52 protein-coding genes and 1 pseudogene are annotated in these 56,203 nt (G+C 60.7%); 28 read left to right on the top strand and 25 right to left on the bottom strand.

The features are described 5' to 3' along the window. Positions 1 to 98: 98 nt before the first annotated feature. From rpsM to bfr, 7 genes are all read left to right on the top strand, one after another. Positions 99 to 455, top strand: coding sequence for a 30S ribosomal protein S13 (gene rpsM / locus ABWL43_RS26060; RefSeq protein ID WP_024077676.1), 357 nt, complete (start codon positions 99 to 101; stop codon positions 453 to 455). 30 nt (positions 456 to 485) lie between these two features. Beyond that, positions 486 to 875 (top strand): 30S ribosomal protein S11, encoded by a 390-nt coding sequence (gene rpsK, locus ABWL43_RS26055; RefSeq protein WP_002555466.1) that lies wholly within the window; start codon positions 486 to 488, stop codon positions 873 to 875. Between the two features lie 18 nt (positions 876 to 893). Then, on the top strand, positions 894 to 1,514 hold the full coding sequence (rpsD, locus tag ABWL43_RS26050) for a 30S ribosomal protein S4 (protein ID WP_003210056.1): 621 nt from the start codon (positions 894 to 896) through the stop codon (positions 1,512 to 1,514). 22 nt (positions 1,515 to 1,536) lie between these two features. After that, the gene (locus ABWL43_RS26045) at positions 1,537 to 2,538 is read left to right on the top strand and encodes a DNA-directed RNA polymerase subunit alpha (protein ID WP_003176403.1); all 1,002 of its coding nucleotides are present in this window, start codon (positions 1,537 to 1,539) and stop codon (positions 2,536 to 2,538) included. Between the two features lie 41 nt (positions 2,539 to 2,579). Continuing rightward, a complete protein-coding gene (gene rplQ / locus ABWL43_RS26040) occupies positions 2,580 to 2,966 on the top strand; it encodes a 50S ribosomal protein L17 (RefSeq protein WP_003176402.1) in 387 nt (128 codons plus the stop codon). Between the two features lie 241 nt (positions 2,967 to 3,207). After that, positions 3,208 to 4,656 (top strand): catalase, encoded by a 1,449-nt coding sequence (locus ABWL43_RS26035; RefSeq protein WP_315975611.1) that lies wholly within the window; start codon positions 3,208 to 3,210, stop codon positions 4,654 to 4,656. Between the two features lie 155 nt (positions 4,657 to 4,811). After that, positions 4,812 to 5,276 (top strand): bacterioferritin, encoded by a 465-nt coding sequence (gene bfr / locus ABWL43_RS26030; protein WP_015886133.1) that lies wholly within the window; start codon positions 4,812 to 4,814, stop codon positions 5,274 to 5,276. A 65-nt stretch (positions 5,277 to 5,341) separates the two neighbouring features. Here bfr and uvrA read toward each other — a convergent pair whose 3' ends face one another. Then, on the bottom strand, positions 5,342 to 8,176 hold the full coding sequence (gene uvrA, locus ABWL43_RS26025) for an excinuclease ABC subunit UvrA (RefSeq protein ID WP_404485337.1): 2,835 nt from the start codon (positions 8,174 to 8,176) through the stop codon (positions 5,342 to 5,344). A 178-nt stretch (positions 8,177 to 8,354) separates the two neighbouring features. On the opposite strand from uvrA, the gene ABWL43_RS26020 reads away from it, so the two are divergent. From ABWL43_RS26020 to ABWL43_RS26010, 3 genes are all read left to right on the top strand, one after another. Further along, positions 8,355 to 9,749 carry an MFS transporter gene (locus ABWL43_RS26020; protein WP_404485334.1) on the top strand — a complete coding sequence of 465 codons (1,395 nt, stop codon included), beginning with the start codon at positions 8,355 to 8,357 and terminating at the stop codon, positions 9,747 to 9,749. 9 nt (positions 9,750 to 9,758) lie between these two features. Then, complete coding sequence (locus ABWL43_RS26015; RefSeq protein ID WP_010467282.1) at positions 9,759 to 10,286, top strand: single-stranded DNA-binding protein; 528 nt, start codon at positions 9,759 to 9,761, stop codon at positions 10,284 to 10,286. A 226-nt stretch (positions 10,287 to 10,512) separates the two neighbouring features. Beyond that, positions 10,513 to 12,285, top strand: a complete 1,773-nt coding sequence (locus ABWL43_RS26010) for an ATP-dependent nuclease (protein ID WP_404485331.1) — start codon at positions 10,513 to 10,515, stop codon at positions 12,283 to 12,285. A gap of 161 nt (positions 12,286 to 12,446) precedes the next feature. Here the strand turns inward: ABWL43_RS26010 and ABWL43_RS26005 are convergent, their stop codons facing one another. After that, the gene (locus tag ABWL43_RS26005) at positions 12,447 to 13,355 is read right to left on the bottom strand and encodes a LysR family transcriptional regulator (RefSeq protein WP_404485328.1); all 909 of its coding nucleotides are present in this window, start codon (positions 13,353 to 13,355) and stop codon (positions 12,447 to 12,449) included. A 101-nt stretch (positions 13,356 to 13,456) separates the two neighbouring features. On the opposite strand from ABWL43_RS26005, the gene tam reads away from it, so the two are divergent. Further along, a complete protein-coding gene (gene tam, locus ABWL43_RS26000; protein ID WP_242201312.1) occupies positions 13,457 to 14,218 on the top strand; it encodes a trans-aconitate 2-methyltransferase in 762 nt (253 codons plus the stop codon). Between the two features lie 21 nt (positions 14,219 to 14,239). Here tam and ABWL43_RS25995 read toward each other — a convergent pair whose 3' ends face one another. Next, positions 14,240 to 14,803 (bottom strand): cysteine hydrolase family protein, encoded by a 564-nt coding sequence (locus ABWL43_RS25995; RefSeq protein WP_404485325.1) that lies wholly within the window; start codon positions 14,801 to 14,803, stop codon positions 14,240 to 14,242. Positions 14,804 to 15,042: 239 nt separating this feature from the next. Between ABWL43_RS25995 and ABWL43_RS25990 the strand changes: the two genes are divergently transcribed. Together ABWL43_RS25990 and ABWL43_RS25985 are read left to right on the top strand one after the other, a co-directional pair. Beyond that, positions 15,043 to 16,152, top strand: coding sequence for a DUF3182 family protein (locus ABWL43_RS25990; protein ID WP_404485322.1), 1,110 nt, complete (start codon positions 15,043 to 15,045; stop codon positions 16,150 to 16,152). Continuing rightward, positions 16,142 to 16,897 carry a S9 family peptidase gene (locus tag ABWL43_RS25985; RefSeq protein WP_145162677.1) on the top strand — a complete coding sequence of 252 codons (756 nt, stop codon included), beginning with the start codon at positions 16,142 to 16,144 and terminating at the stop codon, positions 16,895 to 16,897. Before ABWL43_RS25990 ends, ABWL43_RS25985 begins: the two co-directional genes overlap by 11 nt. Before the next feature lie 110 nt (positions 16,898 to 17,007). Here ABWL43_RS25985 and ABWL43_RS25980 read toward each other — a convergent pair whose 3' ends face one another. From ABWL43_RS25980 to ABWL43_RS25960, 5 genes are all read right to left on the bottom strand, one after another. Next, positions 17,008 to 17,964, bottom strand: coding sequence for a lysylphosphatidylglycerol synthase domain-containing protein (locus ABWL43_RS25980; RefSeq protein WP_404485319.1), 957 nt, complete (start codon positions 17,962 to 17,964; stop codon positions 17,008 to 17,010). Beyond that, positions 17,954 to 19,216 carry a cardiolipin synthase ClsB gene (gene clsB, locus ABWL43_RS25975; RefSeq protein ID WP_262208812.1) on the bottom strand — a complete coding sequence of 421 codons (1,263 nt, stop codon included), beginning with the start codon at positions 19,214 to 19,216 and terminating at the stop codon, positions 17,954 to 17,956. Before clsB ends, ABWL43_RS25980 begins: the two co-directional genes overlap by 11 nt. Further along, positions 19,213 to 19,989 (bottom strand): endonuclease/exonuclease/phosphatase family protein, encoded by a 777-nt coding sequence (locus ABWL43_RS25970; RefSeq protein ID WP_404485317.1) that lies wholly within the window; start codon positions 19,987 to 19,989, stop codon positions 19,213 to 19,215. The genes clsB and ABWL43_RS25970 overlap by 4 nt, the downstream gene beginning before the upstream one ends. Beyond that, on the bottom strand, positions 19,986 to 20,912 hold the full coding sequence (locus tag ABWL43_RS25965) for a DUF72 domain-containing protein (RefSeq protein ID WP_404485314.1): 927 nt from the start codon (positions 20,910 to 20,912) through the stop codon (positions 19,986 to 19,988). The genes ABWL43_RS25970 and ABWL43_RS25965 overlap by 4 nt, the downstream gene beginning before the upstream one ends. Positions 20,913 to 21,123: 211 nt before the next feature. Continuing rightward, a complete protein-coding gene (locus ABWL43_RS25960; RefSeq protein WP_404485311.1) occupies positions 21,124 to 22,326 on the bottom strand; it encodes an MFS transporter in 1,203 nt (400 codons plus the stop codon). Between the two features lie 177 nt (positions 22,327 to 22,503). Here ABWL43_RS25960 and ABWL43_RS25955 point away from each other — a divergent pair, with 177 nt between their 5' ends. Next, positions 22,504 to 24,633 (top strand): mechanosensitive ion channel family protein, encoded by a 2,130-nt coding sequence (locus ABWL43_RS25955; RefSeq protein ID WP_404485308.1) that lies wholly within the window; start codon positions 22,504 to 22,506, stop codon positions 24,631 to 24,633. Between the two features lie 119 nt (positions 24,634 to 24,752). Here the strand turns inward: ABWL43_RS25955 and ABWL43_RS25950 are convergent, their stop codons facing one another. Beyond that, complete coding sequence (locus ABWL43_RS25950; RefSeq protein WP_404485306.1) at positions 24,753 to 29,000, bottom strand: DEAD/DEAH box helicase; 4,248 nt, start codon at positions 28,998 to 29,000, stop codon at positions 24,753 to 24,755. A 166-nt stretch (positions 29,001 to 29,166) separates the two neighbouring features. On the opposite strand from ABWL43_RS25950, the gene ABWL43_RS25945 reads away from it, so the two are divergent. Next, complete coding sequence (locus tag ABWL43_RS25945) at positions 29,167 to 30,051, top strand: sugar nucleotide-binding protein (protein WP_145162653.1); 885 nt, start codon at positions 29,167 to 29,169, stop codon at positions 30,049 to 30,051. Positions 30,052 to 30,208: 157 nt separating this feature from the next. Here the strand turns inward: ABWL43_RS25945 and ABWL43_RS25940 are convergent, their stop codons facing one another. The 5 genes from ABWL43_RS25940 to ABWL43_RS25920 all read right to left on the bottom strand — a co-directional run bounded on the left by ABWL43_RS25940 (position 30,209) and on the right by ABWL43_RS25920 (position 34,268). Then, a complete protein-coding gene (locus ABWL43_RS25940; RefSeq protein ID WP_145162650.1) occupies positions 30,209 to 30,907 on the bottom strand; it encodes an OmpW family protein in 699 nt (232 codons plus the stop codon). A gap of 95 nt (positions 30,908 to 31,002) precedes the next feature. Beyond that, the gene (locus ABWL43_RS25935) at positions 31,003 to 31,524 is read right to left on the bottom strand and encodes a DUF3299 domain-containing protein (protein ID WP_106580232.1); all 522 of its coding nucleotides are present in this window, start codon (positions 31,522 to 31,524) and stop codon (positions 31,003 to 31,005) included. Between the two features lie 11 nt (positions 31,525 to 31,535). Then, on the bottom strand, positions 31,536 to 32,801 hold the full coding sequence (locus ABWL43_RS25930) for an ABC transporter permease (RefSeq protein ID WP_404485301.1): 1,266 nt from the start codon (positions 32,799 to 32,801) through the stop codon (positions 31,536 to 31,538). Position 32,802: 1 nt separating this feature from the next. Beyond that, positions 32,803 to 33,513 carry an ABC transporter ATP-binding protein gene (locus tag ABWL43_RS25925; RefSeq protein WP_145162641.1) on the bottom strand — a complete coding sequence of 237 codons (711 nt, stop codon included), beginning with the start codon at positions 33,511 to 33,513 and terminating at the stop codon, positions 32,803 to 32,805. Positions 33,514 to 33,662: 149 nt separating this feature from the next. Then, positions 33,663 to 34,268 carry a DUF2796 domain-containing protein gene (locus ABWL43_RS25920; RefSeq protein WP_242201343.1) on the bottom strand — a complete coding sequence of 202 codons (606 nt, stop codon included), beginning with the start codon at positions 34,266 to 34,268 and terminating at the stop codon, positions 33,663 to 33,665. Between the two features lie 130 nt (positions 34,269 to 34,398). Here ABWL43_RS25920 and ABWL43_RS25915 point away from each other — a divergent pair, with 130 nt between their 5' ends. Further along, positions 34,399 to 34,740, top strand: coding sequence for a hypothetical protein (locus ABWL43_RS25915; protein ID WP_404485299.1), 342 nt, complete (start codon positions 34,399 to 34,401; stop codon positions 34,738 to 34,740). On the opposite strand, the gene trxA is transcribed toward ABWL43_RS25915, so the two are convergent. The 3 genes from trxA to ABWL43_RS25900 form a co-directional block, all read right to left on the bottom strand. Beyond that, on the bottom strand, positions 34,737 to 35,609 hold the full coding sequence (gene trxA / locus ABWL43_RS25910; RefSeq protein WP_145162632.1) for a thioredoxin: 873 nt from the start codon (positions 35,607 to 35,609) through the stop codon (positions 34,737 to 34,739). The two genes, ABWL43_RS25915 and trxA, sit on opposite strands and share 4 nt — an antisense overlap. A gap of 126 nt (positions 35,610 to 35,735) precedes the next feature. Beyond that, positions 35,736 to 36,392 (bottom strand): class I SAM-dependent methyltransferase, encoded by a 657-nt coding sequence (locus ABWL43_RS25905; protein ID WP_404485295.1) that lies wholly within the window; start codon positions 36,390 to 36,392, stop codon positions 35,736 to 35,738. Then, complete coding sequence (locus ABWL43_RS25900) at positions 36,389 to 36,844, bottom strand: YbaY family lipoprotein (protein ID WP_145162626.1); 456 nt, start codon at positions 36,842 to 36,844, stop codon at positions 36,389 to 36,391. The genes ABWL43_RS25905 and ABWL43_RS25900 overlap by 4 nt, the downstream gene beginning before the upstream one ends. 139 nt (positions 36,845 to 36,983) lie before the next feature. Between ABWL43_RS25900 and nrdR the strand changes: the two genes are divergently transcribed. The 12 genes from nrdR (at position 36,984) to ABWL43_RS25840 (ending at position 45,680) form a co-directional block, all read left to right on the top strand. After that, a complete protein-coding gene (nrdR, locus tag ABWL43_RS25895; protein WP_164487963.1) occupies positions 36,984 to 37,454 on the top strand; it encodes a transcriptional regulator NrdR in 471 nt (156 codons plus the stop codon). Further along, positions 37,451 to 38,587 (top strand): bifunctional diaminohydroxyphosphoribosylaminopyrimidine deaminase/5-amino-6-(5-phosphoribosylamino)uracil reductase RibD, encoded by a 1,137-nt coding sequence (gene ribD, locus ABWL43_RS25890; protein ID WP_369302411.1) that lies wholly within the window; start codon positions 37,451 to 37,453, stop codon positions 38,585 to 38,587. Before nrdR ends, ribD begins: the two co-directional genes overlap by 4 nt. A gap of 48 nt (positions 38,588 to 38,635) precedes the next feature. Next, entirely contained in the window at positions 38,636 to 39,298 is a 663-nt protein-coding gene (locus ABWL43_RS25885) for a riboflavin synthase (protein WP_145162620.1), read from the top strand. A gap of 15 nt (positions 39,299 to 39,313) precedes the next feature. After that, entirely contained in the window at positions 39,314 to 40,405 is a 1,092-nt protein-coding gene (gene ribBA, locus ABWL43_RS25880) for a bifunctional 3,4-dihydroxy-2-butanone-4-phosphate synthase/GTP cyclohydrolase II (RefSeq protein ID WP_242201374.1), read from the top strand. An 88-nt stretch (positions 40,406 to 40,493) separates the two neighbouring features. Further along, entirely contained in the window at positions 40,494 to 40,970 is a 477-nt protein-coding gene (gene ribE, locus ABWL43_RS25875) for a 6,7-dimethyl-8-ribityllumazine synthase (RefSeq protein ID WP_003194576.1), read from the top strand. Continuing rightward, entirely contained in the window at positions 40,967 to 41,467 is a 501-nt protein-coding gene (gene nusB, locus ABWL43_RS25870) for a transcription antitermination factor NusB (RefSeq protein WP_017135996.1), read from the top strand. The genes ribE and nusB overlap by 4 nt, the downstream gene beginning before the upstream one ends. An 18-nt stretch (positions 41,468 to 41,485) precedes the next feature. After that, on the top strand, positions 41,486 to 42,451 hold the full coding sequence (gene thiL / locus ABWL43_RS25865) for a thiamine-phosphate kinase (RefSeq protein WP_404485289.1): 966 nt from the start codon (positions 41,486 to 41,488) through the stop codon (positions 42,449 to 42,451). A 57-nt stretch (positions 42,452 to 42,508) separates the two neighbouring features. Further along, positions 42,509 to 43,234, top strand: coding sequence for a substrate-binding periplasmic protein (locus tag ABWL43_RS25860; RefSeq protein ID WP_404485287.1), 726 nt, complete (start codon positions 42,509 to 42,511; stop codon positions 43,232 to 43,234). Between the two features lie 129 nt (positions 43,235 to 43,363). Next, complete coding sequence (gene ribA / locus ABWL43_RS25855; RefSeq protein ID WP_017135999.1) at positions 43,364 to 43,981, top strand: GTP cyclohydrolase II; 618 nt, start codon at positions 43,364 to 43,366, stop codon at positions 43,979 to 43,981. Next, positions 43,978 to 44,397 (top strand): MFS transporter, encoded by a 420-nt coding sequence (locus tag ABWL43_RS25850; RefSeq protein ID WP_145162608.1) that lies wholly within the window; start codon positions 43,978 to 43,980, stop codon positions 44,395 to 44,397. The genes ribA and ABWL43_RS25850 overlap by 4 nt, the downstream gene beginning before the upstream one ends. Then, positions 44,394 to 45,194, top strand: a complete 801-nt coding sequence (locus ABWL43_RS25845; RefSeq protein WP_404485284.1) for a cobalamin-binding protein — start codon at positions 44,394 to 44,396, stop codon at positions 45,192 to 45,194. Before ABWL43_RS25850 ends, ABWL43_RS25845 begins: the two co-directional genes overlap by 4 nt. Before the next feature lie 126 nt (positions 45,195 to 45,320). Then, on the top strand, positions 45,321 to 45,680 hold the full coding sequence (locus ABWL43_RS25840) for a hypothetical protein (RefSeq protein ID WP_404485282.1): 360 nt from the start codon (positions 45,321 to 45,323) through the stop codon (positions 45,678 to 45,680). A 106-nt stretch (positions 45,681 to 45,786) separates the two neighbouring features. On the opposite strand, the gene ABWL43_RS25835 is transcribed toward ABWL43_RS25840, so the two are convergent. The 8 genes and pseudogenes from ABWL43_RS25835 to ABWL43_RS25800 form a co-directional block, all read right to left on the bottom strand. Beyond that, positions 45,787 to 47,688: a TonB-dependent receptor domain-containing protein gene (locus tag ABWL43_RS25835; RefSeq protein ID WP_404485279.1), complete on the bottom strand. Its 1,902-nt coding sequence runs from the start codon at positions 47,686 to 47,688 to the stop codon at positions 45,787 to 45,789. 140 nt (positions 47,689 to 47,828) lie between these two features. After that, positions 47,829 to 49,727 (bottom strand): 1-deoxy-D-xylulose-5-phosphate synthase, encoded by a 1,899-nt coding sequence (dxs, locus tag ABWL43_RS25830; RefSeq protein ID WP_242201379.1) that lies wholly within the window; start codon positions 49,725 to 49,727, stop codon positions 47,829 to 47,831. A 110-nt stretch (positions 49,728 to 49,837) separates the two neighbouring features. Beyond that, on the bottom strand, positions 49,838 to 50,725 hold the full coding sequence (ispA, locus tag ABWL43_RS25825; protein WP_262208835.1) for a (2E,6E)-farnesyl diphosphate synthase: 888 nt from the start codon (positions 50,723 to 50,725) through the stop codon (positions 49,838 to 49,840). Then, positions 50,722 to 50,964: an exodeoxyribonuclease VII small subunit gene (locus ABWL43_RS25820; RefSeq protein WP_003176346.1), complete on the bottom strand. Its 243-nt coding sequence runs from the start codon at positions 50,962 to 50,964 to the stop codon at positions 50,722 to 50,724. Before ABWL43_RS25820 ends, ispA begins: the two co-directional genes overlap by 4 nt. Before the next feature lie 85 nt (positions 50,965 to 51,049). Continuing rightward, positions 51,050 to 51,319: pseudogene (locus ABWL43_RS25815) on the bottom strand (DUF4172 domain-containing protein); the annotation flags it as partial. Continuing rightward, positions 51,309 to 51,683 carry a MerR family transcriptional regulator gene (locus tag ABWL43_RS25810; protein WP_404485275.1) on the bottom strand — a complete coding sequence of 125 codons (375 nt, stop codon included), beginning with the start codon at positions 51,681 to 51,683 and terminating at the stop codon, positions 51,309 to 51,311. The gene ABWL43_RS25810 and the pseudogene ABWL43_RS25815, both read right to left, overlap by 11 nt. After that, positions 51,622 to 52,266, bottom strand: coding sequence for an NAD(P)H-dependent oxidoreductase (locus tag ABWL43_RS25805; RefSeq protein ID WP_404485272.1), 645 nt, complete (start codon positions 52,264 to 52,266; stop codon positions 51,622 to 51,624). Before ABWL43_RS25805 ends, ABWL43_RS25810 begins: the two co-directional genes overlap by 62 nt. Positions 52,267 to 52,541: 275 nt before the next feature. After that, complete coding sequence (locus ABWL43_RS25800) at positions 52,542 to 55,709, bottom strand: hypothetical protein (protein ID WP_404485269.1); 3,168 nt, start codon at positions 55,707 to 55,709, stop codon at positions 52,542 to 52,544. Positions 55,710 to 56,203 lie beyond the last annotated feature (494 nt).

Here is a 56,203-nt window from a genome sequence, read left to right as displayed (position 1 = left end):
CGCTGCCGGGTTGATTATTTGTTATTACAGCGATATTATCTCGCGCCCTATTTCTTGGCTTCCGGGGCGTAGGTAGCTGTCAATTGGAGTCCCACTGAATGGCCCGTATTGCAGGCGTTAACATTCCAGATAACAAGCACACTGTTATCTCGCTGACCTACATCTATGGTGTTGGTCGCACTACTGCGCAGAAAATTTGCGCAGTTGCTGGGGTAAACCCAGCCGCTAAGATCAAGGATCTGAGCGACGAGCAGATTGAATTGCTGCGTGGCGAAGTGGCGAAGTTCACCACTGAAGGTGACCTGCGTCGCGAAATCAACATGAAAATCAAGCGTTTGATGGACCTCGGTTGCTATCGCGGTCTGCGTCATCGTCGTGGTCTTCCAGTACGCGGTCAGCGTACCAAGACTAACGCGCGTACCCGTAAAGGTCCGCGTAAGCCGATCCGCAAGTAATCGCCCCAGCGAATCGACAGGAAAATTATCATGGCAAAACCTGCTGCTCGTCCTCGTAAAAAAGTTAAAAAGACAGTGGTTGATGGCATCGCCCACATCCATGCATCTTTTAACAACACCATCGTGACCATCACCGACCGTCAAGGTAACGCGCTGTCTTGGGCTACCTCTGGTGGTTCGGGTTTCCGCGGTTCCCGCAAGTCCACCCCGTTTGCTGCTCAAGTAGCTGCTGAACGTGCTGGTCAAGCTGCGCTGGAATACGGCCTGAAAAACCTCGACGTCAACGTCAAAGGTCCAGGTCCAGGTCGTGAGTCTGCTGTCCGTGCTTTGAACGGCTGTGGCTATAAGATCGCCAGCATCACCGACGTGACGCCAATCCCGCACAACGGGTGCCGTCCGCCGAAGAAGCGCCGCGTGTAATCCAGGAGATTGTAAAGAATGGCTCGTTACATTGGTCCAAAATGCAAACTCGCTCGTCGCGAAGGCACCGATCTCTTCCTGAAGAGCGGCGTGCGCGCGATCGAATCGAAGTGCAACATTGAAGCAGCACCTGGTATCCACGGCCAACGCCGCGGTCGCCAGTCCGATTACGGCACCCAACTGCGTGAAAAGCAGAAGGTCCGTCGTATTTATGGCGTTCTCGAGCGTCAGTTCAGCGGCTACTACAAAGAAGCTGCTGGCAAGAAAGGTGCAACCGGTGAAAACCTGCTGCAACTGCTCGAATGCCGTCTGGACAACGTTGTATACCGTATGGGCTTTGGTTCGACTCGTGCCGAATCCCGTCAGCTGGTATCGCACAAATCCGTCAGCGTAAACGGCCAAACCGTTAACGTCCCGTCTTACCAGGTTCGTGCTGGTGACGTGGTCGCGATTCGCGAGAAAGCAAAAAACCAACTTCGCATTGTCCAAGCTCTCGATCTGTGTGCCCAACGTGGCCGCGTAGAATGGGTAGAAGTAGACACTGAGAAGAAGTCGGGCGTTTTCAAGAACGTTCCTGCTCGCAGTGATCTGTCCGCCGACATCAACGAAAGCCTGATTGTCGAGCTCTACTCCAAGTAAGGGCTAGAAAATAGGTGCATCCATGCAGATTTCGGTAAATGAGTTCCTGACACCCCGCCACATTGATGTGCAGGTTGTCAGTCCAACCCGCGCCAAGATCACTCTCGAGCCTCTCGAGCGTGGTTTTGGCCACACCCTGGGCAACGCGCTGCGCCGCATCCTGTTGTCCTCAATGCCCGGCTGTGCAGTAGTCGAGGCCGAGATTGACGGTGTGCTCCACGAGTACAGCGCCATCGAAGGTGTACAGGAAGACGTAATTGAAATCCTGTTGAACCTTAAAGGTCTGGCTATCAAGCTGCACGGCCGTGACGAAGTTACGCTGACCTTGTCGAAGAAGGGTTCGGGGGTGGTTACCGCTGCCGATATTCAGCTGGATCATGATGTCGAGATCGTTAACCCCGATCACGTAATCGCTAACCTGGCGTCTAACGGCGCCCTGAACATGAAGCTCACTGTAGCTCGTGGTCGTGGTTATGAACCGGCCGACTCGCGTCAGAGCGATGAAGACGAAAGCCGCAGCATTGGTCGCTTGCAGCTTGACTCTTCGTTCAGCCCGGTTCGCCGTATCGCATACGTGGTGGAAAACGCCCGTGTCGAACAGCGTACTAACCTGGACAAGCTGGTTATTGATCTGGAAACCAACGGTACTCTGGATCCTGAAGAGGCTATCCGCCGCGCTGCAACCATTCTGCAACAGCAGTTGGCTGCGTTCGTCGACCTCAAAGGTGACAGCGAACCAGTGGTAATCGAGCAGGAAGACGAGATCGATCCGATCCTGCTTCGCCCGGTTGACGATCTGGAACTGACTGTACGTTCGGCTAACTGCCTTAAGGCGGAAAACATTTACTACATCGGTGACCTGATTCAGCGTACCGAAGTAGAACTGTTGAAGACTCCGAACCTGGGCAAGAAATCCTTGACTGAAATCAAGGACGTTCTGGCCTCCCGCGGTCTGTCCCTCGGCATGCGCCTCGACAACTGGCCGCCTGCAAGTCTTAAGAAGGACGACAAGGCGACTGCCTGATCGTCGTAATCACCGAACGTGAGTTTGGTAAGGAATGAACCATGCGTCATCGTAAAAGTGGTCGTCACCTGAGCCGTACCAGCTCGCACCGCAAGGCCATGTTCCAAAACATGGCGGTGTCGCTGTTCGAGCACGAGCTGATCAAAACTACACTGCCGAAAGCTAAAGAACTGCGTCGCGTTGCTGAGCCGCTGATCACTTTGGCCAAGACAGACAGCCTGGCTAACCGCCGTCTGGCTTTCGACCGTACTCGTTCGAAAGCTATCGTTGGTAAGCTCTTCAACGACCTGGGCAAGCGTTACGCTACCCGTGAGGGTGGCTACCTGCGCATCCTCAAGTGCGGTTTCCGCGCTGGCGACAACGCGCCTATGGCGTACGTCGAGTTGGTTGATCGTGCTACTGCCGGCGAAGCTGTATCCGCCGAGTAAGACGACAGTCTGCAACGAAGAACCGGGCCTAGTGCCCGGTTTTTTGTGCGCGTCTAAAAAAACACCTGGATTTCCTGCGTCGCTGCCCGCGCTTCTATCAACCCATCGCCGTTTGCGCGAATGGCTCATTAGTTATTCTCTATCAAAGGTCATGATTTAATGCATTTGATGGTGTCATCTTGATGGTCGATACTTCCTCCAAGCCGATTAGCCGGCAGTTCCGAGTCTGACCTGAGGAAGATTGAGCATGAGTAAAGTCCTTACTACCGCCAGCGGTGCGCCCGTTGCCGATAACCAGAATTCCCGTACCGCCGGCCCGCGCGGTCCTCTGCTGCTCGACGATTTCCACCTGATCGAGAAGCTCGCACACTTCAACCGTGAAAACATTCCTGAGCGCCGCGTGCACGCCAAAGGCTCGGGTGCTTACGGTACTTTCACCGTTACTCAAGACATCACTCAGTACACCAGCGCGAAACTGTTCGAGTCCGTCGGAAAACAAACACCGACGTTTCTGCGATTTTCCACTGTCGGCGGCGAGCGCGGTTCCGCCGACACTGAGCGCGATCCTCGCGGTTTTGCCCTCAAGTTCTACACCGAGGAAGGTAACTGGGACATCGTGGGCAACAACACGCCTGTGTTCTTCATCCGTGACCCGCTGAAATTCCCGGACTTTATCCACACCCAAAAGCGCTTGCCGCAAAGCAACCTGAAAAGTGCGCAGATGATGTGGGATTTCTGGTCGCACTCTCCGGAAGCGTTGCATCAAGTCACCATCCTCTTTTCGGATCGCGGCATTCCTGACGGCTACCGTCACATGCACGGCTTTGGCAGTCACACTTATAGCCTGATCAACGCTCGTGGTGAGCGTCACTGGGTTAAGTGGCACTACAAGACCAAGCAAGGGATCAAGAACCTGGCACCCGCTGAAGCTGCGCGCCTGGCCGGTACAGACCCTGATTACGCACAGCGTGATTTGTTTGGTGCGATTGAGCGGGGTGACTTCCCGAAATGGCGCGTCTGCATTCAGATCATGACTGAAGCCCAAGCTAACGCTCACTACGAGAACCCCTTCGATGTGACTAAGACCTGGTCGCAGAAAGAGTTTCCCCTGATCGAAGTCGGCGAACTGGAGCTCAACCGTAACCCGCAGAACTACTTTGCTGAAGTAGAGCAGGCCGCGTTTGGCCCAAGCAACATGGTGCCGGGTGTCGGCCTGTCACCTGACCGCATGCTGCAAGGCCGCGTATTCGCTTACGCCGATGCTCACCGCTACCGCGTGGGTACCAATCACCAGCAATTGCCGGTGAACGCCCCACGCAACCCGGTAAACAGCTACCAGCGTGATGGTTCGATGGCCTTCGGCAGCAATGGTGGCGCAGCGCCTAACTATGAGCCAAACAGTTACGCTGATGCGCCCAAGCAAGCGCCACAGTATGCAGAACCCGCCCTGGCCCTGAGCGGTGCCGCTGATCGCTACGATCACCGTGAGGACACCGACTACTACAGCCATGCCGGTGCACTGTTTCGCTTGATGGACGAGAGTCAAAAAGCCCTGCTGGTCAGCAACATTGCCGGTGCAATGGCCGGCGTCACCAGCGATGTGGTTCAGCGCCAACTGCAGCATTTCTTCAAAGCTGACCCGGCTTATGGAGACGCAATCGCAAAGGTATTGGGTGTAACGCTTAGTTAAGTCTAAACGATAAGCAGAACCGCCCTCATTTGGGCGGTTTTTGCGTTATTTCAGCCACTTTTCTCCGGAAATCTTCACTTTTCTGCCGTTGGTCCCGTGACCTTCGGGTCATCATGGTTCAAACTACAGACTTTCAAGCAGGGAGATGTAGGGCGATGCAAGGTCACCCCGACGTAATCGATTACCTCAACACGTTGCTGACGGGCGAACTGGCAGCTCGTGACCAATATTTCATCCATTCGCGCATGTACGAAGACTGGGGCTTTACCGAGCTCTACGAGCGTATCAACCACGAAATGGAAGAAGAGGCACAGCACGCTGACGCGCTGATGCGCCGTATCCTGATGCTCGAAGGCACGCCGCGTATGCGTCCCGACGACCTGGATGTGGGCACTACGGTGCCTGACATGCTCGCAGCCGATCTTCGCCTCGAGTACAAGGTGCGTGCCGCACTCTGCAAGGGCATCGAGCTCTGTGAGCAGCACAACGACTACGTGACCCGCGAAATTCTCCGGGTGCAGCTCAACGACACCGAAGAAGATCACACCTACTGGCTGGAAAAGCAGTTGGGCCTGATCAAGCTGGTTGGCCTGGAGAATTACCTGCAATCGCAGTTCTGATTCCCGGCTACAAAAAAGCCCCTGTCACCGCAAAGTGACAGGGGCTTTTTCATGCGCCCGAAAAATCAGGCTTTATCGCGTGCCAGCAACGGCTTCAAGTAGTAACCGGTATGCGACTGCGGCATCTCGGAAACCTGCTCCGGTGTGCCCACCGCAATGATCTGGCCGCCCTTGGAGCCGCCTTCCGGCCCCAGGTCCACCAGCCAGTCGGCAGTCTTGATCACATCCAGGTTGTGCTCAATAACCACCACTGTATTGCCGTGGTCACGCAAGCGGTGCAGTACGTCCAGCAATTGCTGGATATCGGCGAAGTGCAGACCCGTGGTCGGCTCATCGAGGATATACAAAGTCTTGCCAGTGTCCCGCTTGGACAGCTCACGAGACAACTTCACCCGCTGCGCCTCGCCGCCGGACAAGGTTGTCGCCGATTGACCCAGCTTGATGTACGACAGGCCCACATCCATTAACGTTTGCAGCTTGCGCGCCAACGCAGGAACCGCGTCGAAGAACACCCGAGCTTCCTCGATGGTCATCTCCAGGGTTTCGTGGATGCTTTTGCCCTTGTACTTGATCTCCAGGGTTTCGCGGTTATAACGCTTGCTCTTGCACACGTCGCACGGCACGTAGATGTCCGGCAGAAAGTGCATCTCTACCTTGATCAGGCCATCGCCCTGGCACGCTTCGCAGCGCCCGCCCTTGACGTTGAACGAGAACCGGCCCGGCCCATAACCCCGCGAGCGGGATTCGGGTACGCCAGCAAACAGCTCGCGGATTGGGGTGAACAAGCCTGTATAGGTCGCCGGGTTGGAGCGTGGTGTACGGCCGATTGGGCTTTGGTCGATGTCGACGACTTTGTCCAGATGCTCCAGGCCCTTGATGCTGTCGTGCGCGGCCGCTTCCAGGGTGGTCGCGCCGTTCAAGGCGGTGGCACTCAGCGGGAACAGCGTGTTGTTGATCAGTGTCGACTTGCCCGAGCCGGAAACACCGGTCACGCAGGTCAAAAGACCCAGCGGAATTTCCAGGTCGACGTTGCGCAAGTTGTTACCGCGTGCGCCCTTCAGGTGCAGCGCCATTTTCTTGTTGCGTGGCGTACGTTTGGCCGGCACTTCAATCTTCACGCGGCCAGACAGGTACTTGCCGGTCAAAGAGTCCGGGTGAGCCATTACCTCGGCAGGCGTGCCCTCGGCAACAATATGGCCACCGTGCACACCCGCGCCCGGGCCGATGTCGACCACGTAGTCCGCCAGGCGAATCGCGTCTTCATCGTGCTCGACCACGATCACGGTGTTACCGATATCCCGCAGGTGCTTCAACGTCCCCAGCAGGCGGTCGTTGTCCCGTTGGTGCAGGCCAATCGACGGTTCATCGAGGATGTACAACACGCCCACGAGGCCAGCACCAATCTGGCTGGCCAAGCGAATCCGCTGAGCTTCACCGCCAGACAGCGTGTCCGCACTGCGATCCAGCGAAAGGTAGTCCAGGCCAACGTTAACCAGGAATTGCAGGCGCTCACGGATTTCCTTGAGGATCTTGTCTGCAATTTCCCCACGGCGGCCGGTCAGCTTGAGTACACCAAAATATTCACAGGCATCGCCAATCGGCAGGTTGGTTACGGCCGGCAGTGTCTTCTCGCCCACCCACACATGCCGTGCCTCGCGACGCAGACGCGTGCCGCGGCAATCCGGGCAAGGCTGAGTGCTGAGGAATTTGGCCAGCTCTTCACGCACGCTCGCCGACTCAGTCTCGCGGTAACGACGCTCCAGGTTCGGCACGATGCCTTCGAATGGGTGCGAGCGTTTGACGATGTCGCCACGGTCGTTCAGGTACTTGAAGTCGACATTCTGCGAGCCGCTGCCGTGCAGGATGACCTTCTGCTGCTCGGTCGGCAGCTGGTTGAACGGCACTTCCAGGCTGAACTTATAGTGCGAGGCCAATGACCCCAGCATCTGGAAGTAATAGACGTTACGCCTGTCCCAGCCGCGAATCGCACCCTCCGCCAAAGTCAGCTCACCGTTGACCAGGCGCTTGATGTCGAAGAACTGTTTAACGCCCAGGCCATCGCAGGTCGGGCAAGCACCGGCCGGGTTGTTGAAGGAAAACAGCTTGGGTTCCAGCTCGCTGATGGCGTGGCCGCAGATCGGGCAGGCAAAGCGCGCGGAGAAGATAACCTCTTCACCCGGCTCGTCGTCCATCGGTGCAACCAGCGCAATGCCATCCGCCAGCTTCAGCGCGGTTTCGAACGATTCGGCCAAACGCTGCTGCAAGTCGGCGCGCACCTTGAAGCGGTCGACCACCACATCAATGGAATGCTTCTTCTGCTTGTCGAGCTTCGGCGCTTCATCCAGCTCATACAGCTTGCCGTTGATGCGCGCGCGCACAAAACCTTGCGCACGCAGCTCTTCGAAGACCGAAAGGTGTTCGCCTTTACGCTCGCGAATCACCGGCGCCAGCAACATCAGCTTGGCGCCTTCCGGCTGGGCCAGCACCAGGTCGACCATCTGGCTGACGGTCTGGGCTTCCAGGGGAATATCGTGGTCCGGGCAGCGCGGAATACCCACACGCGCATACAGCAGACGCAGGTAGTCGTAGATTTCGGTGATGGTGCCCACGGTAGAGCGCGGGTTATGGGAGGTTGACTTCTGCTCGATGGAAATTGCCGGCGACAGGCCTTCAATGGTGTCGACGTCAGGCTTTTCCATCATCGACAGGAATTGCCGGGCATAGGCCGACAGCGATTCCACGTAGCGACGCTGACCTTCGGCATACAGCGTGTCGAACGCCAGGGACGATTTGCCGGAGCCGGACAGGCCGGTGATGACGATCAGTTTGTCCCGGGGCAGGGTCAGGTCGATGTTCTTCAGGTTGTGGGTTCTAGCCCCACGAATCAGGATCTTGTCCAAGATGGCCTCGCACGGCGGGCGTAAATAATGCAGGAGTATACGGCTAAAGACTGGATGAATATACACTGTCAAAGTGCCGGTTGCAGCCTTACATGAAAGCTGCGCGGCAAAGCGCCGCATATACCCTCTCAATCGATGGGACTGGTAGAATCGCCGCCGGTTCACACGAGGTTTTTCCATGCACGATCCCCACAGCGAACGCATGAGTAGCGGCGAGACCCGAGCAGCAAGCGGTCTGGCCCTGGTGTTCGCCTTCCGTATGCTTGGCATGTTTATGGTGTTGCCGGTGCTGGCGACCTATGGAATGGATCTCGCAGGCGCGACCCCCGCCCTGATCGGCCTGGCGATTGGCGCCTATGGCCTGACCCAGGCGCTTTTCCAGATTCCGTTCGGGATCATTTCCGACCGCATCGGCCGTCGCCCAGTGATTTACCTGGGGCTCATCGTGTTCGCGCTCGGCAGCGTGCTTGCCGCGCAGTCGGATTCGATCTGGGGCGTGATCGCCGGGCGCGTGTTGCAGGGCGCCGGCGCAATTTCTGCGGCCGTCATGGCGCTGCTCTCGGACTTGACCCGCGAACAACATCGCACCAAGGCCATGGCCATGATCGGCATGACCATCGGCCTGTCGTTCGCGGTGGCCATGGTGGTGGGTCCATTGCTGACGCGCGCCTTTGGTTTGCACGGACTGTTCCTGGCCACGGGCGGCATGGCGTTGTTCGGGATCTTGATCGTGGCCTTCATGGTGCCGCGCTCCACCGGCACTTTGCAGCACCGTGAGTCCGGCGTCGCACGCAAGGCATTGTTGCCGACGCTCAAGCACCCGGACCTGCTCCGTCTGGATTTAGGTATCTTCGTGTTGCACGCGATGCTGATGTGCAGCTTCGTCGCGCTGCCCCTGGCCCTGGTCGAAAAAGCCGGCCTGCCCAAGGAGCAGCACTGGTGGGTCTACCTGACAGCCTTGCTGATTTCGTTCTTCGCCATGATCCCGTTCATCATCTACGGCGAGAAGAAACGCAAAATGAAACGAGTTCTCCTGGGCGCCGTCGCGACATTGATGCTCACTGAGCTATTCTTCTGGGAGTTCGGCGATAGCCTGCGGGCGCTGGTGATCGGCACGGTGGTGTTCTTCACCGCGTTCAACCTGCTGGAGGCTTCGCTGCCTTCGCTGATCAGTAAAGTTTCACCGGCCGGTGGCAAGGGCACGGCGATGGGGGTTTATTCCACCAGCCAGTTCCTCGGCTCTGCGCTTGGCGGCATCATGGGCGGCTGGATGTTCCAGCATGGCGGTTTGTCGGTTGTGTTCCTCGGATGCGCCGGGCTGGCTGCCCTCTGGCTGGTCTTTGCTGTTACCATGCGCGAACCTCCGTACGTCACAAGCCTGCGCCTGCCGCTGTCGCCCGAAGCAATTCGTGAAGCTGGCCTGGTAGAGCGCCTGAAGGCCGTCGTCGGGGTAACAGATGCAGTGGTGGTCGCTGAAGAGGCGGCCATTTACATCAAATTGGACACCGAATTATTGGATCGCGCGACGCTCGAGCAACTGGTCAACCCAGTGCCGACAGCGCGCCCAGCTTAGGAGAACGTTATGGCCCGTGGGGTTAACAAAGTCATATTGGTCGGTACATGCGGCCAGGATCCCGAAGTTCGCTACTTGCCTAACGGTAACGCCGTGACCAACCTGAGTCTGGCGACCAGCGAACAGTGGACTGACAAGCAGACCGGCCAGAAGGTCGAGAAAACCGAATGGCACCGCGTGTCGATGTTCGGCAAGGTTGCAGAGATCGCCGGCGAGTACCTGCGCAAAGGTTCGCAGGTTTACATCGAAGGCAAACTGCAAACCCGCGAGTGGGAAAAAGACGGCATCAAGCGTTACACCACTGAAATCGTGGTCGACATGCAAGGCACCATGCAACTGCTCGGCGGCCGTCCACAGCAGGGCGACCAACAAGGCGGGGGCAACAACTACCAGCAGTCCGCTCCGGCCCCGCGCCAGCAGGCTCCGCGTCCGCAGCAGTCGGCACCGCAACAGTCGCGTCAGGCGCCGCCTCCACAACAGGCCGCCCCACAGCCTGCTCCGGATTTCGACAGCTTTGATGACGATATCCCGTTCTAATTCCTACCTAAGACTGTTTTGTTAGGTTTAGACCTGAGACCCCCGCGATGCGGGGGTTTTTTATTTCGCTAGACAGTCGTTACCTCGTGGTTGAATGCGTACTTAGTCGAGGTTCGCAATTTTATCTGCCGAGTCTCATTGTAGGGTGAGTGATGGCATGTTGATATCTTTTATCATTTTATAGTATTGTGCGGCAATTACTAATACGGCTTACGGAAGGGCGCCCGTGTACATCACTCGAATAAAAATTAAAAACTTTCGCTCATTGGTTGATGTTGAGATATTTCCTAGGAACTACACTGTTCTGGCGGGTGCCAACGATTCGGGGAAAAGTAATGTTCTACGCGCTCTGAACCTTTTTTTTAATAATCAAACTGATGTTGGTAAAAGTTTGGTTTTCGGTAATGATTACTGTCAGAAAGCAGTTGGTCGCGTCAATCGTGCTAAAGAGATCACTGTGGAGCTTGAAATTCAGCCACCTTTCAACTATACGGATAATGATCCTGTTGTTTGGCGTAAGGTTTGGCGAGAGGGATCAATTGTTCCTCACGATGAACAAGTAGGTATGGTAGGCGGCAAGCAGTTTAGTGCAAGATCGAAAACTGAGTATTGGTTACGGCAAATTGGATATGAATATGTTCCGGCTATTCGAGGAGAAGAATTTTTCTTCGCTTTAAAGAGAAGGCTGCATAATACTTTGGCTGAAACAATCGCTCCAAAGCTTGCAAAAGCTTCTGGCCAGTTTTTAAAAAGTATTCGAACTGAAGTTTCTGGTATTGAGGATGAGGCTTTAAGGTTGTTCAATCTCAAGACGGAGTTTTCTCTACCAACTGATTTAGGTAGTCTTTTTGAAATTCTAGACTTTAAAACTGCAGATAAGCATGCGGCAACTCCATTACAACATCGTGGTGATGGTGTCCAAGGGCGACACATTCCAATAATTCTGAGATTTCTTGCGGAACAGCGTAAAGCTAACTTCGCTAGAGGTAGACCTTCGCCTGAGACGATTTTCGGGTATGAAGAACCAGAGAATAATTTGGAACTAGCCAAGCAGATCGAGGAAGCTGAAGAGTTTTATAGTTGCTCCGACAGTATTCAGGTTTTACTTACAACCCACTCTCCTGCCTTTTATAGTGTGGCAAAGTCACAAGAGGATGCGTGTGCTTTATATGCTACTAGAAACAACGGCATTACTAGCTTTCAAGAGTCGACTACTACTCAGTCTCTTGATAATGGCTTAGGTTTGATGCCTTTCATTGAGCCGTATTTAAAGGTTGCAGCAGTCCAGCGAGAGGAATTATTGCTTCAGCTGAAGGGCATTAGCGCTCAATCATTGCATCATGATAAGTCATTGCTATGTGTTGAAGGTGATACTGATAAGGTTATCATTGAGAAAGCATGTTCAATTTTATTTGACCAGCCATTGCCATTCACGATATTCACGAAGTCCGGATCAGGGGCAGGTACAAATTGGGCAGTTGGATACGCCACTGCGCGTTCTGTTGTGCCCGATGTGAAAGGAAAAACTGCGATTCTTTTGGATAGCGACCAAGCTGGAGCGGACGCTGAAGAGATCTTGAATCAGCGAATGAAGGCTTTGGATTTAAAGGGGACACTGAAATATTTCAAACTTGGTAGATCAAATGGCGATGATGAGCTAAGGGAGGTGCTAAAGGCCGGCTTTAAGTTGTCAATCGCGATTGAAGAGATATGCGGTGCAGAGGCATGGGACCATGCCGAATCAAAAGGTTGGTTGGAAACACGAAAAGATGTTGTCCTACAGAACGCAGAGAAGCTTCCTCCCGATCAGTCGTTTGATTCATTGCTTGAGCTGAGTGTTTCCGATTGTAAATGCCGTCGTTTAATCCAGCGTCGAGTGAAATGGACGAAAAAAAATGACTTTGCTGCCTTTGTTGTGAAAAGGATGCAAGAAACATCTCAGGTGCCTGTAAGCTTGAAACAACTTGTTCAAGATGTTCACAAGTATTTCGCGTCTTAATCTATTGGCTAGTCGAGTTTGTTATACCCCGGTTGGCTGAGTCGCGTTACATAGCGCGCCAGCCCTACCTTTGGTGTGATGGCTGGCGTTTATTTTGTGTGATCCAGACGACAAAGTAGCCGGGTGAGCTTGCTAGAGTTGTCTCCGAGTTATTTCCTAGATCAGGCCTCTGCCGCAGCCGCTGTCACCACCATTTCCTGGAAGCGTTGCAGCACCGCCGAGCTGTCACCGACCCGCGTCGCCAAATGCAATGGCGCCATCAGGCTTTGGCAGTCCGTCAGTTCGCGATAAACAATGCCATCCCCCCTTAGCCGCTGCATGGACGCTGGCACGATGGAGACGCCAAGGCCCGCCGCCACCAGGCTCAATGTCGCGGTCATGCGCGGCGCTTCCTGGACCACCTGCGGGCTGAAACCCGCTTCACGGCAGGCCACCAGAATCGCGTCATACAAACCCAGCCCGACGCGACGCCGATAGAGCACGAAGGCTTCGGTGGCCAGTGCCGCCAGGGGCAGGGGAGTTGCGGCGTCGTTTGCCAGCGGGTGATCGGTAGGCAGCGCCAACAGCATCGGCTCCACCAGAATGGGCTGGTCCTGCAGCGTTTGACTGCCGCTGAGCGGCGAGCGGATAAACGCCGCGTCGAGTCTTTCATGGGCCAGCGCGTCCAGCAGCTCGCCGGTACCCGCTTCTTCCAGGGCCACCGAGACGCCGACAAACGTTTCGCGAAACACGCGCAAAACGCTCGGCACGAACGGGTGCAATGCCGCCGAACTGGTAAAACCGATAGCCAACCGACCACGCTCACCGCGGGCGGCGCGCCGCACGATATCGGCGATCCCATCGGCACGCGCCAAGACTTCTCGTGCTTCATCCAGCAACGCCAGGCCGGCAGTCGTGGGGCGCACGCCGCGCGGCAGGCGCTCCATCAGTGTCACGCCTAGCTCGGCCTCCAGGCTTTGCAGCATCCGGGTCAGCGGCGGTTGTTGCATGCCTAAGCGTTGCGCCGCGCGGGTGATATAGCCTTCCTCGGCAATCGCTACGAAGGCTCTGAGTTGGCGAAGCTCCAGCATAGGGATACTTTCAAGGTATGGGAGGTTGCCAATCCTGGCATTTGTTCTCATGGCTCACAAGATTTAGGCTGTGGCCACTCTCGAAAAGAAGGAAAGCCGTGATGACCTGGTCAGCCAAGCAATACACGATGTTTGAACAGCAGCGCACCCGCCCGGTTCGTGACCTGGTCGCGGCCATTCCAGATAGCCCGGTAAAAACTGCGGTCGACCTCGGTTGTGGCCCCGGTAACTCCACCGAAGTTCTGGCCGAGCGTTTCCCACAGGCGCACGTCACCGGCATGGACAGTTCCGGCGACATGCTGATCGATGCACGCAAACGCCTGCCGGCGCTGAACTTCGAATTGGCCGACATCGGCACCTGGGCACCGGCACAGCCGTGTGACGTGATTCTGGCCAACGCTTCGCTGCAATGGCTGCCGGACCACGCCACGCTGTATCCGCACTTGGTCAATCAGCTGACGCCCGGCGGCACCCTGGCCGTGCAGACCCCCGACAACCTGGACGAGCCTGCCCACCGCTTGGCGCGCGAAGTTGCTGCCCAGGGCCCATGGGCGGCGAAGATCGGTTCGGTCAAACACAATGAACGGCACGCGGCGAGCTATTACTACGAGCTGTTGAGCAAGCACTGCAGCACTGTCGATGTGTGGCGCACCACCTACCTGCACCCACTGGCGGATCACGCCGCTGTGGTGGAATGGTTCAAGGGGTCGGCATTACGGCCCTTTCTTGCACCGTTGACCGAGCGCGAAAAAGTCGCCTTTCTGCATGAATATCAGGCGCGGATTGCCCAGGCGTATCCAGCACTGGGCGATGGCACTGTGTTGCTGCCGTTCCCTCGCCTTTTCATCATCGCGACTCGTTAAGGCTCGGTACACAAGTGGCGGTCATGCCGTCGCCGCTTGTGCCTTCAAGTACTCATCCGTCGACACCACGTCTGCGTAGGCAAAAGCCAGTGAAGCCATATAGGCCCCATGCACCTGGGCTGCCGGAATCACTTGCCCGTTAAATTCCAGGTCCCGTGTCGCACACGCGTCATGCAGCAGCGTGATCTTGTAGCCCAGGTCCGCCGCAGCCCGCACCACAGCGTCGATGCACATATGGCTCATGTTGCCCGCCACAACCACTTCGGTGATGGCCCGTTGCTCCAGCAATGCCCGCAGATCTGTCCCGCGAAACGCATTCACAAAGTGCTTGAGCACCACCGGTTCATTCGCCTCGTTCACGGCCTTGGCATGCAGGTGCGCGCCCTCGGAGCCCGGTGTGAAAAAGGGTGCGTCCTCGGAGGTGAACTCATGGCGCACGTGAATCACCGCGTCGCCCTTCTGGCGAAAGGCCTGCAGCACCTGCACTGCGTTGTCTGCCGCCGCGTCCACGCCGTCGAGCGGCCACTTGCCTGCAGGGAAGTAGTCGTTCTGAATGTCGATGAGGATGAGCGCTTGCTTGGCCATGGGTGATGTCTCGTTGCAGAGGAATGGGCCCGGTATCTTAGCTGGCGCCAGCCGCAGCGGCTGAGGGAATCGTGCAGAACGCCGCCTGTTCAACCGCCTGTCGTGCAGAATAAGACAGGCCAACTGCCATCGCTTTTTAAGCAACTGATTGATTTAAAGACGCTCTTTCCTGAAACCGCCTTGGCCTGATCCCTGCAACCATTGGTGTACACACATGGCGGGATAGCCAAGGGGGACGCATGACCCCGACTCAACGCAAGAAGCTGGTGGTTGCTCATTCCACGCGAGCGGGCGCGCCGCAGCACGAGGTTGAAACCAACCGCGCGCTGGCGCGATGGCTGGCACAGATTCTGGGGCTGAAATTCGGCGGCAGTTACGACCCGCAGCAACATGCCGGACGTGACGTGTACGTGCTGCCAACGCAAACCCTGGTGGGCGCCGCCCAGGCGCTGGCGCTGAAGGTAAAAGGCCCAGAGGATGTGTGGGGCGGTTACGTCGACTACGATTTCATCTGCACCAAAGCCATCACCCATGGCCTGCTCAGCCCCGAAGCGACGGCGCCGGAAGGCTGGTCGTCGGCGTTTGCCGAGCGGGTGCGCCCGGTCGTGCTTGATGGCCTTGGCGTCTTTGCCCTTGAAGATGCATTGCCCGCCGCCACGCGCTTGCTTTACAGCGGGCCGATCCGCCTGAAGCCCGTGCATGCCTGCGCCGGTCGGGGGCAGGAAGTTATCCACAGTCTCGACGAGTTCGAAGCGCTGCTGGCGCGGCCCGACGTGGCAACGCTTTTTACCGAAGGCGTGGTGCTCGAGCAGGACTTGCACGAGGTGATCACCCACAGTGTGGGCCAGAGTTTTATCGGCGGTCACGTCATCAGCTATTGCGGCGAGCAGTACCTCACTGAGGACGGGCAGGGCGAAGCGGTCTACGGCGGCTCCGACTTACTCGTCGTGCCTGGCTCCTACGCAGACCTGCTGAAGCTCGACCTGCCCGACGACGTGCGCGAGGCCATCGAACAAGCCCAGGTTTTCGACACCGCCGCCGATGAGGCCTACCCTGGTTTCTATGCCTCGCGCCGCAACTACGACATTGCCCAAGGCCTGGACAGTGACGGCCAACGCCGCAGCGGCGTGCTCGAACAATCCTGGCGCATGGGCGGCGCCAGCAGCGCGGAAGTCGCGGCGCTGCAAAGCTTCATCAATAACCCGAGCCTGCGTGCCATCCACGTTTCATCGGTGGAAACCTACGTGGACCAACCGCTGCCGGCGGACGCCATCGAGGTGTACCGCGGCCCTGCAGACAACAGCGACTTTCTTCTCAAGTACGTGACGGTTAAATCTTATGACGGCTAGAAGTGAAAGCATTGCGATCGACATCGACGACGAACAAATGAGCGGGACATTCCTGAGCCCTAAATCCAAAGTGCCAGGCGTGTTGTTTGTGCACGGCTGGGGCGGTAGCCAGGAGCGCGACCTCGAGCGCGCCAAAGGCATCGCCGGCCTGGGCTGCGTATGCCTGACCTTTGATTTGCGCGGCCACGCCGGCACTGGTATTCCGTTGTCGCGCGTTACCCGCGAAGACAACCTGCGCGACCTGCTGGCGGCCTACGACCGCTTGCTGTCGCACCCGGCCATCGACACCTCGGCCGTGGCGGTGGTGGGCACCAGTTATGGGGGTTACCTGGCGGCGATCCTCACCTCACTGCGCCCGGTGCGCTGGCTGGCGCTGCGCGTGCCGGCGCTGTACCGCGACCAGGAATGGCTCAAGCCCAAGCGCGACCTGGATAAGGCCGACCTGATGGATTACCGCAGCACGCTGGTACACGCCGAAACCAATCGCGCCCTGCATGCCTGCGCGCAATTCACCGGCGATGTGCTGATCGTCGAGTCGCAGACCGACGATCACGTGCCGCATGCCACCATCATGAGCTACCGCGCGGCGTGCCAGCAGACACATTCGTTGACCCACCGCATCATCGACGGCGCCGATCACTCGTTGAGTGATCCGGTGTCTCAGCAGGCCTACACCTCAATCCTGGTGGACTGGATTACCGAGATGGTAGTGGGTGAGCGGTTGAGCATCATCCAGGCCCGATAAAGCGTTGCCCTCTCAAGCGCCATCGCGGGCAAACCCGCTCCCACAGTGGAATGCATTCCCAATGTGGGAGCGGGCTTGCCCGCGATGGCGCCGGTCCTGCCAACACTGCATCAAGCCGGTGTCTTTTTAACCCGCAACGCCTTGGCCTTAGCCTCCACCGCGAGGTACATCACCAACGCAATCAGCAGCGGCAAAATAAAGTAGATCGCGCGGTAGGCGATCAAACCGGCAAGCAAGCTGCCGCGCGACGCCTCATGCTGCAGCAAGCCGATAAACACTGCCTCCAGCACCCCAAGCCCCGCCGGGATATGTGTAACCACGCCGGCAATCGCGCTGATCAGCAACACGCCCAGCACCAGTGGATAGTCCAGCTTGGCCGGCAACAAGGTGAAGATCACCGCCGCCATCAGTGACCAGTTCAGCGCGCCCATTGCCAGCTGTAAACAGGCCATGCGCAGCGAAGGCAGGTTGATCTCGATGCCCTTGATCGACCACGCGCGCTTTGTCGAAAACCGGCAGGCTGCCAGGTAGCCGAGGCTGACCAACACCAGCAACACACCAATGCCTTGCAAGGCCAGGGTGCTGACTTTCCACCCGGGCGGCATCGTCACCAAACCGCTGCTGAACACCACACCGGCCAGCGCCATATAGCCGAACCAATTGGTGGCCAGGCTCAGCCCAAGAATCTTGGCGATATTGCCGGTGCTTACCCCGAGCCGCGAATACAGCCGGTAACGCATGGCAATCCCGCCGACCCACGCGCTCAGGTTGAGGTTGAACGCGTAGCTGATGATTCCCACCGGCAGGATTTGCCTCCAACCCAGCGGTTGGCGGATGTAAGTGCGGCCGATGAGGTCGAAACTGGCGTAGACGAGAAAACTGCACAGGGTCAGCGCGCCGGCGATCAACAACGTGCGCAGCTTGAAGTCGCCGAGCGTCTGCAGCACTTCGCTCCAGTCGATGCGCCGTGCGAGCAGGGTGAACAGCGCGATCAACACCAGGAAGAAGACGACGGTCAGCGGCTTCTTCCAGCGTTTGAGTCGTGAACCACCGGCTTCAGAGGTCATGGGCCTGGCTCTCGAAGGGTTTCAAACGCGGCTTGTGCGCGGGCAGCCAGCCCGTCAGCACGGGGAAGTGGCGCATCACATGAAACACCAAAAAACCCACGGTCAACCGCCATAACCACAGGCGTGGCTTGCGATTTTCCGGCATGGTCTGGCAGTGCTCGCGGGCGAGCAGTTCCAGGCGTTCATACAGCTGCTGGTTGAACGCGCGGTCGCGAATCAACACGTTGGCTTCCAGGTTCAGGGACAGGCTCAATGGGTCCAGGTTGCTTGAGCCTACGGTGCTCCACTCGTCGTCCACCAACGCGACTTTGCCGTGTAGCGGGCGCTGGCAATACTCATGGATCACCACGCCGTCCTTGAGCAAATAGTCATAAAGCATGCGCGCTGCCAGCTTGGCCAACAGCACGTCGGGCTGGCCCTGCATGATCAGTTGCACGTGCACGCCACGGCGCGCGGCATTGCGAATCTCGCGCAGCAGGCGGTAGCCGGGGAAGAAGTAGGCGTTGGCAATCACCACGCGTTTTTGCGCCTTGCTCAAGGCGTGGATATAGGCCTCTTCGATATCGTCGCGATGCTGCACGTTGTCGCGGTAAATCAAACGTACCAGGCCGTCCTCATTGGCCGTTGTCCACGGTGTCGGCCGTTGCTGGCGCCGTCGCCAGCCGCGCCGCGTGCGCACCTGGCGACCGCTTTGGGCCAGGGCGAAATGATGCAGGTCGGCGACCGCAGGGCCGGTCACGCGCACGGCATAATCCTGCTTGGCTTCGGGGCCGAAATCGCCCAGATGGTCGGCAGAAAAATTGATCCCGCCGATAAACGCCACGGTGGCGTCCACCACCACGATCTTGCGGTGCAGGCGACGGAACCAGTTGGTGCGAATCCCCAGCGTTTTCGACGCCGGGTCAAACATCTGCACCAGCACGCCAGCCTCGGCCAGCTCACCGAGAAACGCCGGGCTCAGCTCGCCGCAGCCAAACCCGTCGAGGCTGGCCACCACCTTGACGCCGCGCTGCGCCGCCTCGATCAGGATGCCTTTGAGTTCATGGCCGACCTTGTCTTCGAACAGAATAAAGGTCTCCAGCAGGATCTCCCGCTGGGCCTCGCGCATCGCGTCGAAGACCCTGGGGAAGTAAGCCTCGCCGTTCTCCAGCAACTCAAGACGGTTGCCACTCTGCCAGCCGTAATCGACATCACGCGCCTTGGCGTCGTCGGGCGGCTGGTCGGTGGCAATGTGCTCTACCGCGACGGTCATAACTCGATCTCCACCGACAATGGCACATGGTCTGACAGATGCGACCACGGCCGGGTAGTCAGTACCTTGGGGTTGTGAATTTTCAGGTTGCGCACATAGATGCGGTCCAGCGGTAACAGCGGCAGGCGCGCCGGAAACGTACGCGCGTGCTTACCCGTGGCGTCAACAAACACTTCTCTGAGGCCGCTCTGGCTCAGGTCGGCCTTCTGGCGCCAGTCATTGAAATCACCGGCCACCACCAGCGGCGCGTCGGCCGGGATTTCGCTGATGCGCTGTTCCAGCAAGCGCAATTGCTGCTGACGATGCACTTCGCGCAGGCCCAAGTGCATGCAGATCGCATGCACCTCTTGGCCGGTGCCGGGCAGGCGCAATACGCAATGCAGCAGCCCGCGGCTTTCATGGCCGCTTTGCGAGATGTCGAGGTTGTCGTAGCGCACGATCTGGAATTTGGACAACAACGCGTTGCCGTGGTCGCCATGCGGGTAGACCGCGTTGCGCCCGTAAGCGAACTGCGGCCAGATGCTGTCGGCCAGGAACTCGTATTGCGGCATCTTCGGCCAGTCCTGGTAGCGCTGGGGATGGCGTTCGTGAGTGCCGTGGATTTCCTGCAAGAACACCATGTCGGCGCCCACGCTGCGCACCGCTTCACGCAGCTCGGGCAGGATGAAGCGGCGGTTCAGCGCGGTGAAACCCTTGTGGATGTTCACCGTCAGCACTTTGAAGCGCGTGATGGCGGTGGTGGGCGTGGCGGGGATCAATTCCGGATGAGTCATGGCAGCACCCCGGGTTCCGGCAACTTGCCGGGCTCGGTGGCCAAGTGCTTATCCAGCTCGAAGCGCTGCAACAGTTGGCGCGCATCGAAGGGCGCGCGCACTTTGATGTCGTTGTCGAAATAGCAAAAAATATCGCGTTGCTTGCGCGCGCGTGGCGTGTGTTTCGGGTCGACCAACTGCGCATCCGCCGGTTGTTTGCCCTGGCGCCAGCGATCGATGCGGTCACCCCAACGCTTGATCGCCTCGGCGGTGTAGCCGCTGGCGTAGAGCTTCTTGTCACCGTGCAGGCGCAGGTACAGGAAGTTGGCGGTGACGTCTTCGATATACGGCCACTTGCCGGCGGTATCGGCGACCACCAGTGCCACGCCGTGCTTGTCCAGCATCTGCACAAACTCCGGTACTGCAAAACTCTTGTGGCGAATTTCCACCGCATGACGCAGCGGCTTTTTGCCATGGGCTTGCATGCTCGCCTTGCCGTTCAGGCGCGGCTCGTGCTCGCGGGCGAGGTCGGCGGCCTGTTGGGTGTCGGTGGGGAGTTGCTGAAGAAAGGCTTCAAACAGCGGCGGGTCGAATGTGAAGCTGGGCGGGAATTGCCAGAGGATCGGCCCGAGTTTTTCTTTCAGTTCCAGCACCCCGGAAGCAAAGAAATTGGCCATCGGCTTGTGCACATCGCGCAAGCGCAGAATGTGGGTGATATAGCGCGGTGCCTTCACGCTGAACATGAAATTATCAGGCGTGTCGGCGTACCACTCGGCATAACGCTTGGGTGTTTGCAGGGCGTAAAACGAGCCGTTGATTTCGATGCTGTTGACGGCGCGTGACGCAAATTGCAATTCGCGTTTCTGGGTCAGGCCCTCGGGGTAGAAATCCCCCCGCCAGGGCGTGTAGCGCCAGCCGGAAATGCCGATGTGAATCGCCGCCATAATTGCTCCCGTGGATGTAGGGTCAAGTGACCTCCGTTTTGGGATGACTGCGGTTTTTGTCGGAAAGTTTCGCCGTTCCTACAGACGGTACGAGGTAAAGAATGTGGGCGCGGGCTGCCTGCGATAGCGGTAGGTCAGGCGATGAATGCGACGCTGGCGTACCGCAATCGCAGGCAAGCCAGCGCCCACATTGGATGTGCGGCGTGCTGAATCAGTGCCCGACTACCGTGCGCGTCGAGCTGTCGGCATACACCGGCCCCAACCGGTCCAGCCGACCGCTCCACGCCGTCAGTGCCAGGGCCACCAACACCACTGAGCCGCCGATCCACGCGGTGTGGATCAAGCCCATGTGCGCCACGATCAAGCCCCCAGCCCAGGCGCCGCCGGCAATTCCGAGGTTGAACGCCGCAATGTTCAAGCCCGACGCCACATCCACCGCCTGCGGGGTGTGACGTTCAGCCTGGCGCACCACGTACACCTGCAGGCCCGGCACATTGCCGAAGGCGACCGCGCCCCACACCAGGACGGTGGCCAGCGCCAGCCAGGGATTGCTGGCGGTCAGGGTGAGGATGAACAGCACCGCCGCGAGCAGGGCGAAGATGATTTTCAACGCGCTGATCGGGCCGCGTTTATCGGCCAGCTTGCCGCCCCAGATATTCCCCACCGCCACCGAGATGCCGTACACCAGCAGCACCAGGCTGACGGTGCCGGCGCTGAAGCCGGAAATGTCCTGAAGGATCGGCGCCAGAAAGGTAAACGCGATGAACGAGCCGCCGTAGCCGATGGCGGTCATGGCGTACACAAGCAGCAAACGTGGCTGCTTGAGCACTTGCAGTTGTTGCAGCAACGAGGCGGGTTTGCGGTGGGCGATGCTGTTCGGCACATAGATCAGGCTGCCGACAAACGCGATCACCCCCAGGGCCGAGACAGCGAGGAACGTTTCCCGCCAGCCGAAGTGCTGGCCGATAAACGTGCCCAGCGGCACGCCGGTGACCAGTGCAACGGTCAAGCCGGTAAACATGATCGCAATCGCGCTGGCGGCTTTCTCCTTGGGCACCAGGCTGGTGGCGATGGTCGAGCCAATCGAGAAAAACACCCCGTGGGCCAGGCCGGTGACGATTCGCGCCAGCACCAGCGATTCATAACTCGGCGCCTGCCAGGCCAACAGGTTGCCAAGGGTGAACAGCACCATCAGCGACAACAGCAGTAGTTTGCGCGGCACCTTGCCGGTGAGGGCGGTGAGCACCGGCGCGCCAATGGCAACGCCCAAGGCGTACAGGCTGACCAGCAAGCCGGCGGACGGCAGGTCGACGCCCAGGTCGGCGCCGATGGTGGGTAACAGGCCAACGATGACGAACTCGGTCGTCCCGATGGCAAAAGCGCTGAGGGTCAGCGCGAGCAGGGCAATGGGCATGGCTGCAACTCCGATGGGTGTGATTCAGGAGCGCAGTGTCAGGATTTGGCGTGTGCGGAAAAAGACAGTGATCGGCATTTGATAGTTGACCGGGAGGCAAAGATGCCCAATGGCGGGGAACGATCAAGGCTCAAACCCGTCAGTTCCTTACAGACCCTGCTGATGGAGCCCGGTGTTTTGCTGAATTTAAAGACTGCATTACTGCTTGGTGCGCTGCTGCTGTGTGGCAATGGCGCGCTGCAAGCTGCTACGCCTGCGGCCGCCGCAGCGCCGGCCACGCCTGCCGCAGCGGCTGAACCGGCCAAACCGGAGTTGCTGGTCGAGGGCGGCTTGCTGGGCGCCATCAGTTCCAGCATTGACGATGTACAAGACAAGCTCGACCTCAACCAGAACCTCATCGACGCCTGGCGCTTGCGTGCCGATCGCGCGGCGGATGAGGTGGGGCGCCTGGTCGACCAGACGGCTGAGCGCTCGCCGTGGAGCGTGGCCGGCGACTTCCTGCTGCTGTCCGGCGTCTGGGTTGGCGCCTTTGCGGTGTTGACTCTGCTGGGGCACTTTGTTGTGCAGCGCTTGAGTCGGCGGCATTTCGTCGAACGACGCGAACGCTTGCTGGCAGTCTTGGGGTATGTGGTGCCCTACACGATCCCCGCGCTCATCTGTCTGCCGCTGACCCTCTACGTCAGCCACTTCCTGGCCTCGTCGGTGGGTCGCGCGCTGGCACTGTGTTTTGCCTACGCCACCAGCAGCGGCATCTTTTCCACGTCGATGTTGCTGTGCGTGATCGTCATGTTCAATCTCGGCCACAAGCGCCCGGCCGTGCAGATCATTCGCAACTACTGCCCCAAGCCGCTGTTTCTGATCGGCTTCCTGGCCGCCCTCAGCGACGCGCTGACCAGCCCGCAGATCGCCCGACAGTTGGGTGGCAATATCACCAGCAGCATCGCGGTTTTCACCGGCCTGTTCGCGGCGGTGATTTTCGGTGTATTGGTGGTGCGCCTGCGCCGGCCGGTGGCGCATTTGATCCGCAATCGGCCACTGGCCCAGCGCCTCAAACACCCTGCGCTGCAGCAATCGCTGCGAGTGTTTTCCGGGCTGTGGTACTGGCCGATTCTGTTGATGGTGCTGGTTTCGGCGATCAACCTGATCGGCGCTGGCGACGATAACCAGAAGGCGCTGCGCTGTGCGCTGTTCACCACGATTTTGCTGATCGGCACGGTGTTTCTCAGCACGGTGCTGCAACACCTGTTCAAGTCCCGCAGCCAGGTGGCGATCCAGCGCAGCAGCGCCTACAAGGAGCGCTTCCTCAGCCTGTTGCACGCGATCTTACGCATCGCCATGGCCATCGCGTTTATCGAAATTCTGGGGCGTATCTGGGGCATCTCGCTGTTCGAATTTGCCCAGCGTAACTCGGTGGGCCGCGCGATCAGCGACTCCCTGAGCAGCATCGGCCTGATCCTGCTGATGACCTGGCTGTTCTGGGTGGTGCTCGACACCGCGATTCAGGAAGCGCTGAAACCGCCGGTTAATAAACGCTCCAGCCGTCAGCCGAGTACGCGGGTCAAAACCATCCTGCCGCTGCTGCGTAACGCGGTGAAAATCATCCTGGTGGTGATCTGCGCGATCACCACCATGGCCAACCTTGGCATCAACGTCGCGCCGCTGCTGGCCGGTGCCGGTGTGGTCGGTCTGGCCATCGGTTTTGGCTCGCAGCAATTGGTGCAGGACGTGATCACTGGCCTGTTCATCATCATCGAGGACACGCTGTCCATCGGTGATTGGGTCGTGCTCGACTCGGGCCACGCCGGTACCGTCGAAGGCCTGACCATCCGTACGTTGCGCCTGCGTGACGGCAAAGGTTTTGTGCACTCGGTGCCGTTCGGGCAGATCAAGGCGGTCACCAACCAGTCGCGGCAATTTGCCTATGCGTTCTTCTCGGTGCAGTTCACCTACGACACCGATGTGGACAAGGCCGTGGACCTGATCCGCGAGGCCGGGCAATCGATTCGCGATGACGTGTTCCTCAAGTACAACCTGCAAGGGCCGCTGGAGGTGTTTGGCGTCGACAAGATGGACCTCAACGGCGTGGTGCTGACCGCGCAATTCCGCACGGTGTCGGGCGGGCAATACGCGGTGAGCCGCGCGTTCAACCAGCGCTTGAAAAAGCTTGTGGATAACTGTGATGAGGTGCACTTCGCGCAAACTTATCCACAGCAGGTCTTGCTGCCCAAGCGCACGGCGCAGGTGGATGAGCCGGATGAGGAAGCGCCGGCTTCGGTGGTGTTGACCGAGCAGCCGCGTACCCAGTGAGGGAAGGTGTCTGGGCTGGCCCCATCGCGGGCAAGCCCGGCTCCCACCTTTTGACCGTGTGAACCCGTTCAATGTGGGAGCTGGCTTGCCTGCGATGAGGCCCTTGAAGTCACTGCGACTTAATGCCTGAGCAACTTCTCCTGCACCGCCAACTGATCCACCTCCACCCATATCTGCTGCTTGCCGCCGACCATCACCGCCGCCGGCAGCCCGTCGCGGTACACCACCCGATTGCCACTCACCGCCGGCACTTTACTGCCCGGCAGCAGCGTGCCCACCAGGTTCAGCGGATCAGCCCCGCACACCGCAATCAAACTGCCGTCATGCGGCCGGCGGCGGACTTCGCGCAATGACGCAATCGCCTCCGGCAACGCAAACTGCTCGCCCGCCAGCCCACTGACGAACCGCCCGCCGCGGATCTCCCCGCGCGCTTCGAGCCGATGGAAAGTACGCAGCAATTCGCGCCAGCTCGGCAGCCAATCCGCCTCACGCTCCAGCAACCGCCAGAACACCACGCCATAGCGGCGCAGCAAGGTCATCGCCACATGCTCCAGCGTCTCGGCCGAATGTGGCCCGGCAGCGCTCGGTGAACGGCGCAACAAAGCCCAGCGCCCGGCGTCGTCCATGCCGCCGATAAACGCCCCGCGTCCGCGCCGGCTGCTGCGCGCCTGGCGTTTGCTGGCGGGTGTGGTCAGCGCGCGCAGGCCGGCGAAGCTGTCGGCATTCACCAGCCCGGCGCCCACCAGTTCCTGCAGCGCCGTCTCCAGTTCGCTGCGCAGCAGATGGGCTTCGTGCACCAGTTCGTCGAAAAACAGCGCGCCATGTTCACGCAGCGCCACGTGGACTTTCTGCGCTTTGGGCGACAGCGTGGTGCTGTCGGTCATCTCGGTCAGCCCGCTCCACAGCGGCACTTGGCTGCGCGGCAGCAACACCACCGGTGTGCTGCGCAGGGCCATCGCGCCAGCCTTGTTGCTCAGCCGCGTCCACACCAGCTTGCCGCTGCGGCACAGGTCGTCGAGCCAGGTGGATGAGTAATCCTTCAGGCGCGCGCTCAGCAGGTCTGTGTCCCAAGCCGAGGTAGCGGCGGCGTAGCCCTCAAACTGCGCGACAATCTGCGGCAACATGGCGCTGCCCTGGCCGCGTGTGCCCTCGGACAGGTGCTGCCAATCGAACAGAAAGCGCATGAAATCCTGCAGCGCCACGGGCTCGATTTCCCGGCGCAGGCGCTTGACCGTGTAGCGATGAATGCGCGCGAGCAAATGCCGTTCGCACCACTGTTCTTCGCTGGCGCCAGGGCTGAAACGGCCGCGCAGCACGTAGCCTTCCTGCTCCAGGCGAGCGAGTGCCTGGGTTACGTCCGCCACCGGCAGGGCCAATGGCGCGGCGATCTCGATCAGGCTCAGCGGGCCGAACCCGCCGAGGCGGGCGCGGAGCACTTCGACCAGCGCATCATCAGTGGTCCAGGGTTCATCGAAGCCCGGCAGCAACGGCAAGTCGTTGGGATAAATAGCCTGCAAACAGCTCAAGCGTTCCACCGCCACCCACAGGCCATTGCTCAATGCATAGGCGCGCCCACCCTTGGCCAAGGCCTGCAGCCACTCGGCCCATTGCGGCGTGACCTCGTGAGTGGCAATGCAGGCCAGGCTCATCAGCGCTTCGTGCATTTCGTCCAGGCCATTGGGCGCCGGCCAGGCTTCCTCGCGCACGCCGGCGATGGCCTCGGCATCCAGCGCGCCGAGGTCGTCGGTGCTGTGCGGGTCGCTCCAGCGCCGGTTGAGCACGGCTTGGGTACGGCGTTCCTCCAAGGGGGCATCGTCGAGAAAGGTGTAGGGGCGCGCGCTGAGAATTTCCGCGGCCATGGGCGAGGGCGCCGGCAGGTCACGGCTGATCAGCCGCACTTCGCCGCTTTCCATGCGCCGCAGCAACGCTAGCCAGGCGTTGCTGTCCATGGCGTCGTGCAGGCAGTCGTCGAGGGTCTGCTCCACCAAGGGGTGCTCGGGCACTTCGCGCTCGCCGGCGAGGTTTTCCAGGCAGGCGATCTGGTCGGGAAACACATTGGCGATCAGGTCTTCGCTTTTCATGCGCTGGATCTGCGGCGCCACTTTGCGCCCGCCGGTATAACGCGGCAATGCCAGTGCCACACCGGCGTTCCAGCGCCAGCGCACGCCGAACAGCGGCGCGTCCAGCACAGCCTGGATCAGGACGTGCTCGGCACTGTTGCTGTTCAGATACCGCCACACGTCATCCAGCTCGAAACTGTGGCTGGTCGACAGCGACAGCACGATTGCATTTTCACTGGCCGCCGCCTGCAATTCGACATTGAACGTGCGGCAAAAACGCTTGCGCAACGCCAGGCCCCAGGCGCGATTGATACGGCTGCCAAACGGCGTGTGAATGATCAGTTGGGTGCCGCCGGACTCGTCGAAAAACCGCTCCATGATCAACGTGTCCTGGGACGGCAGCGCGCTCAGGGCCAGGCGTGCGCGGGCCAGGTAATCGAGGACCTGCTCGGCGCTGGCGTGGTTCAGGCCAAGGGTGCCGGTGAGCCAGTCGAGGGCCGCTTGCAAGTCGCCGGGCGTGGCGCTGAGCAGCGCGTCGAGCTGGCCTTGAAACCGCGCCACCGCCGCCGACAATTCGTTGCTGCGCCCCGGCGCCTCGCCCAGCCAGAACGGAATGGTCGGCGGCTGGCCGTGGGCGTCCTCAACCCGCACCTTGCCGGCTTCGACCCGCAAAATTCTGTAGGACGTATTACCGAGCTGGAAGATATCCCCGGCGATGCTTTCCACCGCGAAGTCTTCGTTGACGCTGCCGATGTTCAGGCTCTGCGGCTCCAGCAGCACGCTGTAGTCGGCGTTGTCGGGGATGGTGCCGCCGCTGGTCACGGCGGTCAGCTTGGCGCCACGGCGGCCGCGCAGGGTGTGGGTCACGGCGTCGCGGTGCAGGTAGGCGCTACGGATGCCCTGGCGGCCGTTATAGCCCTCGGCGAGCATCTGCAACAGCGCCTGGTAATGGCGCTCGTCCAGCGCGGCGTAGGGCGAGGCGCGGCGAATGAGATCGAGCAATGCGGGTTCCGACCATTCCTGCGCGCTGACTTCGGCGATGATCTGCTGGGCCAGTACATCCAGCGGCGCGACCGGGATCTGCAAGGTGTCCAGCTCACCCCGGCGCACGCAGTCGAGCAGGGCGGCACACTCGATCAAGTCGTCGCGGGTGGTGGCGAACAGGCGCCCCTTGGGCGTGCCGCCGACCTGGTGCCCGGAACGGCCGACGCGTTGCAGGAAACCATTGATTGAGCCGGGCGAGCCGATCTGACACATCAGGTCGACGTCACCGATATCAATCCCCAGCTCCAGGGACGCAGTGGCAATCAGCACTTGCAACTCGCCGGCCTTGAGCCGTTGCTCGGCGTCCAGGCGCAGCTCTTTGGCCAGGCTGCCGTGGTGCGCGGCCACGGCGGTTTTGCCCAGGCGCTCGCTCAAGTGCCGTGCCAGACGTTCGGCCAGGCGCCGGGTGTTGACGAAAATCAGCGTGGTGCGGTGTTCGCGCGCCAGCTCGACGAGGCGGTTGTAGACCAGTTCCCACACGTCGTTGGCCATGACCGCCGAGAGCGGCACCGGCGGCACTTCGATATCCAGGTCACGCGGGCGGGCGTGGCCGATATCGACAATTGCGCAGGGGCGGTCGGTGCCGACCAAAAAGCGCGACACCGCCTCGATGGGCTTTTGCGTGGCAGACAGGCCAATGCGGGTCAGCGGTTCGGCGCACAGGCCCTGCAGGCGTTCCAGGCTCAGGGCCATATGGCTGCCGCGCTTGCTGGCGGCGATGGCGTGGATTTCATCGACGATCACCGTGCGCGTGCTGGCGAGCATATGCCGGCCGGAGTCCGAACCCAGCAGCACGTAGAGCGATTCCGGGGTGGTCACCAGAATATGCGGCGGGCGCTTGCGCATCTGTGCGCGGTCTTTTTGCGGGGTGTCGCCGGTGCGCACGGCGGTGCGGATCACCAAGGGCGGCAAGCCCATCGCCTGCAGCTGCGCGGTGATGCCGGTGAGCGGGTTTTGCAGGTTGATCTGGATGTCGTTGGACAATGCCTTGAGCGGCGAGACATACACCACCAGCGTCTCGTCCGGCAGTTGCCCGCCATTCGCCAGGCCTTGGTGCACCAGGTCATCCAGTACGGCGAGGAACGCCGTCAAGGTCTTGCCGGAACCGGTGGGCGCAGCGATCAGGGTGGAGCGGCGCTGGCGAATCAGCGGCCACGCCTGGGCCTGGGCGCTGGTCACCGAGGGGAAAGCGTTGCGGAACCAGGCGCTGACAGCGGGGTGAAAGCCGTTCAAGACCGTGTCCGTGGTTTCAGGAAGGTTCATACCCCTTATATGCAACCGGCGGTGCCAAGTTGCAACCCCGCACTTTATCCGTGACGGTTGCGCTACAAACCCGCAAAATGCAACGATTCTGGAATAAACCTACGGCCGGCTTCATCCGCCTGCCGACAATAACCATCGTTCCAAACAGACCGGGCCTGCACACTCTATGCGAATGCGCCTTATGTTACTGGGCGGCGGGAATGCCCTCGGGCAAGCGCTGATTCGCCTCGGTGCAGAGGAAGACATCGGTTTCCTCGCACCCAAACCGCCCCAAGACGGCTGGGATGCCGCGAGCCTTACCCAATTGCTCGACGACACCCGTCCCGATGCGTTGATCAACCTCGCCTACTATTTCGACTGGTTTCAGGCCGAAGCGGTCAGCGAAACCCGTTTGGCCTCTCAGGAATTCGCCATCGAGCGCCTGGCCGAGCTGTGTCAGCACCACAACATTACCTTGCTGCAACCGTCCAGCTACCGCGTGTTCGATGGCTCCCGCGCCACCGCCTACAGCGAAAAAGACGAGCCGGTGCCCTTGGGCCTGCGTGGCCAGGCGTTGTGGCGCATCGAGCAGAGCGTGCGCGCCACCTGCCCGCAACATGTGCTGCTGCGTTTTGGTTGGCTGCTGGATGACAGCGTCGACGGCACCCTCGGGCGCTTTTTGGCGCGGGCCGAAAAACCGGATGAGTTGTTGATGGCCGATGATCGCCGGGGTAACCCGACGCCCGTGGACGATGCCGCGCGGGTGATCATCTCGGTGCTCAAGCAACTTGATTGCGCGGCGCCGCTGTGGGGCACCTATCACTACGCCGGCCATGAGGCGACCACACCGTTGGCGCTGGGCCAGGCGATCCTCACCGAAGCGCGTAATTTCCACCCGCTGGCGATCGAATCGCCTACCGCCCAGGCTCACGCGGCACGCCCGGATGCGGCAGATGAACCGCAACACGCGGTGCTGGCCTGCAAGAAAATCCTGCACACCTTCGGCATCAAGCCTCGGGCATGGCGGGCGGGGTTGCCGGCGTTGCTGGATCGGTTCTACCGCCACAGCTGACACCGCACAAAACCAAAATGTGGGAGCGGGTTTTGTGTGGGAGCTGGCTTGCCTGCGATCGCATCACCTCGGTATCACTGATACACCGAGGTGTCTGCATCGCGGGCAAGCCCGACTCCCACACAAGCCCGCTCCCACAGGGGTTATGCAGTGTTACTTAGAACTTGTAGCCGATACCCACCATGTAAACCATTGGGTCAACGTCCACATTGACCTTGGCACGTGTGCCCTGGCCCAGCGCATTGTTGTCCACGGTGGCCTTGGTGCTGATGTCGATGTAGCGCGCCTGGGCGTTGATCATCCACTTGTCGTTGATCATGTAGTCGGCGCCGATCTGCGCGGCCCAGCCCCAGGAGTTTTCGGCCTTGAAGTTGCTGAAACCGGCTTGTTCGGCGCGGCTGCTGACGTGCTCGTCGTAGATCCAGGTGTAGTTGATACCGGCGCCCACGTACGGCTGAAAGGCGGATTTGCTATCCATCGGGTAGTACACGACGCTCAGGGTTGGCGGCAGGTGCTTGAGGGTGCCGAGCTTGCCGTTGGCGGCGCCGAGGGCGGTGTTCTTGATCTTCACATCGTGCTCGAACGGCGTGGCCGCCAGCAGTTCGATACCGACGTGGTTGGTCAGCATGTAGGCGAAGTTCAAACCCAGTTGGGTGTCGCTGCTCATGGTCGCCTTGCCGCCCAGGTTGGTGCCCGCCAACGGGCCCTGATCAACCTTCACATGGCCACTTTCAGCTTCCGGATTCACGGTAATTGCACCGGCGCGAATCAGAATTTCGCCCGCTTCGTGAGCGTGTGCGACCGGGGCGGCGAGGGCGAGCGCGAAGAGGGACGCGCCGAGCAGAGACTTGTTCATGGGAGCTCCAAAAGGACGTTAAAAGTTGTACGTCCAATGGTAAAGATCGTTCCGTTCGATCCTTTGACTCAGCTCAATGAAAGGACGATCAGCCCCTATTCCTGCAGCTCGTAGACATAAATCTTGTCGGCATCCATTTGATAACCGGCGTCGGCCAGCTCGCTGGATGACGGCTTGACCTGCATCGCGCCCTCGATCCAATACGGCTGATACAACTCATCGAGTTTCACCCCGACTTCGCTTTTCACATGCACGATCTGGTTCGAGGGCGGCGGCGGTACGTGGATGCACGCGCCGAAATACGGCACCAGCAAAAACTCGGTGGTGCGGCCTTCTTCGCTGACTTCCAGCGGCACGATGTAACCCGGCAAGCGGATGTGTTTACCGTCCAGGCTTTGCACCACCGGCGCGTTGGGCAAGTCCTGCTTGGCGGCCGGCGCCGACTCGACCGACAGCGCGTCGGCCATGTTCGACAGGTCGTGCAGCGGTTTCATGTTGGGGATTTCCGGCGGCGCGTCCGGCGGGATCATCTCCTGCCATGACAGATCCTTCGGTTGGTCTTCGGCCCAGACGGGCACTGCTACCAACAGCAGCATTGCAAACAGGGCACGACGCATCGAAGCCTTCCTCATAAACGTATGGACAGGCCATCGGCCAGTGATTGTCGATAGGCGCGCCACGCGGGCACGCTGCCCATCAACAGCGCAGCGGCGAGAATGCCGGCGAGCAAGGTCCATTCATATTCGCTCGGCCATGACATCGGCAGGTCCAGCCCGTAATTGGCCTGCAAATACCCGCGCGACGCGGCGATGCACAGGTACAGCAGACCAATGCCCGCTACCACGCCAGACAGCGCCAGGGCGAAGGCTTCAAAGATCAGCAGCGTTGCGATATGCCACGGCCGCGCGCCCACCGAGCGCAAAATGGCCATTTCACGGCGGCGCTCGTTGAGGCTGGTGAGGATCGCCGTAAGCATGCCGATCAAACCGGTCAGCACCACGAACAGCGAGATCACGAACAGCGCTTTTTCGGCGGTGCCCATCATGCTCCACAACTCTTGCAGGGCCACGCCCGGCAATATCGCCAGCATCGGCTCGCCGCGAAATTCATTGATTTCGCGTTGCAGGGCGAAGGTGGAAATCTTGTTGTTCAGACCGAGCATGAACGCGGTGATGGCCTGTGGCGTGAGGTCCATGTTGCGCGCCTGATCGGCGCTGATGCGGCCTTTGCCCTGGGCCGGCACGCCGTTGTGCCAGTCGATGTGAATGGCTTCCATGCCACCGAGGCTGATGTGCAGCGTGCGGTCCACCGGCGTGCCGGTGCGTTTCAGAATGCCGACCACGGTGAACGGCTTGTCATCGTGTTTGACCAGGCTGACCACCGCGACACCATGGGCCAGCACCAGCTTGTCGCCCAGCTTGTAATGCAGCGCCTCGGCCACTTCGGCGCCGAGCACCACTTCAAACGGGTCGGTGGCAAAGGCGCGGCCGCTGGCCAGTTCGAGGTTCTGTTTGCGGCCGTATTGGTAGTGCTCGAAGTAGGATTGGTTGGTGCCCATCACCCGATAGCCGCGGTGCGAGTCGCCGAGGGAAATCGGGATCGCCCATTTCACCTGCGGGCTGGCGGCGAAGTGCTCGTAGCTGTCCCAACGGATGTTGTTGGTGGCGTTGCCGATACGGAACACCGAGTACAGCAGCAAGTTGACCGAGCCCGAACGCGCGCCGACGATCAGGTCGGTGCCGCTGATGGTACTGGCAAAACTGTTGCGCGCCTCAACGCGCACGCGTTCCACCGCGAGCAACAAACAGACTGACAGCGCGATGGCAAAGGCGGTGAGGATCGCGGTAAAGCGGCGGTTAGCCAGGCTGGCCATGGCTAGACGAAACAAATACATCTCAAACCTCTGCGGGCGTGGCGGCGCGATTGAGTTCGGCCAGTGACAGGTGGCGGTCGAACAGCGGCGCGAGGCTCTGGTCATGGCTGACAAACAACAGGCTGGCGCCAGCGTCGCGGCATTCGGCGAACAACAACTGAATGAAAGCCTCGCGCGCGTCGTAGTCCAGCGCCGAGGTGGGTTCGTCGGCGATCACCAGTTCCGGTTGGCCGATCAGCGCGCGGGCGGCGGCGACGCGTTGTTGTTGGCCGATAGACAGTGAGTCGGCGCGGCGCTCGAGCAGGTTGTTGTCGTTGAGGCCCAAATGCGCGAGCAAGGTCGCGGCGGCCTGGTCGACGCTGCCGTGGCGCTGAACCGCGCGTTGCGCGCGCAGCTTGGAAAAGTGGCAAGGCAGCTCGACGTTCTCGCGCACCGACAGAAACGGCAGCAGGTTGAACTGCTGGAAGATGTAGCCGGTGTGGTCCACGCGAAAGCGGTCGCGGGCGCCGGCCGAGAGTTCGGTCAGCTCCTGGCCGAGCAGGCGGATGCTGCCCCGGCTGGGTTTCTGCACGCCGCCGAGCAGGCCGAGCAGCGTGGTTTTGCCGCTGCCGCTCGGGCCTTTGAGAAACAGGGTTTCGCCGGCTTGCAGGCTAAACGCTGGGATGTCCAGCAACTGTGGGTGACCGGGCCAGTTGAAGCCCAGGTCAGACAGTTCGATCAGTGCTTGGGTCATGTGAAATCAATATCGCCTGGTTGTAGAGCGTGGCGCCGATCCAATGTGGGAGCTGGCTTGCCTGCGATGACGGCGGCACATTCAATATGGATGTGTCTGTTATACCGTTATCGCAGGCAAGCCAACTCCCACATTGACCGTGTTTCAAATCAGAACTTCAGGGTGGCTGCGGTGGCCGTGGCTTCCACACCTTGCTGGCCGCTTGGGCCGATCAGTTGTACCTGAATCTTCTGAGTGGCGGGGAAGGTCTTGAACACCTGGGTCAGGTCGAGGTTGCTCAAGGCCGTCGGCGTGGCGCAGGTGAACTGGTAGTGGGCGTGGATTTCACTGTGGTCATGATGATGTTCGTGGGCGGCTGCGCCTTTGCCGTCGGTGGCGTGATCATCGTCGTCGTCATCATGATCGGCTTCAGGCTTGTCGCCGAACAGCGGGCTGTTGAGTTCCTGGGTGCTGATCACACAACCGGCGGGCTTGGGCAGGTTGAACAGGGCCAACGGGTTTTCCAGCTGTTTGCGCACTGCAGCGACTTTGGCTTTGTCGGCCGGCGTGCTGGCCTGGTGTTCAAAACCCACGAGGTTCATGGCCGGGCTGTCAAATTCCAGCTCAAGCGCCTGACCGTCGAGTACCGCATTGAGACGGCCGACGCCATGCTCGTGGGCGCCGAGGCTGCCGTGCTCATGTTCGTGATCATCGTGAGCATGGGCAACTGCCAGTGGCAGCAGGGCAAACGGCAAAGCAAGCAGCAGACGGCGCATGAGAAGGCTCCAGAACATGAAAGTTTTGTTATGTGATCTTATAACAATAGTGACAGAGTTTGACCGCCCGCTTGGCGTTGCGCAAGCCGCGTGGGAGCATGCCCGTCAGAAAAGTGCAGGAGTAGGGACGATGTTGCGAATTCGTGGAACGGTCGGCGACGTGCCGGTGGACTTGACCCTGGAGCTGGACGACGGCGATTGGGCGCGCTTGGGCGCCCAGTTGCAGGCCGCGCCTACACCGAGCGCGCCCGCTGCCGCGCCGGTCAAACACAATGATGATCTGTGGCAGAACGCCCAGGACCTGTTGCGCAAGGCCGGGCAACTCAACGGGCTGGAACTGCTCGATCAGCTGGAAGGCTTGGCCGGTGACGCCGCATCAGGCAAGCGTCTGTTGGTGCGCTTGCGCCATAACGCCAGCGTGAAAGTGACCAGCGGCGGGGATACGCCGCTGTACAGCTGGATCGGCGATTAGTACAGCGCAGCAAACAACTTGCGGCGGTACGCGGTGACCAGCGGGTGGTCATTGCCGAGCAGTTCAAACACCTGCAGCAAGGTCTTGTGCGGCAAGCCTTCGCTGTAGCTGCGGTTGCGGATAAACAGCTTGAGCAAGCCTTCCAGCGCCGCGTCGTATTGCTGACGTGCCAGCTGCTGAATCGCCAGCTGATAGGCCGCCTCATCATCCTGCGGGTTTTGCGCCAGGCGGCTTTTCAAGTCGGCGGCGTCCGGCAGCTCGGCGGCCTGGCGCAGGAAGGTGATTTGCGCCTTGGCGCCGGCGAGGGCGGCTTTGTGGTCATCGCTTTTCACGGCGTCGAGCACGGCCTGGGCTTCGCCCAGTTCACCGCGCTCGGCCAGGCAGCGCGCGTACAGGATCAGCGCGCCGGCGTTGGTGTTGTCTTCACCCAGCATCGTTACCAGCACCGCTTCGGCATCGCTGATGCGGCCTTCGGCAAACAGCGCCTGGGCCTGCTCCAGCGGATCAGCCGCCGCCGGTGGTGGCATCTGCACGTGCGGCTCCAGCATTGCGCGCACCGCCGACTCCGGCTGCGCGCCGGCAAACCCGTCCACCGGCTGGCCGTCCTTGAACAGCACCACCGTAGGCAGGCTCTGAATGCCAAAACGCGCGACGATATCCTGCTCAGCCTCGCAATCGACCTTGGCCAACAGCAACTCGCCCTGATAGCTCTCGGCAATTTTCGCCAGCATTGGCATCAACGCCTTGCACGGCGCGCACCACTCCGCCCAGAAATCCACCAGCACGGGTTTCTCGAAGGAGTTCTGGATCACTGCCTGGTCGAAGTTGGCGGTGGTGACGTCGAAGATGTACGGCGTGGGCTCACTCATGGGGCGTCTCGAATAAAGCGGGAATGGGGCAACTATAAGGTGATGGAGTCCAGATCGCTATCGCGGGCAAGCCGCTCCCACACTTGACCGCATTCCCTTGTGGTAGCGGGCGTGCCCGCGATGGCCTCAAGTGCGCCGCGAATGGTACAGGCTCACCTTGCGAAACTCCCAAGGCTCGGCCAGGTCCGGCAGGGTCAGTGCCTCAAGGATCTCCAGGCGTTGATAAGCCGGGTGCTGGAAGTCGCGCACGCGCGAATCTGCTACCAGTGCTTCACGGCCGCGCGTCAGGAAATGGTCGAGCAGCGGCAGGTTGGCGCGGTCGTAGAGTACGTCGGCCACCAGGATCAGGTCGAAGCGATCGGCTTCGGCGAAAAAGTCGGCTGAATAACCTAGGGTCACACCGTTGAGTTCGGCATTCGCCCTGCAGGATGCCAACGCCAGCGGGTCCAAATCACACGCGACCACTTCCAGCGCGCCCGCCTTGAGGGCGGCAATCCCGGCCACGCCAGAGCCTGCGCCAAAATCCAGCACGCGCTTGCCGGCAACCCACTCGGGGTACGCCGCCAGGTAACGCGCCAGCGCCAGACCGCTGGCCCAGCAGAAACTCCAATAGGGCGGCTCATGCAGGATGCGCCGGGTTTCTTCGGGGCTGAAGGCGCGGTCCATATTGTCCGCGTCCAGCAGCCACAACGACAGCTCGGTGCCCGGCAGCGGGCAGGGCACCAGTTGCGCGTCGCCGATCAGCTCGCTCAGGGCGCGTTGCAGGTCCAGCGGTGGCGTCATGGCGCCGGGACGAGTTGCAGCGGGCCGGTGGCCTGGGTAATTGCCTGGGTGATGCGCACGGCGGGCAGGTGCAGGATCAACTGGCCGGACTGGCTGGCGCGACCGCGCAATTCAACCCGCGCACCGGCCGGGAAGGCTTCCGGGTTAAAGCGCAGGCGGAACGCCAGGGGCTTGCCATTGCCGGTCAACACGCTGCTGGCGAGCAGCTGTTGTGGGCGGTTGCGCTCGTCAATCACCAGCAGGGCCAGTTCGACTTCGGCGTTGGCCGGCACGCCGTTGAGGGTGCCGTTGATTTCGCGCTGATAAGCCGGCAGCGGGCCGAGGTCTTCAATGCCGGGCACTTTTTTCTCTTGGGCGGGCGTCGGTTGAGGCGCCGAAGGCTTGGGGGCTTCGCTGCTGCAGGCGACCAGAAAACTGAACAGGGCGAGTAAAACAAGTGGTCGTAACTGCATGTACGGCTCCAGAAAGGGCAAAATCCGTGGCTTTAAAATAAAGAAACATATAAGCCTGCCTATATACCGTAAAGGCTATGGCTTGTCTTGCCACAGGGATGCGCTACCATGGCCCTCCCTTTTTTTGTTGCCTGCCACCATGCACTGTCCCTTCTGCGGTGCCAACGACACCAAGGTCATTGACTCGCGTCTGGTCGCCGAGGGCGATCAAGTACGTCGCCGGCGCGAATGCCTGGCCTCTGGCTGCGGTGAACGTTTCACCACCTTCGAAACCGCCGAACTGGTATTGCCACGTCTGATCAAGTCCGACGGCAGCCGCCAGCCTTTCGACGAAGACAAACTGCGCGCCGGTATGCAGCGCGCCCTGGAAAAACGCCCGGTGAGTGTCGAGCGGCTGGAGGCGGCGCTGGTGCATATCAAGCACAAGCTGCGTGCGACCGGCGAGCGCGAGGTCAAGAGCCTGGTGGTTGGAGAGCTGGTGATGGGCGAGCTGCAAAAGCTCGACGAAGTCGCCTATATCCGTTTCGCCTCGGTGTATCGACGCTTCCAGGACCTCAACGAGTTCCGCGAAGAAATCGACCGCCTGGCCCGTGAGCCTGCCAAAAAATGAACCCTCCGTCTGCCGAACAAGCTGTCCTCGACGCCCATTACATGGCCCGCGCCCTCGAATTGGCGCGCAAGGGCGTGTACACCACCCACCCCAACCCGCGTGTGGGCTGCGTGATTGTGCGTGACGGGCAGATTGTCGGCGAAGGCTGGCACGAGCGCACCGGCGAACCGCATGCCGAACCGAATGCCCTGCGCGCTGCCGGTGCCAAGGCGCGTGGCGCCACGGTGTATGTAACCCTGGAGCCGTGCAGCCACCACGGACGCACGCCGCCGTGTGCCGATGCACTGGTGACTGCCGGTGTGGCGCGCGTGGTGGCCGGGATGCAGGACCCGAACCCGGAAGTGGCCGGGCGTGGCATGCAGCGCTTGGCGCAAGCCGGTATCGAAACCCGCAGCGGCGTGCTGGAAAGCGAAGCGCGCGCGCTGAACCCGGGCTTCCTCAAGCGCATGGAGCACGGCCTGCCGTTTGTGCGGGTCAAGCTGGCGATGAGCCTGGACGGCCGCACCGCGATGGCCAGCGGCGAAAGCCAATGGATCACCGGCCCGGCCGCCCGCGCCGCCGTACAGCGCCTGCGTGCCGAGGCCAGTGTGGTGCTGACCGGCGCCGACACGGTGCTGGCCGATGGCGCGCGTCTGACGGTGCGCGCCGCCGAGTTGGGCCTGGACGATGAAACCACCGCACTTGCCATGTCGCGCCCGCCCTTGCGCGTGTTGATCGACGGGCGCCTGCGGGTGCCGCTCAATGCGCCGTTCTTCAAGGCCGGCCCGGCGTTGGTCATCACCTGCGTGACCGCGGAAAACCAGTTCCCCCGTGGCCCCGAATGCCTGGTGGTGCCGGGCGTTGACGGTCAGGTCGACCTGCGCTCGGCCCTGGTGGCCCTGGCCGCCCGTGGCGTCAACGATGTGCTGGTGGAAGCCGGCCCGAGCCTGGCCGGTGCGTTTGCCCAGCAAGGGCTGGTGGACGAGTACGTGATATTCGTCGCCGGCAAGTTCCTCGGCTCCGCCGCCCGGCCTCTGCTGGACTGGCCGCTTGAGAAACTGGCCGATGCCCCCCCACTCAAGATCACTGACATGCGCGCTGTAGGCGACGACTGGCGAGTCACTGCCATCCCTATGCCAGCAGCGAGCGTATAATTCCCGGCCCGCGCTTGAGCGACAGCCCCTCGTTTTCAGGAGAACGAAATGTTCACCGGCATTATCGAATCCATCGGCAGCATCCGTGCAATGACTCCCAAAGGCGGCGACATCCGCCTGCTGGTTGAAACCGGCAAGCTGGACCTGGGCGACGTCAAGCTGGGCGACAGCATCGCCGTCAGCGGCGTGTGCCTGACCGTCATCGAGCTGCCTGGCAACGGCTTTGCCGCCGACGTCAGCCGGGAAACCCTGGACTGCACCGCGATGAACGACCTCAAGGCCGGCAGCCCGGTCAACCTGGAAAAAGCCCTGACCCCGACCACGCGCCTGGGCGGCCACCTGGTCAGCGGCCATGTCGATGGCGTCGGCGAAGTGGTGTCCCGCAGCGAAAACGCGCGGGCCGTGGAATTTCGCATCCGCGCACCCAAAGAGCTGGCCAAGTACATCGCCCACAAAGGCTCGATCACCGTCGACGGCACCAGCCTGACCGTGAACGCCGTGAATGGCGCCGAATTTGAACTGACCATCATTCCCCACACCCTGAGCGAAACCATCATGGCCTCGTACCAGCCAGGTCGCCGGGTGAATCTGGAAGTCGACTTGCTTGCCCGTTACCTGGAGCGCCTGCTGTTGGGCGATAAGGCCGCAGAGCCTACTGCCGGGAACATCACTGAAAGTTTTTTAGCCGCTAACGGCTACCTTAAATCCTGACCAAGGGGGTGCCGCGTGGCGCTCAATAGCATCGAAGAACTGGTTGAAGACATCCGCCAAGGCAAGATGGTCATCCTGATGGATGACGAAGACCGTGAAAACGAAGGCGACATCATCATGGCCGCCGAGGCCTGCAAGGCTGAGCACATCAACTTCATGGCCAAGCACGCGCGTGGGCTGATCTGCATGCCTATGAGCCGCGAACGCTGCGAGTTGCTCAAGCTGCCCTTGATGGCGCCGCGCAACGGGTCGGGTTTCGGCACCAAGTTCACCGTATCGATTGAAGCGACCACCGGCGTGACCACCGGTATTTCTGCGGCCGACCGCGCGCGCACCGTGCAAGCCGCCGCCGCCAAAGACGCCAAGGCCGAAGACATCGTCAGCCCCGGCCACATCTTCCCGCTGATGGCCCAGCCGGGCGGCACCCTCGCGCGTGCCGGCCACACCGAAGCCGCCTGCGACCTGGCGCGCATGGCCGGTTTCGAGCCGAGCGGCGTCATCTGCGAAGTGATGAACGACGACGGCACCATGGCTCGTCGCACTGAACTTGAAGCGTTTGCGGCTGAACACAACCTCAAGATCGGCACCATTGCCGACCTGATTCACTACCGCATGATCCATGAACGTACCGTTCAGCGGATTGCCGAGCAGCCACTGGACAGCGAACTGGGCCAATTCAATTTGGTGACCTACCGTGATTCAGTGGAAGGTGACGTGCACATGGCCCTGACGCTGGGGAACATTTGCGCCGAAGAACCGACCCTGGTGCGTGTGCACAACATGGACCCGCTGCGCGACCTGCTGATGGTCAAGCAGCCCGGCCGCTGGAGCCTGCGCGCCGCCATGGCTGCGGTCTCCGAGGCAGGCAGCGGTGTGGTGCTGTTGCTCGGTCACCCGTTGGACGGCGATGTATTGCTGGCGCATATCCGCGAAACCGCCGACCACGTGCCGGTGAAAAAACCGACCACCTACAGCATCGTCGGTGCCGGTTCGCAGATCCTGCGTGACCTGGGCGTACGCAAAATGCGCCTGATGAGCGCGCCAATGAAATTTAATGCGATATCCGGTTTCGACCTGGAAGTTGTAGAATACGTGCCCTCCGAATAAAGGCCGGCGATTTTTGCCCCTTGTTCGCGGTTAAATCATCACTGAGGGACGCACTTTTCGCGTCCCGGCTCTTTAAGAGATTTGTCGAATGACCCTGAAGACCATCGAAGGTACCTTCATCGCCCCCAAAGGCCGCTATGCCCTGGTGGTTGGCCGCTTCAACAGCTTCGTGGTTGAAAGCCTGGTAAGCGGTGCCGTTGACGCCCTGGTTCGCCACGGTGTGAGCGAGAGCGATATCACTCTCATCCGTGCCCCTGGCGCCTTCGAAATTCCACTGGTTGCGCAAAAAGTTGCTCAGCAGGGTGAATACGCGGCGATCATCGCCCTGGGCGCGGTCATTCGTGGCGGCACCCCGCATTTCGAATACGTGGCCGGCGAATGCACCAAGGGCCTGGCCCAGGTGTCCATGGAGTTCGGCGTGCCTGTCGCTTTCGGCGTGCTGACCGTAGATTCCATCGAGCAAGCCATCGAGCGTTCCGGCACCAAGGCCGGTAACAAAGGCGCTGAAGCTGCCCTGTCCGCGCTGGAAATGGTCAGCCTGCTGTCGCAGTTGGAGGCCAAGTGATTTCCGACGAGAGCGATCAGTTCAACCCCCAAGACCCGCGCCCTGCGGATGCCGGCAAGCCGTCCAAAAGCGAGAAGCGCCGTAAAGCGCGTCAACTCGCGACTCAGGCGCTGTACCAGCGTCTGATGGCCGGCGCTTCGCTGAACGAAATCGAAGCGCAGTTCCGCGTCGACAACGACTTCACGTTTGCCGACCAGAGCTACTTCCACGACATCCTGCACGGTGTGCATGCCAACCTGACCGAGATCGACACGGCGCTGGCGCCTTGCCTGGACCTGACGATCGAAGAGCTGGACCCGGTTGAACTGTGCGTAATGCGCTTGTCCACCTGGGAACTGCTCAAGCGCGTTGACGTGCCGTACCGCGTGGTGATCAACGAAGGGATCGAGCTGGCCAAAGTCTACGGTTCGACCGACGGCCACAAGTTCGTCAACGGCGTGCTCGACAAATTGGCCCCGCGCCTGCGTGAAGCCGAAGTGAAGGAACACAAGCGCTAAGTCGCGCTGACCTTCCCAATGGGTGAGTTCGAGCTGATCCGCAACTACTTCGCCGCCGCGCCCTGTGCGCAGGGCGGCGAAGGCATTGCCCTCGGGATCGGCGACGACTGCGCCTTGCTGGCGCTCCCCGTCGGGGAGCAGTTGGCAATCTCTACCGATACGTTAGTGGCCGGCGTGCATTTTGCCGACCCGTGTGACCCGTTCCTGCTCGGCCAGCGCTCGCTGGCCGTGGCAGTGAGCGACTTGGCCGCCATGGGCGCCCATCCGCTTGCCTTTACCCTTGCCCTGACAACGCCGACGGTCGATGCCGATTGGCTGCAACGCTATGCCCAGGGTTTGAACACCATGGCGCAAAGCTGCGGCGTGGGCCTGGTGGGCGGCGACACCACGCGCGGGCCGCTGAGCCTGACCCTGACCGTGTTTGGCCGTGTGCCGGCCGGGCAGGCGTTGACGCGCAGCGGTGCGCAACCGGGTGACTTGCTGTGTGTAGGCGGTGAGCTGGGCAATGCTGCCGGTGCGTTGCCGCTGGTACTGGGCCAACGCACGGCAGACGCCGCTGTCGCCGAGCCGCTGCTGGCGCACTACTGGTCGCCACAACCGCAACTGGCGTTGGGCCTGGCGCTGCGGGCAAAGGCCACATCGGCCATGGATATCTCCGACGGGTTGTTGGCCGATTGCGGGCATATCGCCAAGGCGTCGGCTGTCAGCCTGGTGATTGAGCGTCAGCAATTGCCGTTGTCCGCGGCCTTGCTGGCGTTTCTCGGTGATGACCAGGCGCGCGTGGCGGCCCTGAGCGGGGGCGACGACTACGTATTGGCGTTCACGTTGCCGCCGGCCGAGCTGGCGCCGTTGCAGGCTGCTGGTTGGCCGATCCACGTGATCGGTCGGGTCGAGGCGGGGCAGGGCGTCACCTTGCTCGATGCCACTGGGCAAGACATCACACCGGCCGTGCGTGGCTATCAGCATTTTCAAGAAACACCGTAAGCCAGCGACCTGCGCTACCCTCTATACGGATATTACGGTGTGTGGGGTTGTGTCGTTATGGATGTACGCCGTTGGCTGCTGGTGGTGCTGTGTGCACTTGCCTCGCTGGTCCAAGCAGATGAGGGCCCGGTCCCTGGCAAGATCACGCTGGCCAGTGAGGAATGGAACGACTACACCAACAAAGATGGCAGCGGCCTGGCCTGGGACGTATTGCGCCAAATCTTCGAGCCCGCCGGCATCACCCTGCAAACCCGCAGCGAGCCCTATACCCGCTCGGTCGGCCTGGCCCAGCGCGGCGAGGTGGATGGCTGGGTCGGTGCCTATCGCGATGAAGCCAGCGGCGTGTTGTACCCGCACTGGAATTTCGACTCGGACCACATCTACGCCCTCGGGCTGGCGACGACGCCGTCGCCAAGCCTCGCCACGCTGGGCAATTACCGCCTGGCCTGGGTACGCGGCTACAAGTACGAGGAGTACTTGCCCAACCTGCGTCACTTCAACCAGATCGAACGCCGAGACGGCATCCTGCCGATGCTGCAGCACGGCCGCGCCGACTTCTACATCGACTCGCTCACCGAAGCCAGGTACGTGCTTGGCCAGGCGGACGATCCTTCGCGGTTCAGGCTCACGCCTATCGCCGAGCTGCCGCTATACATAGGCTTTGCCGACACTGAGCGCGGCCGGGCCTTGATGGCGGTGTATGACCAGCGCATGGCGGCTTTGGTCAAAAGCGGCGAACTGAAGCCGATTTTCGGACACTGGAAGCAGCCTTACCCGTTCTGACCTGCATAGAACCGGGACGAAGGCCAATCGAACCGATTGATCTTTATCAGCGATAATTCAGCTTAAGCGTCTGTAGGAACCTGCTGTTACAATGGCGCCCTCTGTGAAATCTGAAATCAGGAGCACACGGTGCCCGTCGTTTTCGTCGCCGCTTCCAAGCTGCCTACCCCTTTTGCCACGTTCACCATGAACGGCTTTCTCGAAGAGGCCACTGGCCGCGAGCACGTCGTGCTCAGCCTGGGTGACATCGCCGACGGCGCGCCGGTGCTTGGCCGCGTGCACTCCGAGTGCCTGACCGGCGACGCATTGTTCAGCCAACGCTGCGACTGCGGTTCGCAACTGGAAGCCGCCATGCGCGCCATCGCCCGCGAAGGCCGTGGCGTGCTGCTGTACCTGCGCCAGGAAGGCCGTGGCATCGGCCTGATGAACAAGATCCGCGCCTACGAGCTGCAAGACGGCGGCGCCGATACCGTCGAAGCCAACGAACGCCTGGGCTTTGCCGCTGACCAGCGTGACTATGCGATCTGCCTGCCGATGCTCGAGCACCTGGGCGTGAAATCCCTGCGCCTGATGACCAACAACCCGCGCAAGGTCAAAGCCTTGACCGAGATGGGCATCACCGTGGCCGAGCGCGTGCCGCTGCACACCGGGCAAAACCCGCACAACAAACTCTACCTGGCGACCAAAGCCAGCAAGCTCGACCACATGATGGGCAACGAGCACCAGGGCGAGGTCGACCGCGCGTGACCCGTGGCCAGGTGAAACGGCGACTGTCCTTCAACTGGTGGCAGTACCTGGCCCTGGCATTGCTGCCGCTATTCGTGATCAACCTGGTGTTCGGCCAGGCCCAGTCCCTGCTTCCCGTATTGGCCATGCCGTTCTTTATTGCCGGCGTGGCCTCGATGTTTTTGAGCCTGCGTTATTTTAACGGCTATAAACACGCGCTGATCGCCACCGCCAAAGCCCTCGATACTGCCGAAGAACCGGCTGCCTGGATCACCCTCGCGGCCCGTCGTCGCACGGCGTTGCTGGTGGCGGCCCTACCGGCCTGGATCGGCGCGCTGGCGGTGTTTGTCGGCCTGGAAGCGGTGCCGCTGTTTTTGCTGGCGCTGTCCACCCTGGTGCTGTTTTACCTCTACCGCATCCCGCGTCAATTGGGATGATGCGCTACTGGCTGGCGGTGCTGCTGCTGGCATTCAGTGCCCAGGCGCTGGCGGTTCAGCGCGTCGTCAGCCTGGCGCCTTCGCTCTCTGAAATCGTGGTTGAACTGGGCGCTGCCGATTTGCTGGTGGGCGTGCTTGACGGCGGCGAACGCCCGGCGGTGCTGGCCGAAGTGCCGTCGGTTGGGCATTACGGACAACTGAACATGGAACGCCTGCTCAGCCTCAAACCGGACCTGATCCTGTTGTGGCCCGGCAGCGTCGGCCCGGCGCAGCGTGAGCAATTGCAGCGTCTGAATATCCCCGTGTATGTCGCCGAACCCCATAGCCTCGAACAACTGACCACCCAGGTTCAAGCGATCGCCGAGCAATTGGGCCGCGCCGACGCCGGTCGGCAATTAGCCGCGCAGTTGCGTCTGCGCCTGGCCGAACTGCGCCAACGCTATCAGCGTGCCGAGCCGCTGCGCGTGTTTTACCAGGTATGGAACCAGCCGCTGTACACCGTAGGCGGCGGGCAGATCATCAGCGACGCGCTGAGTGTGTGCGGCGCGCGTAATGTGTTCGATGACCTGAAGCTGCCGGCGCCGCAGGTCAGCATCGAGTCGGTGTTGCAGCGCAATCCCGAAGTGATTCTGGCGGGGGATCAGCCGCAGTTGGACGCCTGGAAGGCCTGGCCGCAGATCGCCGCCGTGGCGCAGGGACGCTTGCTGTTGGTGCCGGACAAAGGCCTGGAGCGGCCCAGCGGCCAGATGGTCGAGGCGGTGGCCGAGCTCTGCGCGTTGATTGCCCCGCAACCCTAGCGTGCGAGAGGCGTGTTGTCCTACCGATTAATAAGATTCTTCCGTTGAGTGGCTCGGCCAGCAGCGGATTACTCTATGGCCCGCGATGCGTGCCGCATGGCGATTATTCCACTACAGGAGGTGGCCATGCGTCGTTTGATCATCGGTGTTTCTACTGCCCTTTTGCTGACCGGCTGCGCGACGCTGGAAGGTGTCTCAACGTTGATGAATTTCTGGGCTGATCCGCTGGTAGAGAAGGCTGGGCGAGGCGAAAGAACCTCCAAGCAGGACATTCTCGCTATCCAGCAGCCCAAGCGCATCACCCCGATTCGTAGTGGCAGCTCACAGTGTTTTGACTATGAACTGGAAAGCCAAGGCAAAAAAAAGGACTTCTACGTCGGCTTTACCGAGGCCGACCGTGTTAACGCCTATGGGTTTATAGACTGCGCCGAGGCCATCAAGGCCGGGTATCTGAGTACGAATGAGCCCATGCGCGAGCGTCGTTGAGGCGCCAAGGGGAGCGGCGCACATGACCCTGCCACTGCAATGCTCGTTCCGACAGCGAGCCATTGCCTGAAAGGTCAATCGATAGGTCGAGGCGCCGGGGCGTTGGTTACAGCTTCGGGGTCCAGGTCAGCCCGAGCATCCAGGTCTGTCCCGCTTCGCGGTAGTCCTGATTATTGGAAAAGTCCGAAGCGTTATAGCTGTAGCGGGCGCGGGCGTATTGGCGGTCCAGCAGGTTGTCGACCTTTAGTGAAATACGGATTTCACGGCTCACCGCCCAACTGCTGCGCAACCCCAGCAGTGCGTATCCACCCAGGCGGTTGCGGTTTTTTTCGTCGTCGTAGCTGCTGCTGATGACCTGCCAACTGGCCCCCAGTCCCAACTTGTCAAATTGTCGATCCAGATCCAGGTTCAACGTGCGGCGTGCACGACGGGCCAGGGTGTGGCCCGTGTCACGGTCGCGCGGGTTGATAAAGGCGGCGCCCAGGTTACTCTGCCAACCAAACAGCTCCTGCTTGAGCGCCGCTTCAAACCCATCGACACGCGCCGACGCCACGTTTTGCGGCTTGCTGGTGCTGTCGAGGATGATCGCGTTGCTTAACTGGGTGCGATACAGCGAGGCTTCCAGGCGCGTGCTGTCACTCAGTTGGCTGCGCCATTGCAGCTCGTAGCTCTTTGACGTTTCGGGCTGCAAGTTGGGGTTGCTGTACTTCGTGTCAGGGTAATAAAGGTCGTTGAAGGTCGGCGCGCGAAAGCCTTCGCTGTAGCTCAGCAGCACGTCATTGTCGGGGTTGATCGGCACGGTGAGGGTGCCGCTCCAGCTGTTCTGGCCGCCGAACTGCTGGTTCTGGTCGCGGCGCAGGCCCAGTTCGGTGGAGAACCACTCGCCGTGGAAGCGATGCTGCACAAAGGCGGCCCGGTTCCAGCGGCTGTTTTCGGTGAAGGTGGTTGAACCGTGGAAACGGTCTTCGTACCAGTCGCCGCCGAGGATCAAGCTGTTCTGGTCATTCAGCGTCAGGTCGTTTTGCCAGTTGACCGAGTCGCGATAGGTATTGAACACGCTGAAATCATCGCTGAGCGTATCGCGCTTGGTATCGAGGTTCTCGCTGTGGCCCAGCTCCAGGCGCGACTGCCAGTGCGCATTGAGCTTGGCGTCGACATAACCGCTGGCGCTGCTCACGGTGTAATCGGTGTAGGGTTTCTGCCCGACAGTTTGCCCGGAAGCCGCGTCGTAGCGGCCGAAGCTGTTGTCGTACTCTGACTTGCCACGGTTATCCAACAGATTGAAACCAACCTCCAGTTCGTCGCTGAAAGCATGGCTGAGGTTGAGGCTGATGGATTGATTGCGGTAGGCATCATGGTCGCCGTCGCTGGGAAACGACTCACGCGTTGAGTTGATACCCGCCGTGTCATCCAGGCTCGCGCCCAGGTTGAAACGCGTGTGTTCATCACCGCCGGAAAGACCGACGCTGCGCTCCCAGGTCTGGTGGCTGCCAAACCCCAGTTTCAAGCGTGGCTGCAGGCCTTGCTCGGCATTACGCCGAGTGAATATCTGGATCACGCCGCCAATCGCGTCGCTGCCGTAGATCACCGAGCGCGAGCCGCGCAGCACTTCCACGCGTTCAATCTGATCGACGTTCAGGTATTGCAGCCCGCTGTCGCCGGAGGTGGTGTTGGCGATGCGCTGGCCATCGACCAGCACCAGGCTTTGCGCGGATTTGGTGCCACGAATATAGATGCCCGGCAAACTGCCACGGCCGCCGGTGGGTGCCACTTGTACGCCGGGCACGCGGCTGAGCAGGTCGGTCACGCTGGTGGGTTGCAGGCGGTCGATGTCATCACGGGTGAACACGGTGTTGGCGGCGCTGCTGTCGTTGCGCGCCTGGACCTGGCGGTTGGCGCTGATCACCACGTCGGGGAGTTTCAGTGCGTCGTCGCGCTCGAAGCTGTCGGCCAGCAGGTCAGGGGCAGGCAGCAGCAGCAAGGGTAGGGCAAGGCGAAGGCGGTTCATGGGCTGTCCATAGCATTTATCAGCAATACAAAACCAATGTGGGAGCTGGCTTGCCTGCGATGCAGGCACCTCGGTTTGTCAGTAAGACCGAGGTGATGCTATCGCAGGCAAGCCAGCTCCCACATTTTTTGAGCCGGTTTCTACAGGCCGAGCAACGCCATGCGCGCGCGCACCGACGCTTCGATACCCGCCTCGTCCAGCCCACACTCTGCCAGCATCTGCGCCGGCTTGGCGTGTTCGACGTACACATCCGGCAAGCCCAGGTGCAGCACCGACTTGAGGATGTTCTCCCGCGCCAGGAACTCGCTGACTGCCGCACCCGCGCCGCCCATGATGGCGTTTTCTTCGACGGTCACCAGCAGCTCATGGCTAGCGGCAATGTCGCGTACCAGGGCTTCGTCCAACGGTTTGACGAAACGCATGTCGACCACGGTGGCGTCGATCTTCTCAGCGACTTTCAGCGCTTCGGCCAATTGCACGCCGAACACCAGAAACGCCGTCTTGCTGCCCTGGCGCCGCACGATCCCTTTACCGATCTCGATCGGCTCCAGGTCTTTCTCGATCACTGCGTTCGGGCCATTGCCGCGCGGGTAACGCACGGCGGCCGGGCCGTTGTACAGGTGGCCGGTGCTGAGCATCTTGCGCAGTTCGTTCTCATCACTCGGCGTCATCACCAGCATGCCGGGGATGCAGCGCAAGTAGGACAAATCGAAACTGCCGGCGTGGGTCGGGCCGTCTTCGCCGACCAGGCCGGCGCGGTCAATGGCAAACAGCACATCGAGGTTTTGCACCGCCACGTCGTGAACCAGTTGGTCATAACCGCGCTGCAGGAAGGTGGAGTAGATCGCGACCACCGGCTTGGCGCCTTCACAGGCCATGCCGGCGGCGAACGTCACGGCGTGCTGCTCGGCAATCGCCACGTCGAAATAGCGCAGCGGGAAACGCTCGCTGAACGCCACCAGGTCGGAGCCTTCCTTCATCGCCGGAGTGATGCCCACCAGGCGCGAGTCGGCCGCGGCCATGTCGCACAGCCACTCGCCAAACACACCGGAGTACTTGGGCCCGCTGGCCTTTTTCGGCGCGGCGGCGGGGGCGTTGAGCGGTTCGAGTTTGGTGATCGCGTGGTAGCCGATCGGGTCAACTTCGGCCGGGGCGAAGCCTTTGCCTTTCTTGGTGACGATGTGCAGGAACTGCGGGCCCTTGAGGTCACGCATGTTGCGCAACGTGGCGATCAGGGTTGGCAGGTCATGGCCATCGATGGGGCCGATATAGTTCCAGCCCAGTTCTTCGAACAGGGTGCCGGGCACCAGCATGCCCTTGGCGTATTCTTCGGTGCGGCGGGCAATTTCCCACGCGCCGGGCAGACGCGAGAGCACCTTTTTGCTGCCTTCGCGCATGCTGGCATAGGTGCGGCTGGAAAGAATTTTTGCCAGGTAATTCGACAGGCCACCGACATTGCGCGAAATCGACATGTCGTTGTCGTTGAGGATCACCAACATGTTGGCGTTCACTTCCGGCGCATGGTTAAGCGCTTCGAAGGCCATGCCGGCGGTCAACGCGCCATCACCGATCACCGCGATCGCCTTGCGATCACTGCCTTGCAGGCGGGCGGCAATGGCCATGCCCAGCGCTGCGCTGATGGAGGTGCTGGAGTGGCCGACGCCAAAAGTGTCGTACTCACTCTCGGCGCGACGTGGGAAGGCGGCCAGGCCGTCCTTCTGGCGCAGGGTGCCCATGCGCTCGCGACGGCCGGTAAGGATTTTATGCGGATACGCCTGGTGGCCCACGTCCCACACCAGCCGGTCGTCCGGGGTGTCGAACACGTAATGCAGGGCGATGGTCAGCTCGATGACGCCCAGGCCGGCACCAAAATGCCCACCGGTCTGACCGACCGTGTAGAGCAATTCCAGGCGCAACTCATCGGCCAGGGTTTCCAGCTCGGCTTCACCCAGTCGACGCAGGCCGTCCGGCGTGGCAGCACGGTCGAGCAGTGGCGTGGACGGGCGTTTGCGGGGAATCTCTTGAAACGTCGTGGGCATCAGGCGAATCGTTATAGGTATAGAAGAGGCGGCAGTTTACCTCAAGCGGTGCAAACTGCCCACGCAGAGCGCCGAACTTGGCCGATATGCGGCTGCAATGGCCGCCATTCTCAGTGGCGGCGTTCGACGATATACCGCGCCAGGTCGCGCAGAGGCTCGGCCGCCGCGTCGAAAGGTCGCAGGGCATCCAGGGCTTGGTCGCGCAGTTCCAGGGCATACGCCTTGGCCGCTTCAAGGCCAAGCAAGGCCGGATAGGTCGGTTTGTCGCGTGCGGCATCCGCGCCTTGGCGTTTGCCCAGGGTCGCGGTGTCACTTTCGACGTCGAGAATGTCGTCCTGCACCTGAAACGCCAGGCCGACAGCCCGGGAATAGGTCTGCAGGGCGGCCAATTGCGCAGCTTCAGCGCGGCCACTGGCCAACGCACCCAGGTGCACGGCGGCTTCGATCAGCGCGCCGGTCTTGTGGCGATGCATATGTTCCAGGGCCTGTTGATCCAGCTTGAGGCTGACCGAACCCATGTCGATCGCTTGCCCGCCGACCATACCGGCCGGGCCTGCGGCCAGGGCGAGTGCGGTCACCATGCGCAGGCTGTTTTCTGCGTTCACGCTATTTAAGCGCGGGTCCAGCAGGGCGCTGAACGCCAGGCTCTGCAGGCCATCGCCGGCCAAAATGGCATAGGCTTCATCAAAGGCTTTGTGGGTAGTCGGCTGGCCGCGACGTAAATCGTCGTCGTCCATCGCCGGCAAATCGTCATGCACCAGGGAATAGGCGTGAATCAGCTCCACCGCACACGCCGCGCCATTGGCCTGCTCGGCCGGCGCGCCCAGCGCTTCACACGCCGCATACGCCAGCAACGGGCGCACACGCTTGCCGCCATTCATCACGCTGTAGCGCATGGCATCGTAGAGACGCTTCATTTCCGGGCTTGGCGCAACAAACAAGGGCTCGAGCGCCGCGTTGACCCGGGCTTGGCTACTGGCCTGATACGCGTCGATCATTCCGGCTGTTCCGCATCGAAAGGTTCTTCGGCCAACTCCCCGTCACGTTCCAGCAGAACCTGGACCTTCTGCTCCGCCTGCGCCAACGCGCTCTGGCAGTCGCGCGTCAGGCCGATGCCTTGCTCGAACGCCGTCAACGAGTCTTCCAGCGACAACTCGCCGTTCTCCAGACGCTCGACCAGTGTTTGCAGGTCAGCGAGGGATTGTTCGAAATCGAGTGCAACTTTTTTGCGGGCCATGGCGGCTATTCCGGTAGACGGTAAACCGGCGCGACACTAGCAGACATGGGGATTGTGGGCAAATGAGCGGGTGGCTTCAGTCGCTTCAGCCATTGATTTGATAGCGCGTACTACGGCCTCCGCCAGGCAAACGGAACAGGCAGTTTTTTTCCAACAGATCAGTAAGATGCCGGGTTGCGGTGGCCTTGGACACCTTCGCCACTGCCTGGTACTGCGCGGCGTTAATGCCGTGTTCGAAGCCTTTTTCAGCGCCGTCGAGCAGGCGGTTGAGTACCTTGATCTGTTCGGCAGATAACGAGAGGTCGCGGTGCTGCTGCCAAAACCGGGTCTTGGCCAGAACTCGGTCAATTCGCGCTTATTGACGGGCACTGCCCTTGCGCGTCCTTGAGCTGCGCTTCAAACGCCATCAACTCCGCCTGCATCTGCTGCAACCTGGCAATCTGCCCGGCCAGTTCGCGCTTCTTGCTGGCGATAACCTGGTCTGCACGCTCCCAAGGCAAAACATCGCCCTCGTGCCCGTGCAGAATTCCCTGCAACTCCTTGAGCTTGAACCCCAACTGCTGGGCGCACTTGATCAACGCCAGCAGCTCGACACTTTGCGCCGAATAGACCCGATAACGCCCCTCCCGCTGCGGCGCAGGCAACAGGCCTATCGCCTCATAGTGACGAATCGCCTTGATGGTCGTGCCCGACAGTTGCGCGGCTTTGCCGATGTACATGAAAACTCCCTTTTCCCATTAGTCCGCCAGCCTGAGTCAGCCACTTTGCCCGCTGCGCTGGCGTAGAGGCCAACAGCGGCCCGAACATCAACGTCTTGGTCGGCTTGATGCCGCAAAACGCCAGTGTGGTGCTGCGCACCTGATGAATGCCGGGCATGCGGTAGAACCAGCGGTAATACCACGGCGGCGTGTCCAGGGTCACCAACACGTGCGCGGTTCGGCCGAGCAGCAGCTTGTCAGGAAACGACTTGCCTTCGCGGTATTTAAAGGCAAAGCCGGGTAGGAAAATACGGTCGATGAACCCTTTCAATAACGCCGGAATACCGCCCCACCAGATCGGGAAAACGAATGCCAGATGGGTGGCCCAGAGGATGTCGGACTGGGCGCTGAGCAAGTCAGGTTCCAATGGTTGGATCTGTGTGTAGCCGTGGTGAAGCACGGGGTCGAAAGTGAGGTCGCCCAAGGGTAGGACGCGTACTGGGTGGCCGGCGATTTTTGCACTGTGGATGTAGGCATCGGCCAAGGCTGAGCAGAAGCTCGTGCCGCAAGGGTGGCCGAGGATGACCAGGATGCGCTGGGGCATAGGGTGATGTCCTGAAAAGGGAGCTTTCAGGGTAGGGTGTGCCGTATAGGGGAGAGTCAAGCGCCGGACCGTGCCGCGCCTCAAGGCGCTCAGTTAAGCGAACGCAATACTCAAAGCCGCGAAGATCAACTGTGGGAGCGGGCTTGCCCGCGAAGACGTCGGCCCAGCAAACAATGATGTTGACTGAACCAGCGCTTTCGCGGGCAAGCCCGTTCCCACAGGGATTTACGCTTGACTGAACAGCATGGGCTTGGCTGATAAATGCCTACGCAACATCAAGCCGTGTGCTTGCTCCCCGTTTCCATGTCCGTGCTGCCCCAAGGCCGCCAGTCGTCGGTGTGCCGTTCACTGCCATGCGGCCCGCTGGAGCTGGTGCCGCCTGCGAGGAATTTCTCCCACAGGTTTTTGCTGTCCGGGTCGCTGTCTTTGTGCAGGTAGGGCGCCAGTCGCGCCAGCGAGCTGCCTTTTTTGTCTTCGGTTTCCTGGAAGTGTTTCCACTCGTCCGACTGATACTCGAACATCGACTTGTCGTCCGGCGTGTCGCGGCCGCCGTACATGTAGGTGGCATAGCGCGCGTATTCGAGCTTGTCGCCCCAGTCGTCCTTGGTCACGCCGGCGTCGGCGAGGTCTTTGAAGAACTTGCCTTGGGAGTCGGTGAGTTTTTGCATTTTGGCATGCTCGACCGCCTCGGCAATCAGGGTGCCTGCGACCCCGAAGATCACACCCGCCACGGCGAAAACCGGACCCGCCACTCGCGCGCCGATGGCGAGCCCGCGTATGACCGTCGCGGCAACATCACCGGCCAGTTTGCCTGCCAGGTGAGCACCTTTGGGGGCGAACATCGCGATGGTATTGGCGATCGCCATACCCGTACCGGACGCACCTCCACCCAGCGTGAAGGCAGCGTCAGTTTTTTCCAGTGCGGTCTTGGCGTTTTTCAGTTTGCGCGCGCCGGAAACGATGTCCATCACGCCGCCGGTCAAGTCCAGGCCGGAGCCGCCCATAAACCGCAGGAACGAGCGCCCGGAGGCGATCGCAATTTCGGATTTGGACGCCGGCGTACCTTTGCCGGGGAGGTCCTTGACGCCCATGTGTTCGCCCAGGGTTTTGGCGGCGCTGTCGTACTCCTTAACCTCATCGGCCGACAGATTGCCTACGTCGAGTTTCTTGAGAGTGTCGGAAGCTTCCTTGACGCGGGTGCTGATGGATGCGGCCAGCGCGTCAGATTTTTCAGTGGTTTTCTTACCCCAGATGTCCGGGAGGTTCTCATCGATCAGCCCGAGCCATTCAGTGGCCTTGATTTTTGCCGGGCCTTTACCGTCTTTGTCCACGTCAGGTTCATAGGGTTTGGTGCCACCCAGGGTTTCCACAATGTTCGAACCGAACTTGAGGAAGTCGTTGGTGAAGCTCAAGCCGGCGACCAGGTCTTTCGCGGCGGCGATCTTCTGGTCGTCGGTCATGTTGCCGCCGCCATTGGCGAGCTGCAGCGCGCCGCTGACCAGGTTCATGGTGCCCGCCATGGCACTGAGCCCGCCGGTGGAGCTGGCGGTGTGCAGCACTGTCTTCAGGGAGCCAGCGGCCGCTTCGCGATTGGCGCCCAGGCCCTTCAATTGAGTGTCGACCACCTTGTCGATGGCTTTCGGGTCGCCGCTGGCAGCCGCGAGACGAATGGCCGCTGCGATCTGTTTGTTCTCTGCCGGTGTCAGCCCTTTGATATGGCCGTCGAGGATGTCGATCTCATCCTTCATCTTTTTGTACATGTCGTAGGCTTTGTCGCCCTTGTCCAGGCCACCCAGGGCGGCGTTGATACCGCCCTTGATCATCGTGAACGAGGCCTTCAGCCCACTTTCGGTATTTTCCGGCGAGACCTTGTCGGGGTTTTCCATGTAGGTGTTGAGCTGGTGCGTCATCATGTTCTGGTCGAACGTCTGTTTGCGCGCGGTGTAGCTGTCCGGTTCGAGAATGCGCAGCGACTCGAAATAGCGGTCTACATCCAACTCGGCCATTTCCGATTTCTTCGGATCACCCGAGTCATTCATCGCGATCACATATTCCTCGAAGTTCAAGTTGGCATCACGGGTGCCGTCTTTGAAGAGGGCCGGGAATACTTGTTCGCGCACTTCATTCAACCGATCTTGCGACAAACTACCGACACTTTTCTGTAGTTCTGCGTCGTAGCGATCCTTAATCCCTTCCTTGCCCATCAACGTGGAAATTTCTTTGGCGAGTTTGTCCTCGTCGACCATCTCTTTGACGTCTTTGCCGTTCAACTGCGTCGGCGTCTTATCCGTCTCACGGTAAGTGCCGCTGCCCAGGTTGATGCTCTCCGCGTAGCCGTACAGGTCGTAGCCGTTGTCCAGCGCGGCCTGGGCGTCCATCAGCTTGACGATCTTGGCCTCGTCCGAGTCTTCGGCCAGCTTGCCGCTCTTGATGTCATCGCGAATGCCCTGCACAAAGTTCTCGGCCGTCTGGCCGCCCACGGTCTTGTCGTTGGGCAACTCCATGTCCATCAGGCCTTCGGCACCGAAGGTCGGGATGTTGTATTTGTCGCGCAGGGCTTGCACGTCTTCGGGCTCATCGGGCGGCGCGGCCTTGTCGGTGTGCGTCGCGTCTTTAACGTGCATCAGGTCGCCTTTGAGGCTCGAATAGCCGTACTTGCCGAAATCCTGCAAGCGCCCGGCCTCGGTGCCATGGCGGGCTTCCTTGTCTTTGGTGAAGCCATCAATGCTGTCGTTGTCTTTATTCCTGGCGTCGATACCGGTGAGCAAATGGCCGTTTTCATCGATGCTCACCACATGTTCCAGCACCTGGGTGGCGCGGTACGCGGCGTCGGCGTCGTTCTCGAAATCGCCCACTTGCTTCTTGAGGTTGTCCTTCACGTCACTCTGATTGCCGAGGTTTTTCAGCAGCGGTGTGGCGTCGATAATCTCCTTGGCCGAGCGCGTGTCACCGTCGGGGCGCTTCTGCTGGTCGCCCAAATCCGACTTCACCACCTCGCCGCGCAGGCTGGAATAGCCATACTTGCCGAAATCCTGAAGCCGGCCCGCCTCAGTGCCATGCCGCGCCTCGCCATCTTTGGTGAAGCCGTCGATGCTGTTGTTGCCCACATCCTTGCCATCGGTCAGCTTGCCGTCTTCGTCGATGTATTCGACATGCTCCAGCACCTTGGAGGCGCGATAGGCGGCGTCCGCGTCTTTCTCAAAATCGCCGACCTGCTTTTTAAGGTTGTCCTTCACCCCGCTTTGATTACCGAGCTGGGCGAGCAGCGGCGTGTCATCAATAATTTGCTGGGCCGAGCGGGTATCACCTTCGGGGCGTTTCTGGCCTTTACCCAACTCGTCCTTGGGTGCAGACGCTTTTTCGACGGATTTTTCCCAGGCAGCGACGGAGCTTTTTTGAGTGACCGCTGCGTCCTTTGGGGTCGTTTCTACCTTCGCTACCATGGTACTTCTCCTGATCTAATTATTACGCCTGCCACTTTTAAAACGCGCAGGGCCGCACAACTTCCCAGGTAACTTACCCGAGGCGGTTTATTGAATAACGAGAGGGCGGCCTTAGTTGGTTGGCCGCTGGGCGTTGCTGCTGTGAAAGATGACGTCACGGAACTTAGCACGGACTATTAGCCCATTCGCAAAGCCTTCACAACAATTCACAACGGCGAGGTTATTTCGGAACATTTATGGAGTAGGGCGGGTATTGGCAAAAAAGCCTGACGTTCAACGCGGGCTTATCGTAGAGCGCGGCAAGCTGGGTGGCGGTGCGCCGCTCCCGCCAAAGAACCGTTCATCAGATTTCAATGCCGGCAGAGACATTCTTAAGCGGAGGGTGCTTTTTGACCGGCGCAACGAACCAGGAAAAATCTCACGCGTGAGCTATTGAGCCTCGCCAACATTGCCTGTAGATTTTCTCACGCGTGAGTTTTTCACAACGAGGTCAG

The sequence above is a fragment of the Pseudomonas sp. HT11 genome, from assembly GCF_044875395.1.
Lineage (GTDB): Bacteria > Pseudomonadota > Gammaproteobacteria > Pseudomonadales > Pseudomonadaceae > Aquipseudomonas.
The sequence above is the reverse complement of the archived record's forward strand: the minus strand, read 5'-3'. Positions and strand labels throughout refer to the sequence as shown.

What these genes read in the sequence shown, in the direction of transcription:
- rpsM (WP_024077676.1), top strand. Translation starts at nt 99, where the DNA reads ATGGCCCGTATTGCAGGCGTTAACATTCCAGATAACAAGCACACTGTT.
- rpsK (WP_002555466.1), top strand. Translation starts at nt 486, where the DNA reads ATGGCAAAACCTGCTGCTCGTCCTCGTAAAAAAGTTAAAAAGACAGTG.
- rpsD (WP_003210056.1), top strand. Translation starts at nt 894, where the DNA reads ATGGCTCGTTACATTGGTCCAAAATGCAAACTCGCTCGTCGCGAAGGC.
- ABWL43_RS26045 (WP_003176403.1), top strand. Translation starts at nt 1,537, where the DNA reads ATGCAGATTTCGGTAAATGAGTTCCTGACACCCCGCCACATTGATGTG.
- rplQ (WP_003176402.1), top strand. Translation starts at nt 2,580, where the DNA reads ATGCGTCATCGTAAAAGTGGTCGTCACCTGAGCCGTACCAGCTCGCAC.
- bfr (WP_015886133.1), top strand. Translation starts at nt 4,812, where the DNA reads ATGCAAGGTCACCCCGACGTAATCGATTACCTCAACACGTTGCTGACG.
- ABWL43_RS26020 (WP_404485334.1), top strand. Translation starts at nt 8,355, where the DNA reads ATGCACGATCCCCACAGCGAACGCATGAGTAGCGGCGAGACCCGAGCA.
- ABWL43_RS26015 (WP_010467282.1), top strand. Translation starts at nt 9,759, where the DNA reads ATGGCCCGTGGGGTTAACAAAGTCATATTGGTCGGTACATGCGGCCAG.
- ABWL43_RS26005 (WP_404485328.1), bottom strand. Translation starts at nt 13,355, where the DNA reads ATGCTGGAGCTTCGCCAACTCAGAGCCTTCGTAGCGATTGCCGAGGAA.
- tam (WP_242201312.1), top strand. Translation starts at nt 13,457, where the DNA reads ATGACCTGGTCAGCCAAGCAATACACGATGTTTGAACAGCAGCGCACC.
- ABWL43_RS25995 (WP_404485325.1), bottom strand. Translation starts at nt 14,803, where the DNA reads ATGGCCAAGCAAGCGCTCATCCTCATCGACATTCAGAACGACTACTTC.
- ABWL43_RS25990 (WP_404485322.1), top strand. Translation starts at nt 15,043, where the DNA reads ATGACCCCGACTCAACGCAAGAAGCTGGTGGTTGCTCATTCCACGCGA.
- ABWL43_RS25985 (WP_145162677.1), top strand. Translation starts at nt 16,142, where the DNA reads ATGACGGCTAGAAGTGAAAGCATTGCGATCGACATCGACGACGAACAA.
- ABWL43_RS25980 (WP_404485319.1), bottom strand. Translation starts at nt 17,964, where the DNA reads ATGACCTCTGAAGCCGGTGGTTCACGACTCAAACGCTGGAAGAAGCCG.
- clsB (WP_262208812.1), bottom strand. Translation starts at nt 19,216, where the DNA reads ATGACCGTCGCGGTAGAGCACATTGCCACCGACCAGCCGCCCGACGAC.
- ABWL43_RS25970 (WP_404485317.1), bottom strand. Translation starts at nt 19,989, where the DNA reads ATGACTCATCCGGAATTGATCCCCGCCACGCCCACCACCGCCATCACG.
- ABWL43_RS25965 (WP_404485314.1), bottom strand. Translation starts at nt 20,912, where the DNA reads ATGGCGGCGATTCACATCGGCATTTCCGGCTGGCGCTACACGCCCTGG.
- ABWL43_RS25960 (WP_404485311.1), bottom strand. Translation starts at nt 22,326, where the DNA reads ATGCCCATTGCCCTGCTCGCGCTGACCCTCAGCGCTTTTGCCATCGGG.
- ABWL43_RS25950 (WP_404485306.1), bottom strand. Translation starts at nt 29,000, where the DNA reads ATGAACCTTCCTGAAACCACGGACACGGTCTTGAACGGCTTTCACCCC.
- ABWL43_RS25945 (WP_145162653.1), top strand. Translation starts at nt 29,167, where the DNA reads ATGCGAATGCGCCTTATGTTACTGGGCGGCGGGAATGCCCTCGGGCAA.
- ABWL43_RS25940 (WP_145162650.1), bottom strand. Translation starts at nt 30,907, where the DNA reads ATGAACAAGTCTCTGCTCGGCGCGTCCCTCTTCGCGCTCGCCCTCGCC.
- ABWL43_RS25935 (WP_106580232.1), bottom strand. Translation starts at nt 31,524, where the DNA reads ATGCGTCGTGCCCTGTTTGCAATGCTGCTGTTGGTAGCAGTGCCCGTC.
- ABWL43_RS25930 (WP_404485301.1), bottom strand. Translation starts at nt 32,801, where the DNA reads ATGTATTTGTTTCGTCTAGCCATGGCCAGCCTGGCTAACCGCCGCTTT.
- ABWL43_RS25925 (WP_145162641.1), bottom strand. Translation starts at nt 33,513, where the DNA reads ATGACCCAAGCACTGATCGAACTGTCTGACCTGGGCTTCAACTGGCCC.
- ABWL43_RS25920 (WP_242201343.1), bottom strand. Translation starts at nt 34,268, where the DNA reads ATGCGCCGTCTGCTGCTTGCTTTGCCGTTTGCCCTGCTGCCACTGGCA.
- ABWL43_RS25915 (WP_404485299.1), top strand. Translation starts at nt 34,399, where the DNA reads ATGTTGCGAATTCGTGGAACGGTCGGCGACGTGCCGGTGGACTTGACC.
- trxA (WP_145162632.1), bottom strand. Translation starts at nt 35,609, where the DNA reads ATGAGTGAGCCCACGCCGTACATCTTCGACGTCACCACCGCCAACTTC.
- ABWL43_RS25905 (WP_404485295.1), bottom strand. Translation starts at nt 36,392, where the DNA reads ATGACGCCACCGCTGGACCTGCAACGCGCCCTGAGCGAGCTGATCGGC.
- ABWL43_RS25900 (WP_145162626.1), bottom strand. Translation starts at nt 36,844, where the DNA reads ATGCAGTTACGACCACTTGTTTTACTCGCCCTGTTCAGTTTTCTGGTC.
- nrdR (WP_164487963.1), top strand. Translation starts at nt 36,984, where the DNA reads ATGCACTGTCCCTTCTGCGGTGCCAACGACACCAAGGTCATTGACTCG.
- ribD (WP_369302411.1), top strand. Translation starts at nt 37,451, where the DNA reads ATGAACCCTCCGTCTGCCGAACAAGCTGTCCTCGACGCCCATTACATG.
- ABWL43_RS25885 (WP_145162620.1), top strand. Translation starts at nt 38,636, where the DNA reads ATGTTCACCGGCATTATCGAATCCATCGGCAGCATCCGTGCAATGACT.
- ribE (WP_003194576.1), top strand. Translation starts at nt 40,494, where the DNA reads ATGACCCTGAAGACCATCGAAGGTACCTTCATCGCCCCCAAAGGCCGC.
- thiL (WP_404485289.1), top strand. Translation starts at nt 41,486, where the DNA reads ATGGGTGAGTTCGAGCTGATCCGCAACTACTTCGCCGCCGCGCCCTGT.
- ABWL43_RS25860 (WP_404485287.1), top strand. Translation starts at nt 42,509, where the DNA reads ATGGATGTACGCCGTTGGCTGCTGGTGGTGCTGTGTGCACTTGCCTCG.
- ABWL43_RS25845 (WP_404485284.1), top strand. Translation starts at nt 44,394, where the DNA reads ATGATGCGCTACTGGCTGGCGGTGCTGCTGCTGGCATTCAGTGCCCAG.
- ABWL43_RS25840 (WP_404485282.1), top strand. Translation starts at nt 45,321, where the DNA reads ATGCGTCGTTTGATCATCGGTGTTTCTACTGCCCTTTTGCTGACCGGC.
- ABWL43_RS25835 (WP_404485279.1), bottom strand. Translation starts at nt 47,688, where the DNA reads ATGAACCGCCTTCGCCTTGCCCTACCCTTGCTGCTGCTGCCTGCCCCT.
- dxs (WP_242201379.1), bottom strand. Translation starts at nt 49,727, where the DNA reads ATGCCCACGACGTTTCAAGAGATTCCCCGCAAACGCCCGTCCACGCCA.
- ispA (WP_262208835.1), bottom strand. Translation starts at nt 50,725, where the DNA reads ATGATCGACGCGTATCAGGCCAGTAGCCAAGCCCGGGTCAACGCGGCG.
- ABWL43_RS25820 (WP_003176346.1), bottom strand. Translation starts at nt 50,964, where the DNA reads ATGGCCCGCAAAAAAGTTGCACTCGATTTCGAACAATCCCTCGCTGAC.
- ABWL43_RS25810 (WP_404485275.1), bottom strand. Translation starts at nt 51,683, where the DNA reads ATGTACATCGGCAAAGCCGCGCAACTGTCGGGCACGACCATCAAGGCG.
- ABWL43_RS25805 (WP_404485272.1), bottom strand. Translation starts at nt 52,266, where the DNA reads ATGCCCCAGCGCATCCTGGTCATCCTCGGCCACCCTTGCGGCACGAGC.
- ABWL43_RS25800 (WP_404485269.1), bottom strand. Translation starts at nt 55,709, where the DNA reads ATGGTAGCGAAGGTAGAAACGACCCCAAAGGACGCAGCGGTCACTCAA.